This window comes from Adlercreutzia sp. ZJ138, assembly GCF_011038935.1.
Classification (GTDB): domain Bacteria; phylum Actinomycetota; class Coriobacteriia; order Coriobacteriales; family Eggerthellaceae; genus ZJ141.
In genome coordinates, this window is the sequence record NZ_JAAKEA010000005.1 from 1 (window position 1) to 57,671 (window position 57,671).

The window sequence follows — 57,671 nt, forward strand, 5'->3', positions numbered from 1 at the left end:
GTCTTTTACTTGATGCTGACTGTATCCCACTTGGCATGGTTATCTATCCTGGCAATGAGTCAGAAAAGCCGGTAATTCGCGAGGTTATATCCCAAACAAAGCGACGCAACAATATGTACGGGCGTACTGTGCGTGTAGCTGACAAGGGACTAAACTGTGCCGATAACGTTAGCGATGCTATTTTGTCTGGTGATGGCTATATCTTCTCAAAGTCGGTAAAACAGCTACCCACAACAGAGCTTTCGTGGGTATTATCCGATGAGGGCTGGTCGAATATCGCAGACAAAGACGGCGAGATTATCTACCGGGTGAAGTCCTGTGTCGCAGACTTCGAATACAAAGTCACTACAGATTCTGGAGGTAAAAAGGCAGTTCCAGTTGAAGAGAAAAGGGTTGCCACATTTAACCCTAAGCTTGCCCGCAAACAACGTGCCGAGATTGACCGACAGGTAGAAAAGGCGCGTCGCTTGCGCCTGTCGCAGGCCAAAAAGTCAGAGTATAGTGACTGTGCTAAGTTTGTGACCTTTAGTGCAGTTGATTCAAATGGAGAAGAACCTGATGCAAAGGTAGTGGCAACACTAAACCACACAGCCATCGAGAAGGCACGCCGTCTGGCAGGCTACAACATGATTGTGACCTCAGAGATGTCAATGAGTGATGCTGATATCTATTCGACCTACCATAATCTCTGGCGCATAGAGGAATCCTTTAAGGCGATGAAGTCCCAACTTGACGCGAGACCTGTGTATCTGCAAAAGTCCGAATCGATCACCGGACATTTTCTTATCTGCTACCTATCGGTGCTGCTTGAGCGGCTCGTACAGCTAAAAGTGTTAGATGGGCGCTTTTGCACTGAAGAGATAATGAGACTTGCCCACAATTATCGTGTAGTTGAGGTCTCTGAGCGCAAATACGTCAACATCTCCAAGTCCTTACCCATCATCGACGAGTTGGAGAAAATGACGGGGCTGCCGCTGGGCAATTACTACCTTACGAAAGGACAAGTCGACTCCATCGTCAACTGTCAATTCAACATACCCAATGTTCAGTAGTGCTGCATACCGAAGCACGTTCGAAGGATAGGACGACCCACCTGATGGCACCGATGGCTTGGGTATACAACGTTTAAAAGACAAAGCGAAGTGTACCTACAAACCATGTCGAATTCTTAGCACCAGAAATGAAATCGAAACTCGGAAGTCAGGTACTATACTTCGAGGAAAAATGAGAAAAGCTCCGACTTTTCGAATTCTGATCGGACTAGGAATTACACTTATTACGCTAATTGTTTTGAGCATATATTATTCTTGGAGTAGTGACTTTCAACCTCAAGGGAGATACCCTTTATTGAAATATTGGTTCCTTTGATGCTAGTGGTTTTATGGAGCTACGAACAATTCGGAAAAGATCTGAGAAACATGGTTGCAGAAAAAGGAATAAAAGGGGAGAAGATAGTTATCTCTGTATTCGTTAGAGCGGTGCCTATTTTGGCCTCTTGGCATAGATAGCTTTTTATTATGGACAATGGGCTTGATCGCTGCGCTTCAATGTATGAGTGGGATATGATGATCTGTCTCTAGTTTAAGAAAGTGTTTGTTTAAGGTGAGTCTACTCCTGAAAAGAGTCGAGGAGGTGCTGAAAACGAGAGAAAAACGCTAGTATTTCAGGAGAGAGAAACTTTAATCAGCGTTTCCCTAGCAGCGCATGATTGTGGTCATTGGCACTACGGCTAGTATAGTGTAATGCGAATAAGTTGATGAGGACAAAGGTCATGATTAGTTTTAATGAACCTCCATTTGTTGGTCGCGAATTTGAATATGTGCAGCAGGCTGTTGCAAACAAAAAAATATGCGGGGATGGTCCATTCACGAAGCGGTGTCATGAGTGGATAGAAAGTACGATGTGCTGTCAGAAAGCGTTGCTCACTACAAGTGGAACAGCTGCCCTGGAAATGGCCGCGCTTTTGTGTGATATTGAGCCCGGTGATGAGGTAATACTCCCAAGCTATACATTCTCTTCTACAGCAACCGCTTTTGTTCTTGCTGGTGCTCAACTTGTGTTCGTAGATATTCGTCCAGATACGATGAATATTGACGAGCGTAAAATTGAGGAAGCTATTACAGAGAAGACTAGGGTTATAGTTGTTGTTCACTATGCAGGGGTTCCTTGCGCCATGGATGAGGTTATGGCCATAGCGAAGGCTCACAATCTGAAGGTCGTAGAAGATGCCGCTCAAGGCGTTATGAGTAGCTACAAGGGGAGGGCTTTAGGTACTATTGGAGATTTCGGCTGCTTTTCTTTTCATGAAACGAAAAATTACTCTATGGGAGAGGGTGGGGCGCTTCTTATTAATAATTCTAGCTACAACGAGAAGGCCGAAATATTGAGAGAGAAAGGTACGAATCGATCAAAATTCTTCCGTGGTCAGGTGGATAAATATACATGGGTTGATTACGGAAGTAGCTATCTTCCCAGCGATATGAATGCTGCCTATCTTTGGGCTCAATTGGAAGAGGCAGATAGGATAAACAATGATCGTTTGGCTTCGTGGGATTTCTATCGAAATGAGTTAGCCGTACTCGAAGAAAGAGGGTGTTTGCAGCTCCCCGTTGTCCCTGAAGGATGTATTCATAATGCGCATATGTTCTACGTTAAAGCTAAGGATCTCGAAGAAAGAACAGCATTTATTGATCATATGAGAAAAAAGGATATTTGTACAGTATTTCACTACATTCCGCTACATTCTTCACCGGCCGGAATGAGATATGGGCGTTTTTTTAGTTCTGATGAGTATACAACGTCGGAAAGTGACAGATTAGTCAGATTGCCTCTATATTACGGGTTATCAGCAGAGAATAAAAGGACAGTTGTTAGTGCCATTCACGCTTTTTTTGATGAGGGTAGGTGAGTCACTAGACGCACCCTCAATGGAAAAAAATGGGATAGAAGAGGGGTGGAATGAGTTGGTTTAGGAAGCTCAATCAGCTGTCCAAGGATTCAATTTCGACCGCTACAGCAGCATTTGCTGTAGTTGGGTCAGAAATAACCATTATTAGTATTACGGCTTTTGTACTGTTCTTGGGTGTACCCGGTATTCTACTCGTTATGGGGTCTATGGTTTTGTCGGCACCCCTTCCAACGATATTATTTGAATATGGTCATTCTTTTAGTTTGTACTCTATTATAACGACAAGTTCTGATCTCTTTGTTTGAGTCGGATTCCTTAGAATCTCACCGTTTGACCATATGATCGTGTGACAATATATCCACAGTGGGTCGACAAAGGAAAAGAAAGCGCGGTTACTGCGCGGAGAGTGACAGAAAGAGTATATGGGGGCAGTAGTTTGAAAGTTTCAGTCGTTGTGCCATGTTATTATTCCGAGAGGATAATTTCTAAAGTAGTGCAGCTCACCAGAGAAGAATTAATTAAAGGTGGTTATAATTATGAGTTTATATTGGTAAACGATGGGTCTACGGATAACACTTTTCGCCAAATAAAAGAGTTATCAAGTGAAGATAGCAACGTTGTTGGGGTTGATTGCGTAAAGAACCTTGGCCAGCATGCGGCTATAATGGCGGGGCTACAATACACGACAGGTGATGTTGTGATGTTGATGGATGATGATATGCAAACACATCCTTCACAATGCCTGAGGATATTGCAATGCATTGATCAGCATCCTGAATATGATGTCGTTTTTGCAGCATGGCGCAAACATAAGGAGTCGTTATGGAGACGTGTGGGCTCAGGGTTTGCCTCATGGTCTATGCGGATCATGACAAAGCGGCCAAAAAACATATATTCAAGTAATTATCTTGCTATGCGTAATTATATTCGAGACGAAGTAGTTAGATACAGTGGGCCATACCCTTATATTCAAGGCTTGCTGTTTAGGGCAACGGATCGTATGACAAACGTTGAGGTGGAGCATTTTGAGCGCGAGGATGGGAAGTCGGGGTATACTCTCAAATCTCTAATCCGCCTTTGGGCTACAGTGCTCGGCTTTTCAATGTTGCCTTTGAGGGTGTGCAGTATTACGGGTGCTGTGGTGGGTACTTTGGGAATTGTTGCGGCCATTGCTTTGGTAATTATGCGTATTCTTAATCCCGAAATGCAAATGGGTTGGCCTTCTCTCATGTCTGTTATGCTTATCTGTTTTGGTTTAGTTTTGTTGTTTTTAGGAATAATTGGAGAGTATGTTGGTCGATTGTTGATGACGGCAAACAATTCACCGCAGTATATCGTTAAGTGTATTGAAGATAATAGACTTAATATGCTAGACGATGTGGACTGAACGTTTTGAGGAGGTTTATTGTGGGACGACATCGACTAATAATCCTTGGAGGAATGGACGAATTCGTTGATCTTGTGAAGACAGCTAATGAAAGAAATATATATACCATAGTTTGTGATGGTTATGAAGGAAGTCCTGCGAAAAAATACGCTGACAGATCCTACACGATTAATGTTCGAGATATTGAGGGCGTGGCCGCAATATGCGAAAAAGAGGAAGTTGATGGAATTATTACATCTTTTTCGGATATATTGGCAGAATGTATGGTAGAGATAGCAGCAAAAGTGAATATTCCTTGTTACGCTTCTCCTGAATCATTTAAGTACTTGCGCGAAAAACCCCTCATGAAACAGATGTTTCATCAACTAGGCATACCATCTCCAGAGACTGTAAAAGTTCACAAAGAAACTATTCGATCAGATATTGGACTTGTTGGCTTGCCGTGTGTCGTTAAACCATCAAATGGTTATGGATCGCGTGGTGTATATGTCCTTAATACTATAAACGATGCACTAGATCGTTTTGATGAAGTATCATCCTACTCGTCTTCTGCTTACATTATTGCCGAAAAACTAATGAGGGGCCATGAATTCAACATGATGAATTGGATGGTAGATGGTGATTTGTATACCGTGAGTATTGCGGATCGAGAAACTTCCTCGGCTAGCACTGCTTCTATACCATATGTCTCCCGATGTGCATATCCAAGTCGATTGATCGATGTTGTATATGAGCCGGCAAGGGAGATAGTTAAAAAAATTGCAGAATTTGTTGGTATTGAAACAGGACCGATCTCGATGCAGTTTTTTTACAACGAAGAAGATGGGATTCAGGTATGTGAAGTGGCGGGTAGGCTCTTTGGTTACGAGCACGAATTAGTAACTATTTCTAGTGGCCTTTCTATAGAGGACTTGTTGTTAGATCAGGTTTATGACCATGATTCTCTTAAGAAAAAAATCATGGGGCATACTCCGTTCTTTGCAGTTCATAGTGCAGGACTATACTTTCATGGACGCGAGGGGGTAGTCTCGAGTATCCTCGACGCAGAACGTGTTACAAACATTCCTCAGATGGTTGAAGCGAAGTTCTATTATCTACCAGGTGAAATAATTAACCATAGTGTGGGAGCGAAACCATACACGCTTCGTTGTTATATTAAAGCTGATGACAGAAATCAGTTAGACAGTATCACAGCTAACATGTTTGAAGAAATGAGCATATTAAATGAAAGCGGAGAGGAAGTACTTTACCGTAACAAAATGACAGAATACTGATCCTTTTGCGTTTTTCAGCGTTAAGCTGAGGAGAGGTAATAATGCAATTTCTCGTAAATGACTACAGTTTGGAGCAGTATGCTCTTGATTTGCGATGGAAAGATATACCAAATCGTATACAGAACAGAGTGTTGATGTGTAGCATTGATTTAATGACAGCATTAGTGTTAGGAAGTCGCTCAAATCAGTTTGAATGTGGGCTAAAGCTCGCTCAGTCGTTGGGGCTGAGGGGGGAGCTTCCTGTGGTGGGTGAGGCAAACGCTGGTCTTAATTTCTTGGGAGCATCCATAGTAATGGGTCATGCGTCAAATTCCTTCGATATTGATGATGGCTTTAATCTCATAAAAGGGCATCCAGGAGCTTCGTTTGTGGGCGGGACCTTGGCTGCAGCACTGGATGTTGATGCCGATTATGAAGATTATCTTGTGACTTTGGCGATATGCTACGAAGTTGGGATTAGGTGGGCTCTAGCTATGCAGAAGCATTATAATTATCTGCATAGCACAGGATCTTACGGTGCGTTTGCTACGGCACTAGGAGCAGGAAAGCTCAGGAGACTAAGTGCCTCGCAATTAAAATGTGCTCTATCAATAGCCGATTTTCATGCTCCTATGGTTCCTGTTATGAGGGCGGTAGAGTACCCATCGATGAATAAAGATGGTGTACCTTTTGGCTCCTTGATCGGTGCTATGGCAGTATTGGAAACCTATTACGGGGTTACGGGTGCTACACATCTACTCGAATGCCCTGAGTTTCGTTATCTGGTTGACACATTAGGACAGCGATATTATATAGAGGAACTGTATTTCAAACCGTACACCTGTTGTCGATGGGCACATCAGCCTATAGATGCCTGTTTGAAGTTAATGGCCGAGTGTGGGTTTTGTTGCGATGACGTCGAAAGAGTCACAGTTCATACATTTAGATCGGCTGCTGCACTGAGCAAGAAAAGACCTTTAGATACGGATGAGGCACAGTATAATATTTCTTTCCCAGTAGCTTGCGCTCTTGTTCATGGTGATGTTGGGTATGAGCAGATTAGAGACGAAGCTGTTAAAGACGAGCGTGTGCTCGATATGATGGAGCGGCTGTCATTTGTAATAGATGATGATCTAGAGGCTCTTTTTCCGGAAAAGCGAAAAGCATGGGTGGAGATAAAACTCAAGAATGGCCAGATGTTTTGCAGTGAAGCTGTGGAGGCTCCAGGTGAATCTACTGATCCAAGGCTTGGGCTAGAATGGGTGGAAAATAAGTTTCGTCGCAGGACGGCGGGTTTGATTTCGGCAAGAGGGCAAAACGATATTATCGGTTTTCTGAAAGAACCTACTGGTAGCGTAAAAGAGATGGTTCTTCAAATTAATAAGGCAATGTTGGAAGTGGAGTAATTCGACCGTAAAACGATCGAACGTTTAGCAAAAGGTTGAATTACTTAACTCAACACAGCTCTATAATTTGTATTATGTTGGGCATCACATCAGAATATATATTAGCGAAGAGCCTTTCTATATGATGATAATAGTATTGGAGTAGTTGACTAACGGGAAGGAAGTTACATGACAAAAGATATGTCCTATTTAGGAAGTATGCCAATTGCGGTACTTGGAGCTGGAGCGGTAGGGATGACCTGTGCTGCGGATTGTAAGCTTGCAGGACGAGAAGTTCGGCTTTATTCACGGAGTTTGCGATCCATTAAAGGTCTAGACCGTACCGGCATTCTTCTGGATGGCATCCAAAGAAATCTCTATGGTTTTGAACGATCTGGAAAAGCCCATTTAGATATGTATACTAACGATATGGCAGAGGCTGTTAGGGGTGCTGGTATTATCGTCGTCGGCATAACCGCTCTTTCTCAGGATGATTATCTGAAGCCATTGGCAGGATTGCTGGAAGATGGTCAAGTGGTTCATGTTTTTACGGACAATTACTCCAGTATTTTGCTTCGAAAGTATATGAAAGAGTGCGGTAATGATGCTAGGGTTGTTGTTGGAGGATGGTCGTCTGCCCCTTATGGTACGCGTGTTGAAAAAGTACAAGGCTTTTGGATGCCTCATGTAGGTGCAAAGTATCGTGCGATCACCTTAAGAGGAGCTAGTATGCCTATGACGGATATCGAAGAGTTTATGGAATCTTCTAAATACTTGCCTTGTATGGACGCCATAACTCAAGGGGATGGTCCTGTTGTGGGTGATACTATGCTTGATATTGGGTTCGCTAATGTTAATCCTGTTATTCATGTCCCTGCTTCCATACTCGGGGTTTCTAGCATGGAAAATTGGAGCGATGTTTATGGTAATGAACCAGAGAGTTATTCCATGTATTCCCATGGGCTTTGCCATTCTATTTGTGAAGTTCAGTATCAGTTCTACGGTGAGGAATGTAAGATTGCTGACGCAATAGGCATAGAGATTCCTAGATATAGATACGAGATGTTTTTCTCGCGTCGCTCTGTCTTGACACAAGAGTATATGGGGCTTGACGAAGACGGAAAAGATAATGTGGTATTTCCTCTTAATCGACCGTGTGATGAAGGGAATACCGGGCCAAACAATATCAACCATCGTTATATCACTGAAGATATCCCAATCAATTGTAAAATCTATCATGAGTTGGGAGTGAAATTTGGAGTTAGAACCCCCATTATTGATTCTATGATTGTGCTAGGGGGAGCTATGCATAAAACAGATTGGTTTGAAACTAGTCCTTATGGGCTTGAGCGTCTTGGTATTGCAAACATGAGTAAGGAAGAATTACTTGAGTATTTAAGAGGCGAGTAAGTCGATATGAGAGGTGATGTAAAACAGGGTAATGAGAACTATCGTCCGATAGTTCTCATTACCCTACACGTGTTGTTGCTGATATATTCCGCTTCGGGTCTATTTAGCAAAAGTGCATCTATGGAGCAATTTGGAAGTGTGAGTTTCTTTTTGTTCTATGTTGGGATGCTTTTTGTGTTAGGAATATACGCTATCGGTTGGCAGCAAATACTAAAAAGGCTGCCGCTGACTGTAGCGTTTGCAAATAAAGCGGTAACTGTGATTTGGGGGATGTTATGGGGCGCAGTTTTCTTCAATGAATCTATAACGTTTCCTATGATAATAGGAGCTACTGTTGTGATGATAGGTGTTGTATTGTACTCGTATTCCGACAGAGAGACTGAGAATAAAACAGTAAATTAGTAGACTATAGCTTCTAAAGGGGATAGTTCAGTGCTTTTTTATGCGCTTATTTATCTAGTGGGTGTGTTTATTGCTTCTGTATCTCAAGTTATGCTTAAGAAAGCGTCTTTACGTGAATTCGATAGTATTGTTAGCGAGTATTTGAATCCTTGGGTTGTGGTTGCATATGTACTCTTTTTTATTACAACTCTTTTGACTGTTTATGCATATAAAGAGGTTCCCTTGACGTATGCACCTATATTAGAGTCCTTTAGTTATATATTTGTCACTTTTTTTGGTGTGGTGCTATTTAAAGAAGAATTTGGAAGAAAGAAAGCAATAGCATTAGTTCTTATTCTACTAGGAATCGCTATTTTCACGTTGGGTGTGTAATATAGGTTTAGTTATTCGTATACAAGTAAGATAGATGGTGAGATAGGTTGCTATGGCGCTATAACAAATAATTGCACATTTAAGCGTTTTAAAATAACTTTTCAGCCCCCATTTTTTGATCTTATCTTGGCCCAGAATTATTATTACGGTGTGCTGTAAAAAGTTGTGTAGAGTTCTAAGGAGAAGCGTTGCCAACAGTAAGAATTCTGCTGATTACGAATTTACAATGTTGAGACAAATTGTTGGACTGCTCTATACAATAGCGATCTAAGGAAGATTAATGGTTAGAGAACTAATAAAGACTGTGGTTTCATTGTCGCTGGTTTCGGCTTTGATTCCTGTTCCTGCTTTTGCGGATACCGTAAATGAGGGAGTTCTGCCAAGTAATGATCCTAGCATGTTAAGCGACGATTTAACAGCTGACAGTTCGCAGGGGGATGGTGAAGTCTCGGGAGCTGATGCCGATGAGGTGGTTGATCTCATTCAGCAAAACCCTAAAGGGGATGTATCAACGGATCAATCTTTAGAGCAATCGCAAATCAAAGAAGATGATCTTGCTCAAGAAAACGAAAAGGATTCCGATGAGCTTCTGGCTAATAGTTGGAGGTTCAATAATGGCGTTTTGCTTACGAGTCAAGATGGTGCAAGAACGGATGGCGATGGTGGCATAAGTCTTGCAGAAGCTGTAACACATCCTGATGGTGGATATACAATATTCAACTGGTTTGATATGTTTAGTAGGGGGTACTGCAGTGGTCAAGGTGCTCGTAAGGTCATTGATGTAAGTCAGTGGCAGGGTGCTATCGACTGGGCTGCTGTAAAAGCTTCTGGGGTTGACTACGCCATTATACGTTGCGGTTGGGGTAGTGACTATACATATCAAGATGATACGTACTGGCGTGAAAATGTTCAAGGGTGTCTGGCGAATGGAATACCTTTCGGGGTGTACATTTACTCCTATGCGACCGACACAAACATGGCTGCAAGTGAGGCAGCCCATGTTCTAAGGCTGTTGCGTCAAGAAGGTCTGGATCCTTCGAAGGTTGTTCTTCCTATCTATCTTGATCTCGAAGACAACAGAATAGCAGGTGCCGATTTAGCTGCTACTGCGACAACATTTTGCTCTACAATTCAGTCTGCAGGTTACATTCCAGGTGTCTATTCAAGCGCGTACTGGTGGAACAATAAGCTGACAGAGCCGTGTTTTGATTCGTGGATGAAATGGGTCGCTGAATGGAATGCAAGTATCGGGCTGACTTGTGGCAGATTCGCTGATTTTCCGAACAGCAATAGTGTGTGGCAGTTCTCCGACTATGGAAGCGTCTCTGGTATTTCGGGGCCAGTCGATTTGAATTATACGTATATGCAGGCTGATTGGGGTGAACCTACCCTGTCCGCCGATCTATCCTCCGATGAAAAGACTGCCACTATCACCGCATCCGGTGGGTTGTACTCCATGGCTTCGTCGGTAAGCTTCCCAACGTGGTCCGAAGCTGGCGGACAGGATGATATCGTGTGGTATGGTGCTCGTCGTGCAGCGGACGGCTCTTGGTCCGCTACGGTACCTGTATCGGCTCATGCCACTGCAGGTGACTACTCCGTGCATGCCTACGCCACTGTGGCTGGCGCTACGCGCGGCGTAGGCTCGACGTCATTTAAGGTGACTTCACCTAAAGCTGATGTAACCCTGAAGGCTGACGGTAAGGGCGGCTTCTCAGTGGGGGTTCGTGTTGATGCGGCCTCATGCCCTTCGGGTGTCACGCGTGTACAGGTGCCTATATGGTCTGAGACTGGCGGACAGGATGACCTTGTGTGGCATGAAGCCAAGCGCGGTTCCGATGGTGTATGGAAGGTTACCTCGTCGGTGGCTGAGCACCTCTGCTCTGAGGGAACCTATATGGCTCACGCCTACGTTACGTGCGGCAATGGTGTGTGGACCCATGCGGGCACCGCTGAAGGTGAGGTGACTATTCCGGAAGGATACTGTTCCATTTCAGGTTCGCTTGGTTCTGGTTCGCGTATTGCATATATAAAAGTATCGGGTGCATCTAGCGTTTCCATTCCCACGTGGTCCGATGCAGGTGGGCAGGATGATATCGTGTGGTATGGTGCAGCGCATCAGGGTAATGGCATATGGAAGGCGGTTATCGATTGTGCTAATTTCCGCCAGGCAGGGTTATGTGTATCCCATTTCTATGCTGACGGTAAAGGAGTGGGACAGACTTCTTTCGAGGTTACTGAATCTGAAGTGTGGTACGTTTCCGGCAATCGCACGCTTGATAGTTATCTGAAAACTATCATTTCGCAGAATGGTACCAACCTGAACACGTTGTTTAACTACGTTGCTGGCTATCCCTATATAAATGGTTCTAAGTACCCTTCTGGAAATTGGAGCATTCCGTTTGCTATAGAAATGTATCAGAACCATGGCGGGAATTGCTATCGTTTTGCGGCGCTGTTCTGCTGGCTTGCGCGAGCAGTTGGTTACAATGCTCAAGTGGTATCGGGTCATGTTCCCACTCGGTCGGGTTACAATTCCCCGCATGGTTGGGTTGAGGTTTACGTGGATGGTGCAACATATGTATGCGATCCCGAATCAGCCCACGAATTCCCTGGACGTAATTGGTATATGATCACATATTCGGGTGCACCGTTTACGTATATTAGGTAGAATAATCTGTGGACTGTTCTGCAGTACCCGCATATAACGGGTACTGATTTTGTTTGGATTAGCAATCGTAAACTACTGCCCGATATACGCGTCAAAAAAAGTAGCTTGAATTATTGAATGCACGCAAGTTACTGGTGCTATAGTATATTCGTCTGAGGTTTAATTTAATCGGCTGTGTATGACTGACGCTTGATATACCTTGGTTTTATTAAAGGACTAAACCACTATGACATATTCTTATCTAATACCAATAACTGCTCTGGCAATCATTTTTTATTCAGTCTGTCGTAGTTTTAATTTGACGTTGTCTAGTAAGATTTGTTCTAAAGAATTAGTCACCATAGTAGGGTTTTCTCTTCTAGGTATTTGTATTATATATTGGAAGTTCTTTTGTGGTGCATCGTTTTATGGTTATAACGACATCGGAAGCGACACTCTCAATCAGTACATTCCGTTTTATCTTGATTTTATAGAAGATATTCGTAGTGGCTCATTATCATTTTGGGATTACAATTTTGGTCTAGGTCATAGCATATTTAAGAGTCAGTCTTGGGTTTTTGATCCTTTTCTATGCATTACAGTGTTTTTTGGTTTAGTTTTTGGCGATGTGGCAGTTCCATATGCATTGGTCATGGAACAGTCTTTGCGAATAATATTATGCGCTCTGCTTTGCGATCGGTTTCTTGCGTTTTATTGTAAAACGCCGCTAGCTAGAATAATAGGTTCACTAATTTATGCTTTCAATGGTTTTCTGCTTCTTTGGGGGCAGCACTATTATTTAGGGAATGCATGCATATGGGTTATGCTCGATGCATTGTGTATCGAATTATGTCTTCGAAAACAGAGTTATAAGCACCTTGTAGCTTTGGCTGTATCAATCGCTATGACCATAATATGCGGCATTTACCAAGCCTTTATGGTAATTATGTTCTTATTGATTTATTCAATCATTAGGTCTCTTTATCTGAATGCTAGCTCATCGACTTTAGTATTCTTCAAGTTCATTTACAAACCGGTGCTGTTTGCTCTGATCGGGTGTTTCATTTCGTGCGTTGTCTTGATTCCGTCCGCATCATCCCTGCTTAGTGATTCAACTAGAATAACATCTGGGGGAACTATTCTAGATAAAGTTCTTATAGCGCTGACTTGCATTAACTCTCCACAAGGTATATTTGTTTTCATTAGTCGATTTATGGGAAACAACTTATTAGGAACGGGTCTTAATGAATATCCAATCTTGAACTTCTACGAAACTCCTCAAATTGGTTGTACTTCGCTTATATTCATTTTTCTTGCACTTTTTATTCATTGGTTGTTTACACAAGATAATCGAAAAATACAGATTTTGTGTTCAATTGCCATTTTACTGGTGGTGCTTTTTGTAGTTGACGGGTTTTTGCCAGCAATGTTGAATGTATTTGCTGCAATATCTTACAGGGGTTCGTTCGTTATAGCTGTCTTAGCAGTTTTAATGATCTCTTTTGTCATAGAGAATGTAATTATGGTAAGAAAAATTAACCTGCCAACTTTACTGATAAGCTATATGTTGTCGGGGGCTATATTGATTGCTTGCGCATGGTATGCACCTGAATTTAGCAAGTTGCTTTGTATTATCTTTTTCATAATGATGACCTCGTGTGTTGTATTGTTTATTGTTTACCAAAAGTATATTAGCTCGAAAAAAATCCTACTTTTTTCGCTACTGTTAGTTGTAAGCACTTCTGTCGTAGATGGTTTCTGTACCGTCAATGCGCGAAGTACGCTAAATAGCGAAACGTTTCCTGTTACTGAATTTGCTGGTATTGATGAGGATACCGATAAAGCTTTGGACTATCTTGACGCAAAAGAGAGAAATGACAGTTATTATCGCATAGAGAAGACATACTATGATTGGACTTCTTGGCTAGATGCTTTAGATCAGCATTATGATGCTATTTCGTCATACGATTCAGTTATTTCCGGTGGTCTTCAGCGGTATTATGAAAATTTCTGGCCGAGTATTTCAGTGTTTCCTGGTAATTACATATATACATCGGTTCGTGAAGATTTCAATAATCCCGCTGCAATGTCTTATTTAGATGTCAGATATGTGCTGTCACGTGAACCGTTGAATTACTTATGGTTAGAGGAAATACAAAGAATAGGCGATGTTTATATATACAAAAACATAAATGATGTGTCATTGGGAAGATTGTATTCTTCTGCTATTACTCAAGAAGAATGCGGCAAGCTTTCTGTGGATGAAAGAAAACACATTTTGGACGAGCGTATTGTTGTAGATCCGAGCGAATCCGATAGTGTCGAAAAATTTATTGACTCGACTGGTGCAACTATAGAAAATGTTAACTTCACAAAACATGACGATGGAACACTTACGGGCGTAATTGACACAGACAAGACAGCCATTCTTTCAATCGCTATTCCCTACAATAAAGGTTGGCATGTGTTAGTTGATGGCGAAGAGCAAGAAATCTATACGGTGAACTACGGCTTTTTAGGTACAACCATAAACAGTTCGGGTATTCATAATGTTGAGCTGTATTTTGTGCCAGACGGTCTCAATGTCGGCGCCGCTCTTTCTGTATTTGGGATACTAGCTTTAGTTGGCTCGGGAGTAATTTGTAGAGTTCGGAATAATGACGCAGATTGACAGATTGACATTACCGGGACTTCAAATTAAAGCGACCGAGATACTTTTGCTATGCTAAGTTTATTCGGTTATAAATAGGAGCTTCTGCTGGTGTTTTTTGGAGATTAAAGATACTCAATGACGTATTTTGTTTCAAGAATATTTGAGATAGGGGCACCGGATCAAAATGAGTTAAGATCGCGGGTCACCAGTGTCTTGATGCCAGTTAGCGATTTTAGAATGAAGTTGCTGTTGATTTTTTTCGGTATCGGGTTTTATGCGGTTATTGAGGTTTGTACGGAGTTGTTTGGTGCTCATGTGATAGATGGTTTCTCTTGAGCTTATGTCATATTTGCAATCATTGAAGTGAGTCTTGGTGTCTACGTCTATTTCATTAGCTTTAGAAAAGGTTGTGTTAAATGAGCTCAAATCAGGTCTTGTCGTTAATCTTTATCGTTGTCGCTGTGGTTTTGACAATCTCTTTGGCGATGCTCTACAAACGTATTGTCTTCGCAGGTACCAAGCCGAAAGCTGGCAAAGCCTACATTAATGAACAATACAAAGTGCTTCGGGCGAACGAAAGTAGTCCATCGGAAAAAGGGAGCGCATTTGTTAGCTTGATTACCATGGGACAAGTGCTTGTTCATACGCTCGTGAACAGCGGTAAGAAATATGATGACGGTATTCAGACTAAGTCTTTTTTATTGCAGTTGACCGATGAGAACGTTTCTAGGCTCATGAGTCTTGGCGGTGATTCTTGTGAATAATATAGAGTCAAAGTCTGTATTTCCACAAGATGTATATGAAGCATATGTAAACGGAAGCTCAAAGTTCTCTGACAGGTTTGCTGCCCTCTATGAGGAAATGAACACTTTCTTAGAAAAGGCGGGTTTAACTGAAAAGGTCTAAGTGGGCATGCATAGTACGCTTTTGGGGAATGTGAATTCTGGATCAAGCGGTGCTGATTGCATAGATAAACATTGCTTAGGTTGAAGTTTTGAGTTGAGGTTAATCAAGTGGTATTTAGTTCGCTTGTTTTTCTGTGTGTGTTTCTTCCGGTTGTATTTGCTGTGGTGTTTGTATTACCAGGCGTGCGTTTGAAGAACGTCGCACTTATTGTTGCCAGCTTGTTGTTTTACGCCTACGGCGAGCCAGTGTATGTTTTGCTTATGCTGGTGTCTGCCACAATTAACTGGTTGTTAGGATTACGAGTTGCTCCATCTTGCAGTGATGCGCCTCATTTGAAAAGGCACAAAGTGGTTCTTGGCCTTGCGGTTTCGCTGAACCTGCTGTTTCTTGGAGTGTTTAAATACGCGGGGATGCTGGTCGGGTCGCTGAATGCTGTTATCGGCACAAGTATTCCTGTTCCCGATATCGCACTGCCTATTGGTATATCGTTTTACACATTTCAAGCTATGTCGTATGTTGTGGATGCGTATCGGGGCGAGGTTAAGCCGCAGCGAAACTTTCTAAATGTGCTGCTCTATATCGCTTTTTTCCCGCAGCTTATCGCGGGTCCTATTATCAAGTATCACGACATCGAAAGCCAGCTTACCGAACGCTCAATTACGCTTGAGGGTGTAGCGTATGGCTTTAGACGCTTCTGTGTTGGGCTTGCGAAAAAAGTGCTCATAGCAAACACGATGGCCGTAACGGCTGATGCGGTGTTTACGGCTTCATTCGACGAAATAAATATTGCCGTTGCATGGATAGGTGCACTGGCCTATCTCTTTCAGATCTACTTCGACTTCAGTGGCTATTCGGATATGGCAATTGGCTTGGCTCACATGTTTGGCTTCACGTACAAGGAAAACTTCCAATACCCTTACAGTTCTACGACGATAAAAGAGTTCTGGAGGCGCTGGCATATTTCTCTGTCAACGTGGTTTAAAGAGTACTTGTATATTCCGTTGGGTGGCAATCGCAAAGGGCGTTTGCGGGCTTCTGTGAACAAGATAATCGTGTTTTTATGCTGCGGGCTATGGCATGGCGCTGCGTGGACGTTCGTGCTATGGGGGGCCATTCATGGCCTATTTCTGCTGGTGGAGGAATTCGTTCCTATTAAGAAGCTACCAAAGCCCATCGGGTGGGCATATACCATGGTTGTGGTGGTGTTTGCGTTCGTTTTGTTTAGGGCGGACACCATACAGCAAGGCTTTTTCATGATGCAGCAGATGTTGCTCGGGTTTCATTTTGAACCGGCCGCCATGGCGCTTGCTTTGCGGCAGATGACACCGCTATTTTTTGTTACGTTTGCTGTAGCTTGCATTGCAGCATTGCCTGTGAAAAATGAACTGGAGCGCATAGTTGTGTCGCATGGCGGGCAAGTTGCCTTCGAATGCATAAGCTTCGTGTTGTGTTTTGTTCTGCTGGTATTGTGCGTACTCTCGCTTTCGGGCGGTGGGTACAACCCATTTATCTACTTTAGGTTTTAGGAGGGCCAATGCGCGGGAAGCATGCGATGGTTCGTTGCCCAGCTGCCGTTCAAGGTGCATTTGTCGTGGTATGCGCGATTTGTGTGCTCGTTCCTTCTCTTGGAATGCTATGGGCCCCAACGCAAGAAAGCACCGAGAATCGCGAACTTGCACCAAAACCGGAATTGGTACAAGACGGCTCTCTCAACGTCAACTACCTTGCTGATTGTGGAACATACTTCGAGGATCATTTCGCGTATCGCAACAACCTTGTCGCTGCGAACGCTCGTATTCGCTCGACGGTTCTGGGTGTGTCTTCCTCTGATTCCGTTGTAGTTGGTACCAACGGATGGCTGTACTATGCGGGAACGATTCCCGATTACACCGGTTCGGCGTTGCTGTCGGATCGTGCGGCGCGAAACATCGCGTTCAACCTGTCATTAATGCAAGGGTACTGCGAGGCCCAGGGTGCTTCCTTTACCTTTACGATACCTGCCAACAAAAGCGAGCTGTATCCTGAACAGATGCCCTATTACTATACTCAAGCTTCGTCGAGCAATTTCGACGTGCTTGAACCGTATCTGAAAGAATACGGGATCAATTACCTTGACGTTCAATCGCTCTTAGCCAATGAAGAAGACGTGATGTATTACCAGCGTGATTCTCATTGGAACACGAAAGGTGCCCTTATGGCGTGCGAGGCTTACATGACCTCCGTTGGCGATCCGCTTCTTGGTCTGGAGGGGATTGAAGGACAGTGGGTTGCTAGTCATGAGGGAGATCTTGACGGGATGCTCTATGCGACAGGGGCGACGCTTGAAGGTGATTATTCCTACGATGACTCCTTGTTGTGGGAATATGTTGAGGGTTCTGATGTAATGGATGGATGGATCAACACACGCTCGACTGCGTCGGCAGAACAGCGTCATGGGAAAACGCTGTTTGCGTACCGCGATTCTTTCGCTATCAACATGATTCCTTTCCTTGCTACTGTGTATGAAAACGCCTATTTCAGCAAAATGGTGCCGTATGATCTAACTCAAGTTGGGGCGTACAATGCTGATCGTGTATTAGTGGAGCGTGCGCAGCGACATATGAGGGACCTGTCTTCGTCTCCAGCGATTATGCCAGCGCCGATGGTTGAGCTTGATAGCGGTGTCGAACGCTTAGAGGAAGCATTGCCTAATGGGATAGAGGTTGCTGAAGATGGCCCGTACTACGTAGTTTCGGGAGAGATTCCTCCCGAATACGAGGGTAAAAGCGAGCAGTTGTTTGTTGGGCTATCGAAGTCAGATGGTTTGAGCTGGGTTGTTCCATTTTGCATATCAAGCGATATGAGCGACTATGGTTACAAAGCTTACATAGATAAAGGCTTTTTGAATGATGTTACGGATATTGTTGTCGCATGCGAAAGCGATGGTAAACTAGTCTGCGTTCAGAAAACCAATAAAGTGTGGTAAGGAGCGTTTTTCGTGAAAATGAAGCGTTTTGGCGTGATTGCCATTGTGATGTCTGTTGCGATGCTTAGCGCATTTACTCTGAGTTCTTGCTCGAAGGAAGCGGAAAAACCGCAGGTTGCGACACCAACCGAGCCTGCTGAAGAGCTGCTTGTCATCGGTAGTGAATCCGAAGACGCCTTAAGCATGGTTTTTGAGAACAAAACGGGCAAGAACATCGAAGCGGTTTATCTGGATATCGCTGGTGACGAAACGAGCGAAACGGCGGAGACGAACTTGCTCAGCGGTGACACTTGGGAGTCCGACGTCCGAGCGAAGGTTTTCTGCGATATCGCTTCTAATGCAACTGCTGAGCCCGAGGCAAGCGAAGCTGCCGATGCTGAAGCAAATGAAGAGGATTCAGATCGTATAGTCGACCCTTTGTTTAATGCACAATATGACATGACGCTGGAATTCGCTGATGGCGAGCGCGTTGTTCTTCACAACTTGACGTTCGAAGAGGCCGATGAGGTTGCGGTGCTCATTGATTCTGAGAGCGGTCTTGCGTACCTGACGTTTGATGACAACGGGGCTGGAACGAGCACGCTCGAATCGGAAAAAGCGGTAAAGCAGGCTGCTGATGAAGCTGCGGCCGCAGCTGAGGCTCAGGCTGCTGCCGAGGCACAAGCTGCAGCGGAAGCCGAGGCTGCTGCTCAGGCTGAAGCTGCCGCGCAGGCAGAGGCTGCTGCTAACGCGAATGCGGGGAATGCTGGCAACTACAATTACTCGTATCAAGAGCCTTCTTACTCTGCACCCGCTCCAGATGCGGGCGCTAGTGGCGGTGCTGCCAGTGGGGCAGGGCAGTCCGAGGATTCCTGTATGGATGATCCGCTGTTTAACAACTAACCAATTCGCAAAGGGGTTGCTTGCATGAAAGGCATAATTCTCGCAGGGGGGTCGGGTACGCGCCTGTATCCGCTCACCACGGTCACCTCGAAGCAGCTGCTTCCCGTTTATGACAAACCGATGGTGTACTACCCGCTATCGGTGCTCATGATGGCTGGCATTCGTGAGATCCTGCTCATTTCCACGCCCACCGACTTGCCGAATTTCGAGCGGCTGCTTGGCGATGGGTCGCGTTACGGCATATCGCTTTCCTATGCCGAACAGCCCTCACCAGATGGTCTTGCGCAGGCGTTTATTATCGGCGAGGATTTCATCGCAGGTGACTCTTGCGCACTCGTTTTGGGTGACAACATTTTCTACGGCAACGGTCTTGGTCGCCATCTGCGTGCAGCTGTCGATCGCGCCGAAAGCCAAGGCGGTGCCACGGTGTTCGGCTACCACGTTGACGATCCCGAGCGTTTCGGTGTGGTTGAGTTTGATGAAGAGTTCAATGCTGTGTCCATCGAAGAGAAGCCACAGAACCCTAAGAGCAACTACGCGGTTACGGGCTTGTATTTCTACGATTCCCGCGTGTGCGAGCTTGCCAAGCAGGTGAAGCCCAGCGCGCGTGGCGAGCTTGAGATCACAACGTTGAACCAAATGTATCTGGCGGAAGGCGCGCTGAACGTGGTCACGCTGGGCCGCGGTTATGCGTGGTTAGACACTGGCACCATGGAAAGCTTGTTCGAAGCATCCGAATTCGTGCGGGCGGTGGAACGTAGCCAGGGGTTATCGGTAAGCGTGGTTGAGGAAATTGCCTATCAGAACGGCTGGATCACGCGTGAGGCGCTTGTTGCTGCTGCTGAAAAGTACGGCAAATCGGTGTACGGCAAGCATCTCCAGAAGGTTGCTGAAGGAAAGATTGTTCCGCATAAGGACCGATAGCGTAAGAGTTAGATCAGGGGGAGGGGCTTGTGTGTCAATGTGTGTCAGAGGGTCACACCTAATAGCACATGAATCCCTTGTCACACTCAACACGCACTGTTGTCGATAAAAAGGAGAGACAGCTGTGAACGATACGGGAGAATTCAAGCCCAAGCGAATCATCGTTACCGGTGGAGCGGGCTTCATTGGCAGTAATTTCGTCCATTACGTGGTTGATAATCATCCTGACGTCCACGTAACGGTACTCGATGCGCTTACCTATGCTGGCAACAAAGAAAACCTTGCAGGTATTCCTGAAGACCGCATGACCTTCGTACACGGCGATATCTGTGATGCGGAGCTTGTTGACAAGCTTGCTTCGGATACCGATGCTATTGTTCATTACGCTGCCGAAAGCCATAACGACAACTCTATCGCGAACCCCGAGCCGTTCCTGCGCACCAACGTTGAAGGTACGTATCGCCTGCTGGAGGCGGCGCGCAAGTACGGTGTGCGTTACCATCATATTTCTACCGATGAGGTGTATGGCGACTTAGCGCTTGACGATCCTGCGCGTTTTACTGAAGAAACACCGTACCGCCCAAGCTCGCCCTACAGCTCCACGAAGGCAGCTTCCGACATGCTTGTTCGGGCGTGGCATCGCACGTTCGGCGTGAAGGCCACCATCTCGAATTGTTCCAACAACTACGGTCCGTACCAGCATATCGAGAAGTTTATTCCGCGTCAGATAACCAACATTCTCTGCGGCATTCGTCCCAAGCTTTACGGGGACGGTTTGAATGTGCGCGATTGGATTCACACCGACGATCATTCCCGTGCGGTGTGGGTTATTCTCACCAAAGGTCGCATTGGGGAGACGTACCTCATTGGCGCGGATGGCGAAAAGAACAATATTGATGTGCTGCGCTCTATCTTAGAGCGCATGGGTAAGAGTGCCGATGATTTCGACTGGGTACGTGACCGTCCTGGTCATGACCGTAGGTACGCTATTGACTCCACGAAGCTTCGCCGAGAATTAGGGTGGACGCCGATCCATACCGACTTTGCTGCAGGGCTTGATGCAACAATTGAATGGTATGCAAATAATCGTACTTGGTGGGAGGGTGTAAAGGCCGCTACCGAGGCAAAATACGCAGCGCAGGGGCAATAGAACAGAAGCAATGCTAAGGGTAATACTGTTGCGCGTATGAGATGAGCCGCACTTCGCTACACTGAGAACGATGCTTCATTTGGCCTTGCTGAAAGGACGACATGGAATACGAAAAGAAACTGTCGCTCGAAGAAACTGGGATTCCTGGATTAGTGGTTCTCGATTTGTCCGTGCACGGCGACAGCCGCGGTTGGTTCAAGGAGAATTGGCAGCGTGCCAAAATGGTAGCGCTGGGACTTCCCGACATGCGTCCGGTTCAAAACAACGTGAGCTTCAACGTTTCCCGAGGGGCTACACGTGGCATTCATGCTGAACCGTGGGATAAGTTTGTGTCAGTAGCATGTGGCGAGGTGTTCGGCGCATGGGTAGACCTTCGCCCTGGTAGCACGTTTGGTACGGTGTTCACATGCAAGCTTGATGCGTCAAAAGCGATCTTTGTGCCGCGTGGTGTAGGCAATTCCTATCAAGCGCTCGAAGACGGTACGGCTTACACCTACTTGGTGGATGCGCATTGGAGCCTTGAGCAGAAGAAGACCTACACATTCGTGAACTTGGCTGATCCCGAGCTCGCTATAGAATGGCCTATTCCGCTTTCTGAAGCGGAGCTTTCCGAAGCGGACAAGAATCATCCCATGCTTGCTGACGTGACACCTATGGCACCGAAACGAACGTTAGTTACCGGCTGCAACGGCCAGTTGGGACGTGCTGTACGAAAGCTTGCTGAAGAGCGCGGACTTTCGGGTTTTGAGTATACCGATATTGCTGAGTTCGACTTCTCGAATCCTTCTGCATACGAAGCCTTTGACTGGAGCTTGTACGGCACCATCATCAATGCAGGTGCTTACACGGCGGTCGACAAGGCTGAAACCCCTGAAGGGCGCACTGCTGCATGGAAGGCGAATGCGACAGGGCCGGCGTTGCTAGCGCGTGTTGCCAGTGAACATGGCATCACATTGGTGCACGTGTCAAGCGACTACGTGTTCGATGGCACGGCTGAAGAACACACAGAAGACGAGCCATTTGCCCCATTGAGTGTGTACGGTCAGAGTAAGGCGGCTGGCGACATTGCAGTCGCGAGCGCTCCTAAGCATTACATCCTCCGTTCGAGCTGGGTAATCGGCGACGGTAAGAACTTCGTGAAGACCATGATGGCACTATCACAGCGCTGTGCCGATAGCGATGATTCGTTATCTGAGGTGAAGGTGGTTGACGACCAGTTCGGGCGCTTAACGTTCACGCAGGACATGGCCGAGGCAATCTTTGCCTTACTTGACGGTGGTGCTCCCTATGGCTCATATAACCTAACCTGTTCGGGGCGCGTTGCCTCATGGAAGGATATCGCCGAGCGAGTGTTCGACCTTTCGTGTGGAAATGGAAGTGCTGTCATGCCGGTGAGTACGGATGAGTACGCTCAGGGATCGAATGGCCCGGTAGCGCCTCGCCCAACACACAGCGCATTGAATCTGTCGAAGATCGAAGCTGCCGGATACAACCCGCCTAACTGGGAAGACGAGCTAGCAGCATACGTGAAGCACGAAACAGAAGCGCTGTAGTGCTTTAAGCCATTTCTATCTCATTTGTCTTTTGTATTGGGAAGTCATCTATAGGACTTCCCAATTGAAAAAGGCTGCTCGCGTGCTTGCAGCCAGTTAACAACACCAGATTGAAAAAGGCATGTATTCAAGGGGTTAGGTCGCGAGTTCTACGAACATTTTGGGTTTACCGCCCTTGCGGGCACGCACCGTATGGCGCTTCAACTTCAGCTGGATAGGAGATAAAGTTGGTTGGTCATCGTACACCGCATCGATTGCTGTACTTCGCTGTTGCGTTCGTGCTGCTGTTGTTCTTCGGACTTATCTACGCGTGGTCACTATTTGTGGAGCCGCTTGAAGCCGAATTCGGCTGGCAGCGCTCCGAAACGTCGGTTATTTTCACGTTGTCTATCATCACCTTCTGTGTGGGTATGCTGGTAGCTGGCGTGCTCGAGCAGCGATTCTCGCCGCGCGTGCTGTTGTTGGCAACCGCCGCATGTATCGGCATTGGTTTTGTTGCCTCGACGTTCGCGGAAACGTTGCCGCACATCTACCTTACTTACGGCGTGCTGGTGGGTACGGGCGTGGGGCTTGGTGCCGACTGCGTCATGAGTGCCACGCTCAAATGGTTCCCCGATCGGCAGGGCGTTGCAAACGGCGCGATGCTTATGGGGTTCGGTATGGGCACCATGGTATTAAGCCCGGCGGTTACCGCTATGCTCGGCGCGCTTGGGTGGCGCATGACGCTTGGGGTGCTTGGTGTGGCATTTGCCATCATCGTTGCTGTTGGCGCACTCATTATGCGCCTTCCCGACGAAGAGTACGTGAAGCCGCTGATGGCGAAAGCACACGAGGCCGACATCGTGTCGGCGGTTGACATGAGTGGCACCCAGATGATGAAAACGCCGTCGTTTTGGGTGTTCATGCTGTGGCTGATGCTCGTCACCTGCGGCGGCTTGGCGCTGATCAGCCAAGCAGTGCCGGCTGCAATGGAGCTGCTTGGTTCTGCGTCGGGCGCTACCGGAGGCGAAACGGGCGACGCCGCATTGCTGATGGCCACTGCGGCCATGGGTAGCGTGTCGGCTTTCAACGGCTTGGGGCGCTTGCTGAACGGCTTTATTTGGGACAAGCTTGGCTACCGCGTGTCGCTTTTATGGGTGTCTATTGCCTTTGCAGTTGGTATGCTCTGCTGTGCAATTGCTATGAGCGTTGGTAGCTTCCCGCTACTGGTAGTGGGGTTCGTGCTGCTGGGTCTCATGTACGGCGGCAATATGTGTACGATGTCAACTATGGTAAGCACGTTCTATGGCACGCGCTACTTTGGTATCAACTACGCCATCGCCACCTGCCAGATGATCCCCGCCGCTGTTATTGGCCCGCAGGTTCTGGCTGCGGCACAAATGGGTTCGGGCAGCTATCTGCAAGCGTTCTGGGTGTTTCTCGGTATCGCGCTTGCCGCATTGGTGGTGTCGTTCTTTATCCATCGTCCGAAAGAAAGCATGAACCGCGCGTAGCCGATTGTGCGCGTAGCTGATTGTCTTTGCATGCGCTACATCGCTGGGGCCATTTGAGCCATGAGCCCCAGCGAATCAAAAAACTGCCGCGTCCTTGAGAATTCCTTGAGAAACGCTTCCTAAGCTGTATGCATACGGAAGCGAGAGAAGGGAATTTATCATGGGAAACGTGCTCGAGACGAGAAATCTCACGAAGCGTTTCGGACGTCGTGCCTGTCGTCTTAGTCGCAATAGCGAACACAACTCTGACGTTACCTACGCAGTTCAGGGTGTGAGCTTGCACGTGCCTGAAGGCGTGGTCTATGGCCTGCTCGGACCAAATGGCGCAGGAAAGTCAACCACACTCAAGATGATCGCAGGCATGCTTCACCCCACGTCTGGCACCATTATCTTCGACGGGCATCCGTGGCAGCGTGCTGATTTGTACCGTATTGGGGCGCTCATCGAAAATCCACCGCTGTACCCCAACCTCACCGCGCGCGAGAACTTGCGGGTGCGCACCATGATGCTGGGCATTCCTGAAGCGCGGATCGACGACGTGTTACGTATGGTTGACTTAACCGATACGGGATCGAAGCGCACCGCGCAATTCTCCATGGGTATGAAACAGCGTCTTGGTATCGCGCTTGCCCTGTTGGGGCAGCCAAAACTGCTCATTTTAGACGAGCCGACCAACGGCCTTGACCCGATGGGTGTCGAGGACATACGTCATCTTATTCGTGCCCTTCCCGAGCGCGGCATATCCGTTATCGTGTCGAGCCATATTCTGGCCGAGGTGTCACACGTTGCCGATAAGGTGGGTATCATAACCGAAGGGAAACTGGCGTTTGAGGGCTTACTTGCCCCGGGAACCGACCTGGAACACCTGTTCATGAGCGTGTGTCGCCGTGCTGTGAGCGAGCGCATGCAAGGTGGGCCCGGGAAAGCGGAACGTGAAGAAAACGAGGCGGCCAACGAAACCGTTGCGTGAGGCAAAAGCTGCGGAAACCGCGGAAACCGCAAAATGAACCGAGAAAAGAATCGTAGAAAGAATCGAGGAAGGGAGTAGGCTATGGCAACGAAAGCGCTCGCAACATTTCGCGCGGAAACCCTCAAAGGCCGCCGAGGCGCTGCGCGTAAAATAGCGGTTCTCACACCGCTGCCGTTTTGTTTGCTGGGCATGATGGCGGGTGGCGCGTTTGGTGGAGGTGCTGTTGGTTCGTTTTCCACCTACGGATGGAACTGGTGGTACTCGCTCATGCTGCCGGTCGCATGCGCGCTCATAACGGCATCGATTGCGGGCATTGATGCACGTCAGAAGCTGAAACCCGTGCTGGGGTTGCCAGTGCAGCTTGCACGTGTGTGGTGGGCGAAAGTCGCATATGCGCTCGTACTTGTGGCGGGTGCAAACACAGTGGTATATGTTGCTTCCGTTGCGACAACGCTTCTGGGTGCCAGTGCGCCATCATTACTTGAAGGGCTTGCGACTGTTGCTATTCTCACCATTGCATCGGCTTGGATGGTGCCGGTAGGGTTGGCGCTTACCATGCGGTTTGGCACGCTTGCGGGTATCGCTGTGCCCGCTCTTCTGCAAATTGGCGTAGGAATCAGCATGTGGACAGGAGAATTGTGGTTTTTGTTCCCACCGGCAACGTTACTTTGCGCGGTTGCTCCGTTTGTTGGTGTGGAGCCATCGGGTATACCGCTTGCCGCTGGCGATGCGCTGGGTGTGTTCGGTTGGCAAGCGGTAGCGGGCATCGCCGTGGCTGTGTTGTTCTTTGTCGTGCTGTCGGTTGCTGGTGCGAAGTGGTTCGAAGGAAGGGAGGCGGCATGATGACGTTTATTCGTGCTTTGCGATCAGAGGTTGTAAAACTACGACGCTCGTCATTAGTGGCGCTTCATGTGGTGCTTGCAGTAATACTCGGCGGGTGTGCTGGGGCATACTTCGCGGTAAGCGCGTGGGATACCCTGCTTGGCACCGATGCGTTTTTCCAGCTGCTCGGCGCTGGTGCACCGTTGCTCGCAGGGTTGGCATGCGGGCTTTCGGCGGATGCCGAACACGAAGCGGGCAGGTTTGCAAACGTGCTGGGCGTACCCTGCCGGCGCGCGGCTCTTGCTGCGAAAGTGACTTCGCTTTTGATGCTGGGGTTCGGTGCGGCGCTTATCGCGATGACGCTGTTTCTCTGCATTGTTGCGGCTGCCGGTTGTGCGACGCCTCCGGTTGGCGCATGCGTGATGGCTGCGCTGGGTATTGTGGTAGGAAGTGCTGCTCTTTATGTTGTGTTGTTTTGGATTGCGATGCGATTCGGGCGCAATGCCAGCATCGCCGTAGGTGCACTTGGTTTCATCGCAGCTACGGCACTTTTCGGAGGACTGGCGAACGGCCTGGTAACGGGCACGTTGAGTGGCCAGTTTGCGGTGGGTATCGCGGCGCTTATTCCCTTTGCATGGCCTTCGCGCCTTTCGTCGCTTGCCATTGAGCTTTCCATAGCGCCTTCACTTGCGGGTGATGCGGCAATTGGCGCGTTGTGGGCGGCGCTGAACGTTGTCGGCGTGGCTTGCGCCGTGGGTACTGTATTTGTTTTTGCATGCTATTTCTGTGGTGCGAACCGCTTCGAAGGACGACGTGGCGGTGGGGAATGAAGTGAGGGCTGCAGGCGCCGAGTGGTTTGACACAGATGAGCCTACAGCTGAGAAGGGCCATACTGTCTTGGCGGCACGTATACTAACAAGCATACAGGGAAGCGTCTGGGTGGTGTATCGGGCAGAAATGGCCTGCCCCCAGAAAGCGTGATTGGACGAAAGAACCGGCAAGGAGGTGTGATGCGTGGCGAACGTACTGGTGATTGACGACGAGCCCGCTATCGTTGACGTGCTTGATCGCGTGCTCAAATGCGACGGGCATACGGTGCGTGGCGTTACCGACCCGACGTCGGTGGAAACGCTTGACCTCGCGCGCTTCGATCTGGTGCTCTGCGACGTGATGATGCCCGGCATGGATGGGTTTGAGCTGGTAAGCCGCATTCGCAGTCGAGTTGATTGTCCTATTCTTTTCCTCACTGCTAAAGTGGAGGAAGCCGATGCGGTGGTGGGTTATGGCCTTGGCGCCGACGACTATATCCGAAAACCCTGTGGTACTGCCGAGTTGCGCGCGAAGGTGGCAGCTCATGTACGCCGAGAGTATCGCCAACGTCACGCGTCGCTCGATTTCGGTCGCGTGCGGGTTGACCTTGCGGCTCGGGAAGTGTTGGTGGATGGAGCGGCCGTGCACCTCACTCCAACCGAATATGCCATCTGTGAGCATATGGCGCGTCACCGTGGTCAGGTGTTCTCCAAGGAGTTGCTGCTCGAGCAGGCGTGCGGATGGGATAGCGCAGCCGGTAGTGAAACCATCACCGCGCACGTGCGCAATATCCGTATGAAATTCAAGGAACGTGGCGTGAACCCGGTGGCAACGGTGTGGGGAGTGGGCTACAAATGGGAGCTGTAGCGCACGGAGAAAGGCAAGCTGCTCATTCGATGCGGCAAGGCATGCCATTGGCGCTTGTTATTGTGCGGTATTTCGCCTACGTGCTTGCGGCGGCGGTGGTGCTTCTGGTAGTTGCGTTTGGAGCGTTCGCCATCATGAATGGCAGTGGGCTCGTGTATACAGCGAATTATGCTGAGAATAACGTCGAAGCTACGGTGGCAGCGCTTGAGGCCGGTCAGCTTGATCCTGCGGAAACCCCTGCGTGTTATCGATGGGCGGTGTTCGACAAACAAGGCTCATTCGTGGCGTCTGACCTATCCGATGACGGCGTGCGTGAGCTTCGTTCGGCGCTCGAACGTGCGGGTGTGTTCGAACGTGCGGGTGTGTTCGAGCGTGAAGCGACGACCATACGCCTTGACGGTAACGCGAGCCGCTGCACGTTTGCGACGTTACCCGATGGTTCTCTTTGTGTGTTGCAGTACGATTTTCTGCCCGATTTTGCATCTCGTTCACTGCGCGATGCGTTGCCAAACCCGCAGAACCTGATCATCGCCGCGTATTGCGCGCTGTTCGCGTTGTCAGTGGTACTTGTGGCCATGCGGGCATCGCGGGTGATCTCGCGCAAGATGCGCCCGCTCGTTCAGGTAGCTGAACGTATCGAGCATCAAGAGCTCGATTTCTCCGTGACACCTGCCTCTGTGCGCGAGGTGAACGACGTGCTGGTGGCCATGGATCGCATGCGCGCGGCACTGAGCGAGTCGCTGAAGGCTCAGTGGGCCGCCGACGAGGCACAACGCCGACAGGTGGCGGCACTTGCGCACGATGTGAAAACACCGCTTTCCATCGCTCGCTGGAACACCGATCTGCTTGCCGAGAGCAATCTCGATGCCAGTCAGCGGGCATGTGTGGAAGGTGTGCGTTTGGGGGTGGAGCGCATGGAAAGCTATGTACGAACGATGCTGGAGGTGTCGCGCAGCACGGCAAACGCTTCATCACGAACAAGTTACCCTGTGCAGAGCGCTGTTGATGTTGGGGCGTTTGTGCAGGTTATCGAACGTGAAGCTCGTGTGTTGTGCGATACACGCGGGGTGGCGCTCGATTTTACCTGTTTGATCGACGGCGGGTTGAAGACGACAGCATATTCTTATCTTGGGGCACCTTCTTTAAGCTACGCAACGCGAAGTGACGGGGAAGGGGAAGATCTCGTGCGTGCTGTTATGAACTTAGTGGGAAACGCGGTTGAGCATGCGCCAACGCACTCAGCGGTTCATGTGAGCATAAGCGCTACCGAGCCCGCTATTGTCGCAGGTTCGCTTACCGAAAACGTACAAACTGATGTCGTTGATTTGGTTATTGCGCCTGCTGTTGCTACAGGTTTGCTTACCATTGTTGTAGAGGACGAAGGCCCGGGCTTCTCGCGTGATGCACTCGCGCATGCTACCGAGCGTTTCTTCACCGAGTGCTCCGATCGCAACCACGCAAGTGGCCATTACGGTTTAGGGTTGTCCATTGCAAGCGACATCGTACGTGCGCATGGTGGGAAACTCACGCTCGAAAACACTCCACTGGGAGGCGCGCGTTGTACCATGGAAGTTCCGGTATGTACGCGCTACGAAAAAAGTGACGCCTGTGGCGTGAAAGAGCAAGCGGAAGGGGAGGGCTGGGAAGAGGGGCTACCAAGGGGATAGTAAGAACTATCAGGAACCACCTGCGACGGGACGAAATGTGGTGGGCCCGGCCGGATTCGAACCGACAACCAAAGGATTATGAGTCCCCTGCTCCACCGTTGAGCTACAGGCCCGCGCTCGCGCTGCTCTATTTTAGCGAACCGCCGTGAAAACGCCAGAAGGAATCGCAATTTTTTCGAAAATTCCCCCTTGCGCTTAAGGGGGGAATGCTTATAATACAGTCTTGCGCGATTGAGGCGCGATATTCCTCGGTAGCTCAACGGCAGAGCATCCGGCTGTTAACCGGAGGGTTGTAGGTTCGAAACCTACCCGAGGAGCCAGACATGATAAGGCTCGTCCGCGGACGAGCCTTTTTGCTGCGATATGAAGGTGGGAAGCGAATGCGCGAGAAGCTCGAGAAGATCATCAAAGCCTACGAGGACCTTCAAATGAAGATGGGTGACCCTGCGGTGCTCGCCGATCAGAAGGAGTACAACCGCCTAGCTAAGGAATACGCCAATCAAGGCCCGTTGGCGGCGAAGGCGCGCGAGTACGTGCAGGCTTCCGACGATTTATCGGCCGCCAAGGAAATGCTTGACGATGCCGATATGAAGGAGTTTGCGCAAGAGGAAATCGCCTCCATCGAAGAGCGGCTTCCCCAGCTGGAAGAGGATATCAAGTTCATGCTCATACCGTCCGATCCGGCTGACGAGAAGGACATCATCGTGGAAATCCGCGCGGCTGCCGGCGGCGACGAGGCAGCCATCTTTGCGGGCGATCTGTACAAGATGTACATGCGTTTCGCAACTGAACAGGGCTGGAAGACCGAAACCATGGATGTGTCGGCGTCCGAAGCTGGTGGTTACAAGGAAATCCAGTTCAAGGTGAAGGGCGATCACGTGTACTCGGTCATGAAGTTTGAAAGTGGCGTGCATCGCGTGCAGCGCGTTCCCAAAACTGAAAGCCAGGGTCGCATTCACACCTCCACCGCAACCGTTGCAGTGCTGCCCGAAGCCGATGAGGTTGAAGTGGAAATTAACGAGAACGACCTGCGTATTGATGTGTATCGCGCCGGTGGTCCCGGTGGTCAGTGTGTGAACACCACTGACTCTGCAGTGCGTATCACGCATATTCCTTCCGGCTTAGTGGTGCAGTCGCAAGACCAGAAGAGCCAGCTACAGAACAAGATTGCGGCAATGAGCGTGCTGCGTGCGCGCCTGTACGAGAAGATGCTCGCCGAGCAGCAAGCCGCCGAAGGTGCCGAGCGCCTGGCGCAGATTGGATCGGGCGACCGCGCCGAGAAGATTCGCACCTACAATGGCCCGCAGGACCGCGTGACCGACCATCGCATTGGCTACAACGGCACGTATAACGGGGTGCTTTTGGGAGCGGGCGGCGCGGGCTTATCCGAGCTGATCACGGCGTTGCAGGCAGCCGATCGTGCGCGGAAGTTGGAACAGGCCGTTGACTAACGACGTGTGGACCGTCCGTGCTGCCCTCGACTGGACGGTTGGCTATCTGGGGCGCAAGGGCGACGAAAACCCGCGGTTGTCGGCCGAATGGCTCGTCTGCGAAGCGTGTAACATGAGCCGCGTTGAACTGTACGTGAACTTCGATCGGCCGCTTTCCCCTGACGAACGCGCGGTACTGCGCGGTTTTGTGTCGCGCCGTGGCGCGGGTGAGCCTTTGCAGTACATAACGGGGGAAGTGGCATTTCGCTACATTACGCTTGCGGTCGAACCAGGCGTGCTTATTCCCCGGCCTGAAACCGAGGTGCTTGTCAGCGTGGCACTTGCCATGCTGCCGCCCGAGCCGCGCCGACGTGCTGTCGACTCAACGATGACCCCTGACGAAACGGCTGCAATGCTGGTGGCAGCTGCTGCAAAGTTGCAGGGTGAAGTTGCGGCTGACTCGCAGGGGCTTGGTGTGGTGACGAGTGTTGACAGTGTGTCACTGTCAGATAGTGTGTCTCTATCCGGCAGTGCGTCCTTGGACGCGGCGAATGCAGCGCACGCAGCGGACCGAGTCGTACCGCTGCTGGTAGCCGATATTTGCACAGGTTCAGGCTGTATTGCTTGCTCGCTTGCGCACGAGCGCTCCGATGTGCACGTTATTGCGACCGATATCGCCCCTGAAGCTGTGTCGCTTGCGACGCGTAATGCTTCGCGGCTTGATCTACAGGATCGTGTGGGCATCATCGCGTGTGATCTGGGCGAAGGCGTCGACGTTAATCTTGCGGGATCGTTTGACCTTGTTGTGTCGAACCCGCCGTATGTTCCCACGAACGTGCTACGCGATATTCCCCGTGAGGTTTCTGATTTCGAGCCGGCGCTTGCACTTGATGGAGGTCCCGATGGCTTGTATGTGTTTCGTCGGCTGGCGGCGTGGTGTATGATCGCGCTTAAACCGGGTGGCGCGTTTGCGTTTGAGCTGCATGAAACCTGCCTAGACGCTGCACGGGATTATGCGTACGACCTGGGGTTTGAACACCTTGCGATAGATGTCGACCTGGCGGGCCGTCCGCGCGTTCTATCAGGCAGAAAGCCCGCGTAGTGCCAAGCGGGAAAGCATTCGGGGGATACGATGATTAATTTCGCCACCCCTGCGCAAGGCTAAAACGGCACGAGCCAGCATTTTTGAGAGCATGATTTCGGCACATACCAACACAGTGGCAACGTGAGGAAGGTTCACAGTATGAACTCTGCAGAAAATGTCTTACAAACTCACCTCGAAGCGTCGTTGAACGTGCTGCAAAAGCGGCTCGACGGTCGTACCCCGCGTATCGGCATTATCCTCGGGTCGGGCTTGAACCCGTTTGCCGACAGCATTGCCGATGCAGTGCGTATTCCGTTTGCCGAGGTACCACACATGAAAGTTTCCACTGCCAATGGTCATGTGGGTCAGTTCGTGTGTGGTAACGTTGCCGGCACGTGCGTACTCGCCATGCAGGGCAGGCTGCACGGTTACGAGGGTGTGAGTTCGCAGGATGTGGCGTATCCGGTGTGGCTTATGGAAAAGCTCGGGGTAGGCATACTTATCACCACAAACGCTGCCGGCGCGCTGAACTCGGCATATCATGTGGGCGACTTCTGCATCATGTCCGACCAGATCAACTTCACGGGACGAAATCCCATAGCGGCCGCAGACCCAGCGCGCATGGCCGATCGGTTCGTGTCTATGCTCGATGCGTTTGACCCCAGCCTGCGCGCCATTGCACACCGCGTGGCGAATGCGCATAGCATTCGCGTACAGGAGGGCGTGTACGTGGGACTGCTTGGGCCGAGTTTTGAAACGCCAGCGGAAATAAGGATGCTGCGGGCGTGGGGCGGCGACACGGTTGCCATGAGTGTGTGCGAGGAAGTTATCGCCGCGCGACATGTGGGCATGCGTGTGTTGGGTATCTCGCTTGTGTCGAATATGGGCTGCGGTATTGATGGCGCTAACCCATCTGATTTAGAAGTCATTGACGTAGCTGCAACGCGTGCCGACGATTTCAGTCGCTTGATCTGCGGTATCGTGGAGCAGCTGTAAGCGTTCGAGTGCTGCGTACGGGCGGCTACGAGCAAGGAAAGAGGACATCTATGAATGGGCGCGGCGTGCGTGTACACGAAACGGCATCCATTGCGAACACCGCCGTCATCATTGGCGATGTGTCGGTGGGAAAGGATGTGTCGGTACTGCCTGGTGCCACGTTGCGTGGTGATTCAGGGAGTCGTGTTGTCGTAGGCGAACGGACAAACGTACAGGAAGGGGCGTGTCTTCACGTGAGTGAAGGGCACGACACGATAGTGGGCCAAGGCGTGACGATCGGCCACGGTGCTATCGTGCACGGTTGTACGGTTGGAGACAACACGCTTATTGGTATGGGCGCCATCATCTTAGACGGAGCACGCGTAGGCGCAAACTGCATCGTAGGGGCAGGTTCTCTTGTGACCGGCGGGAAGGTGATTCCCGATGGCATGTTGGCGTTAGGCAGTCCCGCAAAGCCAGTTCGCCAGCTAACGTCTGACGAAGTGGAGACAAACCGTCGCAATGCCGATGAGTACGTGCACATCGGTCGCGAGCTCGCCGAAGCCGGTCATGCTGTTCTCGCTTCGCCTAAGTGTGCTGATTGCGCGAATTGATGCCGTCTGGCGAAACCCGACGGCGGCACGCAATTTGCAAGAGTATACTTATCGCTCAACAAGTTCATACATGAAATGCGTTGAAGAGGAAGAGTAGGGAACAATCCCATTCGCAGAGAGCCACCGGATGGTGAAAGGTGGCAGTGGGACGGTCCGAACGCCCCCTCCGAGCAGTTCAGGGTGAACACCACGTGCCGATGTGGACGATCTCCGCAGATGGCACATGGTAAGTAAGCTGAACCGGTGACTCCGTTATCCGTCACGCCCGCAAGGGGTGGTAAGTCGATCGAGGTCCTGGTGCAGCGCATCGGGATTTTTTGTTTTCGGCGAGCGCTCGAGTGTTGGTGTGGCGCGAGAGTGTCGGAGGCATGGACACGAGCAGGGAAGGAAGGCAAGCTTATGGAGCTGAAAAGCGACTCCGTCAGATGCGGCGTAGCCCGCGCACCGCATCGCAGCCTGTTGAAGGCAGACGGCGTAACTGATGAGGAGATGAAGCGGCCGCTCATTGCTGTATTCAACTCAAGAAACGACATTATCCCCGGTCACAACAACCTGGACAAGATAGCAGATGCGGTGAAAGCTGGCATTTATATGGCTGGCGGCGTCCCATTCGAGGTATCAACCATTGGCGTGTGCGACGGCATTGCTATGAACCATTTGGGTATGCACTACTCGCTCGTGTCGCGCGAAACTATCGCCGACTCTTTCGAGATTATCATGAACGGCCATGCCTTCGATGCGGCCGTATGTATTCCCAACTGCGACAAGATTGTGCCAGGCATGGTACTTGGCGCTTTGCGCGTGAACGTTCCCACTGTCTTCGTGTCGGGCGGGCCTATGCTCGCTGGCAAGCAGAAGGGGGGATGCGGCCCCACCACCGACCTGAACACGCTGTTCGACGGCGCGGCGGCGGTGATGAATGGCACCATGACCGAAGAAGAACTCGCTTATTTCGAAAACACCGCGTGCCCCACGTGCGGCAGTTGCTCGGGCCTGTTCACGGCGAACTCCATGAACTGCTTGTGTGAGGCATTAGGCATTGCGCTTCCCGGAAACGGCACCATTCCTGCCGTGTATTCCGAGCGCATTCGCCTGGCTAAGCACGCCGGCATGAAGGTGATGGAGCTTCTCGAGAAAAACGTGCGCATCCGTGACATCGTGTCTGCGGCCGCTATTCACAACGCCATGGAATGCGACATGGCCTTTGGCGGCTCCACAAACACCGTGCTGCACCTCACGGCAATCGCACAAGAGGCGGGGCATCCCATCACTATGGACGACTGGGACGCTGCAAGCGCTCGTACGCCTCACTTGTTGAAGCTGCAGCCGTCTGGCCCGCGCCCGCTCTCCGACTTGTACGAGGTAGGAGGTGTGCCGGTAGTCATGCATGAACTGGCCGAACTTGGTTTGCTCGACGAAAGTGCGCTTACGTGCATGGGTCCTTTGCCCGAATACCTAGAAGCGTGCTGTCCGCCGGCCGACGGTGAGGTGTGCCGCACGCATGACAACCCGCTTTCGCCGCAAGGTGCCTTGCGCGTGCTGCACGGCAACATTGCACCTGACGGTGCTATCGTGAAGAAGAGCGCGGTGGCGCCCGAGATGATGAAGCACACGGGCCCTGCCAAGTGCTTCGATTCTGAAGAGGCAGCGTGCGATGCCATCAACTCCGGCAAGATTGTCGCTGGCGACGTGGTAGTTATTCGCTACGAAGGTCCCAAGGGCGGGCCGGGAATGCGCGAGATGCTCACGCCTACGAGCTCTATCTGCGGCATGGGTCTTTCGTCAAGCGTGGCACTTATTACCGACGGGCGTTTCTCCGGCGCAACAAAGGGTCCGGCCGTTGGACACGTGAGTCCTGAAGCTGCAGCCGGTGGCCCCATTGCACTCATCCAAGACGGCGACTTGGTAACTGTCGATATTGAGGGTGGAGCACTCACACTCAATATCAGCGACGAAGAACTCGAAGCCCGTCGTGCCGCGTGGACGGCACCCGAACCGAAGCACAATCATGGCGTGCTCGCCAAGTACGCGCGCATGGTCACTTCAGCAGATAAGGGGGCGTATTGCTCGTGAGCAAGAAGAATCAAACTGTCGCCGCCGATGCGTGTCTCATAGGCACGCCACGGGGGTTGGGCAGCAAAACCGACAAGCAAGGTACGCGCATGACCGGCGCGCAGGCCATCATAGCATCGCTTGAAGCTGAGGGTGTCGACCTCGTGTTCGGTTATCCTGGCGGTCAGGCTATCAAAATCTATGACGCGCTGTACGACAGCACGCAGATCACGCACGTGCTTGCACGCCACGAGCAAGGCGCGGTGCACGAGGCCGACGGTTACGCGCGTGCCACGGGTAACGTGGGCGTGGTGCTGGTCACGTCCGGTCCTGGTGCTACCAACACGGTTACCGGTATTGCTACCGCTTACATGGACAGCGTGCCGTTGGTGGTGGTGACCGGTCAGGTTCCCCGCGGTGCTATTGGTACCGACTCCTTCCAGGAATCCGACATTGTGGGCATCACCATGCCCATCGTGAAGCACAGCTACTTGCTGCAAAACGTCGAGGACATTCCCCGCACGTTCCGCGAGGCGTTCCATATCGCCAGCACAGGGCGTCCTGGTCCGGTGCTTATCGACGTGCCGAGCGACCTAAACAGTGAGATGATCACCTTCGAGTATCCCGACGAGGTGAACCTGCCATCGTACAAGCCGAATTACCGTGGCAACGCCAAGCAGATTCGTGCAGCGGTAAATGCCATCCGTGAAGCACGCAAGCCTATTCTGTATGCCGGCGGTGGCGCCATCACTTCCGGTGCGTCGGCTGAGCTTATTGAGCTTGCCGAACGCATGCAGATTCCTGTGGTCACGACGCTTATCGGCAAAGGCGTGTTTCCGGCCAGCCATCCGCTGAACATGGGAGCAGTCGGCATGCACGGTTCGAAGTACTCGAATTTGGCCATGACCGAAAGTGACCTGATCATCGCTGCAGGTGCGCGCTTCTCCGATCGCGTGACGGGCAAGCTCTCCGAGTTTGCGCCGCATGCTAAGGTGGTGCATATCGATATTGATCCGGCAGAGATCGGAAAGGTGCGCGAAGCACAGGTGCCTATCGTGGGTGATTTGAAGGGTGTGCTCGCGGGTATCAACGCCGCGCTTGCGAAGGAAGGGGCAACCCCCAACGATGAGGAATGGATCGCGCAATTAAGCGAATGGCGTGAGCGTTTCCCGTACTATCATCCGAGCATTGACGAGTCGGAGGGTGGCATCGTTCCAGAAATCGTCATGCAACAGCTTTCCGCCAAGCTCGATCCCGCGGGAAGTGTTGTGGTTACCGAGGTGGGCCAGCACCAGATGTGGGCACATCAGTACATCGACCGTGAGTTGCCGCGCACGTTTGTGTCGAGCGGTGGCGCGGGAACCATGGGGTTCGGCTTCCCGGCTGCTATTGGTGCGGCCATCGGGTGCCCCGGCAAGCAAGTGGTGTGCATCGCTGGTGACGGGTCGTTCCAGATGAACAGCCAGGAAATGGCCACTGCCGCCATCAACGGCGTGCCGGTGAAAGTGCTGATTTTGGACAATCGCTGCCTTGGTATGGTGCATCAGTGGCAAAAGCTCTTCTATGAGGGACGCTATTCATCCACCGAACTTGCTGCGAACCCCGATTTCGTGAAGCTTGCCGATGCGTACAGCTGGCGTGCCGAACGTGTAAGTGCTCCAGAAGAGGTTGACGAAGCGCTCGATCGCATGCTTGCCGCGGACGGTCCGTACCTGCTTGACGTGGCTATTTCGCGCGATCAAAACGTGTATCCCATGGTAGCTCCGGGCAAGGCGCTTGACGACGTGATGGGTGCCATTGACGTTGCGGTAGGCGCGGTTCGCACAGAAATGCCAGCAAGTGCGCAACCCTCACCCGAGGCATCACCTTGCGCTCGCGTGGACGCGCAGTTCGGCGGACGTTGGAACAGCGACCCGAGTGATACGAAGCCTCGTATGTCAGCAAGCCAAGCTGCTATCGATCTAGCGCCGAGCACGTTGGGCTCAAAGCCGGATGCATCGCTTGTCGATGCGTCCGATGCGAAGGAAGGGGAGTAGTCATGAAGCACATTCTCTCTGTTCTAGTTGAGAACAAGCCAGGCGTGCTGTCGCGCGTGACCGGTCTGGTGTCGCGCCGCGGGTTCAACATCGAGTCGCTGTCTGTTGGCCCAACGGAAGATCCCACCATGTCGCGCGTGACCGCCATCGTGAACGCCGACGACGTAGGTTATGAGCAGATTACTAAGCAGCTGCACAAGCTCATCAGCGTGTACAAGATTAACGACCTTACCGACGAGCGGGCGATCGAGCGCGAGCTGGCGCTGTTCAAGGTGAACGCCGCACCTGAGCGCCGCAGCGAGATCATCGAGATCTCAAATATCTTCCGCGCTAATATCGTGGATGTGGGTCGCGGGTCGCTAACCATCGAGGCAACCGGCGACGAGGACAAGCTGAAGGGTTTGGAGGATTTGCTGCGTGCGTACGGCATCAAAGAGATCGTGCGCACCGGTAAGATCGCTATGAGCCGCAATGCGAAGGAATAGCGCAACACCGCCGCGCGCAGACAAAGGAATGGCAGGTAGGTCAGGTCACTATCTGTTACTATAAGGGAACGAACAGCTGACACGAAAGGAACGAGATAATCATGGCTGTTACTATCTACTACGAAGAGGATTGTAATCCGCAGATCATCCAAAACAAGAAGATCGCCGTTATCGGCTATGGCTCCCAGGGTCATGCCCATGCACTGAACCTGAAGGACTCGGGTTGCGACGTGCGCGTTGGTTTGCGTGAGGGTTCCAAATCGGCCGCTGCTGCTGAGGAAGCGGGCCTGAAGGTGATGTCTACGGCCGACGCCGCCAAGGAAGCCGATCTTATCATGATCCTCGTTCCCGACGAGCTGCAGGCGCAGGTGTACGAAGAGTCCATTGCTCCCAACCTGAACCCGGGCGACACGCTGGCCTTCGCTCACGGCTTCAACATTCACTTCGGCTACATCAAGGCACCCGAGGACGTGAACGTCATCATGTGCGCCCCGAAGGGTCCGGGCCACATTGTGCGCCGTCAGTACACCGAAGGCTCTGGTGTGCCTGATCTCGCGTGCGTGGCACAGGACGCCACGGGTGATGCGTGGGATATCGCCATGTCGTACTGCTGGGGCGTGGGCGGTGCCCGTTCTGGCATCATCAAAGCCACGTTTGCACAGGAGACCGAAGAAGACCTGTTCGGCGAGCAGGCCGTGCTCTGCGGCGGTTTGGTTGAGCTGGTGAAGGCAGGATTTGAGACGCTGGTGGACGCAGGATACCCGCCCGAGCTTGCTTACTTCGAGTGCTACCATGAAATGAAGATGATCGTTGACCTCATGTATGAGAGCGGCATCCACTTCATGAATTACTCCATTTCCAACACTGCCGAGTACGGCGAGTACTACGCTGGCCCGAAGGTTATCAACGAGCAGAGCCGCGAAGCCATGAAGCTCATCCTTGAACGCATCCAGAACGGCGAGTTCGCGCGTGAGTTTGTTGCCGACTGCAAGAACGACCACAAATGGCTCGTTGAGCAGCGCGAAGCCATCAACGACCACCTCATCGAGCAGACCGGCGAGAAGATTCGCTCGATGTTCAGCTGGATCAAAAAATAGGTTCGCTTTCGAACGTAGGCATTTTTGTGTGCTTGCGTGAATTTGCGTGAACGAAAAAGGAAAGCCGCCTTGTGCGGCTTTCCTACTCGATGGGGAAAGGAATGGTTGCGTCATGCTGCTGAATTGTCTGCTCGTAGGCGCTGGTGGGTTTGTGGGTTCGATTGCTCGCTACCTGCTTGGGCTTCTGTCGGTAACCGACACGGCTGCGGGTTCTTTTCCTGTTGCGACGTTTGGAGTCAACGTTGCGGGCGCCTTCCTCATCGGTTTTGTAATGGCGCTGTTCACTAAAGGAACGGGTATGAGTCCGCAGCTGCTGCTGTTTTTGAAGGTGGGCATGTGCGGCGGCTTCACCACGTTTTCAACGTTTAGCTTAGAGTCGTTGTCGCTTATCGAGAGTGGGCATGTAGGCATGGCTGCGGTATACATGGCCGCGAGCGTGGCTGCATGTCTTGTCTCCGTTGCGCTTGGCTCGTGGGTAGCGCGCTAAAGAAACGCTGTATTGTCGTATACTCTGCGCACCCTTTCGTGCTTGAACGACCGGTTGCGTGAAATTTCGCTGCCGTGCGACGCTGCTGTGCGGTTTCGCCTTATCATAGGGGCATTATGCTTCGTGCGGTGCCGCGCGCCGCACTCAACCGATTCCGAAGCAAAGGTGGTTGCCGCTATGACGAAGAAGATTCTTGTTGCTGATCGCATGGCCGATGAGGGGATTGAGGTTCTGCGAAACGCTGGATACGAGGTTGACGTAAAACTCGATATGACGCCTGACGAGCTTGTCGCCACGATTCCGCCCTATGATGCGCTCATCGTGCGCTCGGCCACGCCGGTCACGCGCGAAGCAATTGAAGCAGCTCAGAATCTGAAAATCATTGGGCGAGCGGGCGTGACGGTCGACCGCATCGACGTTGAGGCTGCAACCGAGCATGACATCATCGTGTGTAATGCGCCCACGAGCAATATCGTGTCGGCCGCCGAACACACCATGGCACTCATGCTGGCCTGCGCTCATAACCTCGCACAGGCTAACGCCAGCATGCACGCTCATAAGTGGGAACAAACCGGTTTCATGGGGGTAGAACTCTACGGCAAGACGCTTGCTATCTACGGGCTGGGTCGCGTGGGTGGCTTGGTTGCTGAGCGTGCGAAGGTCTTCGGCATGAAGATCGTCGGGCATGACCCGTTCTGTAGCCGCGAGCGTGCCGAGGCGCTTGGCGTTGAACTGCGTGAAACCGTGCTTGAGGCGCTTGCCGATGCCGACTTCATTACCGTGCACGTGCCGCGCACCAGAAATACTGTTGGCATGTTTGGTCCGAACGAGTTCGCTGCCATGAAAGACGGTGTCATCTTGCTGAATGCTGCAAGTGGCGGTATTTTCGATACCGAGTCGATGGCCGATTTCATCGCTGCGGGCAAGATTAGTGCGGTAGGCGTGGACATGCACGATCAGGAGCCGTGTTTTGACTCGCCGCTGCACGAGTTTCCTAACGCCATTCTTACGCCGCGCTTGGCGTCGGCAAGTATCGAAGCGCAGCGTCGTGCCGGCACGCAGATAGCCGAGTATGTGATGGCGGGTCTTGAAGGGTCGCTTGTGGTTACCGCAGTAAACGCGGCACCTCTGTCGGCTGAGGTTATTGGGTTGGTTGGCCCGTACGTGAACGCCTGCGAGATGATGGGTCGTATCATCGCTCAAATCAAGGGCGGCATTCCCCGCAACATTCATGTGACCACGGCAGGTCTTATCTCAGAAAGCGATCCCACTGCACTGGTGGCTGGTGCCTTGAACGGTATTCTGTCGTATCGTCGTGCGGGTACGGTGTCGGTCATTAACGCGGCGTCAGTGGCGCAACGTCACGGCATCAAGGTGTCGACGTCGACTATGGTTGACGCCGGTGAGTATGCCTCAACGGTGAGTATTTCTGCGGCGGGGGTGGAGGCTGGTACCACGTTGTACGGATCGTCGCAAGCGCCACGCATCGTGTCACTGCTTGGGTATAAGATCGACATTATCCCTGGTAAAAACATGCTTGTGTTTGAGTACCTGGATGCGCCGGGTCGTATTGGTGTTATTGGAACCGTGCTTGGAGAAGCGGGTGTGAATATTACTACTATGCAGATCGGCACGAAGGTAGACCAAGACACTGCGCTCGTGGTTATGAACGTGGAAGGCGATGTGCCTGATGAAGTGCTTGAGCGTCTCCGTGCGGCGATTGATGACCTGAAGAGCCTTATGCATATTAAGCTGTAAAACTGTATATAACTGTGGTATTATGGCCCGAATTTAATTGAACCGAATCGAGGCGACAGGGAAGGAAAGGTGAGCCATATGACTCGAAAAATTAACATTTTCGACACCACATTGCGCGATGGCGAGCAGTCGCCAGGAGCGTCGATGAACACCGAGGAAAAGCTGGTTGTCGCGCGTCAGCTGCTGCGTTTGAACGTGGATGTCATCGAGGCTGGCTTTCCCATATCGAGTCCTGGCGATTTTGAAAGCGTGCGTCGCATCGCTGAACTTGCAGGTGACGACGCTACGGTCGCTGGTCTCACCCGTGCGGTACACAAGGACATTGATGTGGCTGCCGACGCGCTGAAATATGCCAAGCGTCCTCGCATTCACACCGGCATCGGCGTGTCACCCTCGCACTTACATGACAAGCTTCGTATCACCGAAGAGCAGTGCATCGAACGCGCCGTTGACGCAGTGAAGTACGCTAAGGGTTATGTGGAGGATGTACAGTTCTACGCCGAAGACGCGGGCCGCTCTGACTACGACTTTCTCGTAAAGGTTATCCAGGCGGTCGTTGACGCTGGGGCCACGGTGGTGAACATTCCCGACACTACGGGTTACTCGCTGCCCGAGGAATTCGGTGCCCGCATCGCGTACCTTATGGAGAACGTGCGCGGCATCGAAAATGTTACGGTGTCGGTACACTGCCATAACGACCTTGGTATGGCCACCGCACTTGCCATGGCGGGTGTGAAAAACGGCGCTACGCAGGTGGAATGCACCATCAACGGTTTGGGTGAGCGTGCAGGCAATACCGCCATGGAAGAAGTGGTCATGGCCATTCGCATGCATGAGGCCGAGCTTGATGCGCATACCGACATCAACACGCGTGAGTTCATTAAGGCAAGCCGTCTGGTGAGTTCTATTACGGGCATGAATGTGCAGCCCAATAAGGCCATTGTGGGTGCGAACGCTTTCGCCCATTCTTCAGGCATCCATCAAGATGGCGTGCTTAAGAAGCGCGATACCTACGAGATTATCGATCCGGCCGATGTGGGCGCGGGAACAAGCCAGATTGTACTCACGGCACGTAGCGGGCATGCGGCGTTGAAGCATCGCTTGGAAGAGCTTGGTTATGAGCTTGAAGGTGAGCAGCTCGATCAGGTGTATGAGGCGTTCTTGAACCTCGCCGACAAGAAGAAAGAAGTTTACGACGAGGATCTGGAAAGCTTGGTACAGGAGCGCGACCGCGTTGAGCAGAGTTCGGCATACACGTTGGTAGGCGTGCAGACGAGCTGTGGTACCGACATGATTCCTACGGCAACGGTAACGCTGCGTAACGCCGCCGACCAGACGGTGACTGCGTGCGACTTCGGCACCGGTCCGGTAGACGCAATGTATAAGGCGGTAAATAAGATCGTCCAGGTGGAGAACGACCTCACCGAGTTCAGCGTGCAATCGGTTACCCGCGGTATCGATGCGCTGGGTGAAGTAACCATTCGCGTGATGGCACCCGATGGAGAGGTGTATTCGGGTCGCGGCGCTGACAACGACATCACCGTGTCGTCGGCAAAGGCGTACGTGAACGCATTGAACCGCCTGATCAACGACAAGGCACAAGCGCACGCGCGGTAACCACGCCGTGTAACTGGCATATGTTTCACAAAGCCCCGGCAAGCAGGTGTCGCGCCGGGGCTTTGTGTGTAGTAATGCAGTAAGGGAGAAGCTCATGTTCGATAAGTACGCGCTTGCGAGTGTCATCAATGATGCCTTGGGCGATAGTATTGCTGTGGTTGACGAACCTCTGTCTGCGCACACTACGTTTCGCATCGGGGGGCCAACGGCTGTGTACGCGCGTCCGGCTAGCGTTGAGGCGGTCGCGCAAATCGTGCGCATCTGCGCGCAGGCGGGCGTAGAGCTTCGTTGCATTGGTTGTGGCAGTGACCTGTTGGTCAGTGATGATGGTATCGATTGCGTGGTTATGGAGATGGCCGACGCTCTGTCGGACGTGCGTGTGGAAGGGTGTCGCATCATCGCGCAGGCGGGTGTCACGAACAAGGTTGTGGCCGATGTGGCATGCAAAGCGGGCCTTTCCGGCTATGAGTTTGCCAGCGGCATCCCGGGAACCGTTGGGGGAGCAGCCATCATGAACGCGGGCGCGTACGGTGGCGAGTTCAAGGACGTGTGTGTGTTGGTTCGCTGTGTCATGCCTGATGGAACACTGCGTGACTATACCCACGACGAGGCGCGATGGGCTTATCGTACGAGTGCGTTTGATGCTGATGGTTGCGTGGTCGTGCAGGTTGAACTGGAGTTATGTGAAGCTGATGCGGCCTTGGTGCGCGCGCGCATGAACGATCTTGAAGCACAGCGTGCGAGTAAGCAGCCGCTTGATGTGCCCAGTGCCGGTAGCACGTTCAAGCGGCCCGTTGGGTACTTCGTTGGCAAGCTTGTGCAGGATGCCGGTCTTGCCGGCTACCGCGTGGGCGGTGCGCAGGTGTCCGAAAAGCACACCGGCTTTGTGGTGAACGCTGGCGGTGCTACGGCGGCTGATGTGCGCGCGCTTATTGATCACGTGCAGCGCGTCGTGTACGAGCGCTTTGGCGTACAGCTCGAGCCCGAAGTGCGCATGTGGGGTTTTGACGTGCCAGACGAGCGCTAGGTATGTTTGGCTTGGCACTCGTTCACTCGGGGGTTTGACTCGTCATTCGTTCGTTCGTCGGTTTCTCGCAGTTTTGGTGGGTGGTTTGGGATTCTTCGAGCATTTCCTGCCCTTTTTGCGGATTTTATGGTATAAACGATCAACCGTGCGCAGCAGCCGCGCGCCATACTTTCGATTCTCGTGAGAAAGTGGGAGTTTTCCCGCTTTCTTTTGTTATGAGGGCATGGCTGCGCTAATGGGCACAATCTGAAAAGATGTGAAACGTACGATGAGGAATGGAGGTGCGTATGCTTACCGCGAAAGAACAGCAGCTGCTTGATGCGTTGACGCCGAAGGCGGAGAGCGAACAGGTTGAGATCGTCACTGTTGAAGTCGTCGGAGCGAGTAAGGCGCCCACTATCCGTATCTTCATCGACACCGAAGACGGCGTGAGTTTCGACGTGCTGTCATCGGCGCAAGCGTGGATCAATGACATTATGGACGAACTCGATCCGTTCCCTGGTGCTTACACGCTCGAAGTGTCATCCCCGGGTATCGATCGTCCGTTGCGCACACGCGAGCATTTCGAACGCTTCGCCGGCGAGAACGTGTCGGTGAAGGCCGCAGGCAAAATCGAGGGACGTTCGACGTTTTCCGGCAAGCTTTGTGGCATAGACGGCGATGACGTACTCGTAGATGTTGACGGACAGCGCATGCGCGTTCCGTTTAACGCCATCAAGCGAGCTCGCATTAAGGGAACTATTAATTTTAATTCGTAACGATACAGTTTCACGAAAGCATACGACGTCGAAAGGAAGCACAGTGGCAACTTCTGAACTAATCGAAGCGCTCCAAGCGTTGGCTCATGAGCGCAAGATTGATGAATTCTACCTCATCGAGCGTCTTGAGCAGTCGTTGGCGAAAAGCTACGAACGCATTCTCGATTTGGAATGGGACGCCCGCGTTACCATTGACCGCCAAACAGGGAAGATTTACGTGTACGAGATGATTCCCGTGGGTGAGCCCGACGAAGAAACTGGCGAGTACGCCGAGTTTGAAGAGCGTGACGTTACGCCGAACGACGTGAGTCGCATTGCCGCCCAAAACGCCAAGGGCGTCATTGCGAGCTTGGTTCGCGAGGCGGGTCGTCAGTCTATCTACGAGGAATTCTCTGGGCGCGTGGGCGATCTAGTGACCGGCACGGTATTGCAGGGCACATCCGACTTTACCATCATCAAGATTCGCGAGGGTGTTGAAGCAGAGTTGCCCCACTACGATGCGAAGCGCGCAACTGATGAGCGCAACGAACGTCCGGCTGGTGAACACTATCGCCACAACCAGCGCTTGAAAGTGCTCATCATTGACGTGCGCGACCCTTCCGCTGACACACCGCGCATGCGCGGCGACCAGGCACGTCCGGCCATTATTGTATCCAGGACGCACCCCGACCTCATTCGTCGTCTCTTCGAGATAGAGGTTCCGGAAATCTACGATGGCATGGTGGAAATCAAGTCCATCGCCCGCGAACCCGGCGCTCGCAGCAAGGTGGCTGTGGCATCACGCGAGGCGAATCTTGATCCGGTGGGTGCGTGCGTTGGTCCTAAGGGTAGTCGTGTGCGCATGGTGGTTGAAGAGCTGCGCAACGAACGTGTCGATGTTATTCAGTGGAACGAGGATCCGGCCATCTATGTGGCCAACGCCTTGTCGCCTGCCAAGGTGACGCGCGTGATTGTCGACGAAGAAAGCCACTACGCGACGGTGGTCGTGCCCGACGATCAACTGTCGTTAGCTATCGGCAAGGAAGGTCAGAACGCCCGACTCGCTGCGCGGTTGACCGGTTGGCATATCGACATCAAGTCAACGAGTTTTGCCGGTGAGCCTCTGCGTGCGCAGGACAACATGCTCATTGACGAGGACGAGCTTGAAGAAGACGAGGAAACGTGCGTGTTCGTGAACGACGAGGGCGTGCGCTGCCGCAACCATCGACGCCCGAACAGCAGGTACTGCGGTATTCATGCCTCGCAGGATGAAGTTGTCGACGAGGCGTAAAGGAAAGACAACCATGGACGTGCAAAAACGGGTGCGCACTTGCATATCTTGCGGAGCGAAGAGCGACAAAACGTTGCTGTATCGCATCGTGCGCGCATCCGATGGAAGCACGTCGTTTGATAGCACCGGCCGTGCTGCCGGCAGAGGAGCATATGTGTGCTCGTGGGCGTGCTATGTTGAAGCTGCTCGGAAGGGTAAGCTCGATAAAGCGCTGAAAACCAAAGTCAGCCAGGAAGATTACGGTCGGATAGGCGCCGAGCTCGCTGCGGTTTGTGGCGACTCGGAAGCTTAAGTGAGGAGTGGTATATGGCAAGTATGCGCGTACATGAGTTGGCGAAGGAATTCGATATGTCCAGCAAGGACCTGTTAGCCAAACTCCGCGAAATGAAGATTCCCGCTAAGAGCCATGCGAGCGTGCTCGCGGATGCCTATGTCGACAAGATCAGGAAGAACCTTGAGCCCGAGATCAGGCAGCGTGCTGGACAGCTGGCTGACGAAGAGGCCCAAAAACTTGCCGCGCAGCAGGCTGAAGCGGAGCGTCAGAAGGTCGAGGAAGAACGCGCACGCCGCGAAGCGGTAGAAAAGGAGCGCGCGTTGCGCGAGGCCGAGCGCGCACGCCGTGCAGATTCTACACAGTCAGACGTCGCGGAAGATGCTGATGCTCGCACCGCACCGCATAAGGTGATAAGCACCCCCTCGCCGTTCGAGAGCCTGGCCCACCAGATCGAAAGCGAGAAAGAGCGCGTTGCTCGCGAGGCTGCCGAGAAGAAAGCCCGCGAGCGTGCTGAGCGAGCACGCCGCGAAGTGGCGAAAAAGCAAGCGGTTGAGGCGGCGTTGCGCAATCGTGGCCGCAAGGGTGGTAAGGCTGCTGTATCGCATACCCCTGCACCGCATCGCCCGTCGGTACCCGCTCCTGCGGCAACGAGGACGAAGAGCAACTTCGATTCGCTGCTTTCCCAGATTGAGGCTGAGCAGCAGCGTATACAGGCGCAAAAGCAGCAAGCGCCCTCGCCCGCACCTGAGCAGCGCGCAGGCGGACGCCGAAAAGGGAAGAAGGGGCATGCCGGAAAGCAGTATGTGCCGGAGCTTGAAACGCCGGTACAGTCACACTCCGAAGATCGCTACGCTCAAATGGCCGTGCAGGCTGAAAAGCTTCAGCGCGACAAGGTGCTCGAAGAGGCTCGTGCCGCTGTTGCAGCCGCCAGCACACACGAAGGTGAAGGGCGCCGCAAAAAGCGTAAGCAGAAACGCGAGCAGGAACAGCGCGAACGGCTTGAGCAGCAGGCTATCGAGAAGGGTCTCGACCCGGCACTCGTACTTGATGACTCCGTGGTGGAGATTCCCCAGGGAGCCACTGTCGCCAAGTTCTCCGAGCTTTTGGGTGTGCAACCCAACGATGTTATCAAGCGTTTGTTCTTGCTGGGACAGGTGCTTACCCTTACGCAGTCGATGAGCGACGACATGGTGGAGCTTATCGCTGACGACATGGGTCGTAAGGTGCGCGTGGTGTCTCCTGAAGAGGAATACGCTGTTGTGTATAACGACAGAGAAGAAGACTTAAAGCCTCGTCCTCCTGTAGTTACCGTTATGGGACACGTTGATCACGGCAAGACATCACTGCTCGACGCCATTCGCGACACCGGTGTGGCGCTGGGCGAGGCTGGTGGCATTACTCAGCACATTGGCGCGTCGGTAGTAAACATTAACGACCGTCAGATTACCTTCATCGATACCCCTGGTCACGAGGCGTTTACCGCCATGCGTGCCCGTGGTGCTCAGGTAACCGACGTCATCGTGCTCGTGGTGGCGGCTGACGACGGCGTTATGCCCCAAACCATTGAGGCTATCAACCACGCGAAAGCAGCCAACGTGCCAATCGTGGTTGCGGTGAACAAGATTGATAAGGACGGCGCGAATCCCGACCGCGTGCGCCAGGAACTCACTGAATACGGCGTGATCCCTGAGGAATGGGGCGGTTCGAACATGTTCGTGAATGTGTCAGCCAAACGACGCCTACACATTGACGATCTGTTGGAAACAATTCTTTTGCAGGCTGACGTGCTGGAGCTTAAGGCAAATCCTGACGCTGAGGCTTCGGGATTTGTTATCGAGGCGAACCTCGACAAGGGTCGCGGTCCGGTTGCAACTGTTCTCGTGCACCGCGGTACGCTGCATCCTGGCGATGTGGTGGTTGCGGGTATGTCGCATGGCCGTGTGCGCGCGTTGGTTGACCCGCGCGGGGCTCACGTTGACGCCGCTGGTCCGGCCGATCCCGTTGAGATCTTGGGCTTGAGTTCGGTACCGGTTGCCGGCGACGAGTTCAGGGTGTTTGCAGACGAGCGCGATGCAAGGAAGCTTGCCGAAGAACGTGCGTTGCGCGCCCGCTTAGCCGAGCAGGAGCAACGCTCCCACATGAGCTTGGATGACCTGTTCAGTCGCATCGAAGAGGGTAAGCAGACCGACCTTAACCTCATCGTGAAGGCCGACGTGCAGGGCTCTATCGAGGCGCTGCGCGATGCATTCGAGAAGATGGATCAGTCCGAGGTGCGCATCAATATCGTTCACTCGGCGGTTGGTGGCATCACCGAAACCGACGTCACACTGGCTGCGGCATCTGATGCTATGATCATCGGCTTCAACGTGCGTCCGACCGGCAAGTCGAAGAGCCAGGCCGAGAAGGAGAAGGTGAGTATTCGCCTGTATCGTGTCATCTATGAGGCTATCGAGGAAATCAACGCCGCGCGTGTGGGATTGTTGTCCCCCGATATTATCGAAGAAGACACCGGCATCGCCGAGGTGCGCGAGACGTTCAAGGTACCGAAGGTTGGCACCATTGCGGGTTGCTACATTACAGAAGGCGAGATTAGCCGCGACAACAAGGTGCGTATCGTGCGCGAGGGAACGGTTGTCTTCGAGGGCACCATTGCGAGCTTACGCAGGTTCAAAGACGACGTGAAGTCGGTAAAGCAGGGCTACGAATGCGGCATTGGCGTAACCGGTTACCAGGACCTGAAGGTAGGGGATACCATCGAAGGTTACGTGGTGAAGGAAGTCGAGCGCACCGAATAACGTTGTTCCGCCGTGCTAGCGCAACGGCGGAACAACTCGATGCTGCGGGCATTGAGCATTGTCCGTTCGCGAAGAGAGACGGGCAATGCTCAGTCGCTCAAACAGTCCTGCTCGCGCGAACATCCCACTGGGATGTTCGGCTCGTGCGGAACTCGCTTTGTGAGCACAGTCCGACTCTCTTCGCTGATTCTTTCTTGTTTAGAGAGTTTTAGTTAGTCCTTCTACGTAGGTCAGACGAGGTTGGCATGGCGCGCGCGCAGATTGCGCAGCGACTGAAACGGTCCAGTGGACCGTTTCACCAAGCGAGCACCTGCCCGAGCACGTGCCATGCCAACCTCGTCTGACCAGACAGGGCAAACTTGACCGGACGTAACAAACTTGTAAGGCTATCGGGCCACATGACCTGATAGCCTTCTTCTGTACAAAACAAAAAAGGAGGTGCACCATGAAACAGGGTGCTTCTAACCGTAAGGTGAACGAGCAGGCGCGCGAAACCATTGCGAGCATTCTACTGTTCGATATATCTGATCCACGCCTTTCGTTGGTTACCATTACTGGGTGTGAAGTCAGCTTCGATCGCAGCGCGTGTAACGTGTTTTATACAGCTGAGCCCGACCAATACGATGACGTAGCGGCTGCATTCGAGAAAGCGTCGGGGCGCATCCGTTCGCTTATGGCTCACCGGTTGTCGTGGCGCGTTACACCCGTGTTACGCTTTCTTTTGGACACGAGTATCGATGAAGCCGAACGCATCGCGAACGCACTGGCAAGCGACGCCCAGCGAAATGCCGAGTCGCATGGCACCGATGAGAACCTTGGGAAACACTAATCATGCAACCGATATCCTCAATCACAGACATAGCTGCGATGCTTAAGGCAAGCAATACGGTGGCCATTTGTGGTCACGTGAGCCCCGATGGTGACTGTATTGGCTCGCAGTTGGCGCTTCAGCTTGCTTTAGAATCGCTTGGTAAGCGCGTAATTGGCTTGCTCGCACAAGATGAGCCTATCGATGAATCGCTTTCCTTTTTACCAGGATCCGATCGGCTGGTTCCGGCTGCTTGTTACGATGGCGCAGAACTCGACGCCTTTGTGGCGGTTGACGTACCAACGACCAAGCGTATGGGAGAAGCCGCAACGACTATCATGCGTGCAGCACACCACGCTGCCGTCATTGATCATCATGCTGCTGATGAGTCATTAGTGGCACTGGCTCACATTGACCCGCAAGCACCTTCGGCATCCACGCTTGTTTGGCAGTTGGTATGTACACTCGGTGCTGAACGTGTTCGCGGGGTTGCTGAGTGCTGCTATGTCGGGTTGCTTACCGATACCGGCCGCTTCCAGTTCCAAAACACCACACCTATGGCGTTTGCCTGCGCTTCCGAGATGGTTGCAGCAGGGGCTGATCCCGCCTATATTGCGCGTGAGGTGTATCAGAATCGAAGCTTGGCTTCGCTTGCGCTTGAGGATCGAGTCATCGAGCATCTTAAGTTCTCCGACGATGGCGCATGTGTTCTCAGCTGGCTTTCTGCGACGGATTTTGAGCAAACAGGTGCGGTAAAAACTGACGCCGATGCACTTATTGGGACGATACGGAGCTTGCGCGGTGTGAGAATCGCCTGCATGCTGCGTGAGCAGGAGGGTGCGGTGCGAGGAAACCTGCGCGCCAAAGACAACACCGATGTGTCGGCCATCGCGCGCCGCTACGGCGGCGGCGGACATAGGGCGGCAGCTGGTTTCACACTCGAATGCTCGCTTGACCAAGCACGTATAACAGTTATGGAAGATATGCAGGCAGCCTTGGTCAGTTCCGAGGAAGGCTAAAGCCGATGAAGCGTGGGCAATCGGGGCACTGCTTCGTGCTGGGAATCGACAAGCCAAGCGGCATGAGTTCCCATGATGTGGTGAACGCGTGTCGCAGGGCATTCAGTGAGCGGCGGGTGGGTCATACCGGAACGCTCGATCCTTTGGCAAGTGGCGTGCTTCCCATTTGTGTGGGAGCAGCAACTCGGCTTGACCAATACCTGACTGGGCATGATAAAACCTATGAGGTCGACATCTGTTTTGGCGTGGGCACTGACACCGATGACGCTGCCGGAAATGTAGTGAAGCGAGGCGTGCCCGCACGTGCGCTTTTCGACGAAAACGTCGCCGAAACCTATCTTCATTCAATCGTCGGCCCGCAAAAGCAGCTTCCTCCCGCGTATTCGGCTATTAAGGTTCAGGGTAAGCGAGCTTACGCCGCCGCGCGGGAAGGGACCATTATCGATTTGGCGCCGCGCGACATAGTCGTACGTGACGCCCGTCTTATGAGTATAACCGAGGCTCCTGACAGCTTCGATCCGGTGTGGACGGTGTTGTTCTCCGTGTCAAAAGGAACCTATATCCGATCGCTCGCGCGCGATGCCGGCATTGCGCTGGGATGTCCGGCGCACGTAGCCGCGCTGCGTAGAATCCGCTGCGGCAACGTAGGGTTGGATGATTGTATGCAGCTTGACGCGCTGGGATCGGTCGAACCTGTGCTGCTCGATCCCATAAAAATGCTGGGGTTTCGGTTCGTGTTTTGCTCAGAAAACCTGTCAGCTAAAGTGGCGAGTGGTATGAGTATGCGATGCGACGCCGTGGAACTATTCGAATATAGCAGGGTTACGACGATGCTCGGGTGTGCGTGCACGTCGGGGGTGGTAGCGTCGTGCGAACCTTTGCACGATGGCGAGCGTATCTGCATGATAGCGGACAATCGGCTGAAGGCCATCTATCGCTATGATGCCACGCGCCGGGGTTTGCGGCCGGATTGTGTGTTTCAGGTGGGGGTGCAGCGTGGCTGACGTGTTGGTAGCCGACGATTCCTTTGACCGGACGGTGTTTAAGGGCGCTTCGTGCGCCTTCGGAGTGTTTGATGGTGTTCATCGGGGACACCGCTTTCTCATTGATGCAGCTTGTAAGACTGCTTATCAGTCGGGCGGCACCTCTGTCGTGATCACCTTCGATCGCGATCCTGATGAGCTATTTCGCCGTGCCTTTCTGAAAAAGCTTATGACAAACAACCAGCGCATCGATATGCTTGCTTCGCTTCCCATTGACTATGTAGTTGTGTTGCCGTTCACGCCCGAGTTTGCGGCGGAGTCACCGGAAGCCTTCCTGCGAAGCGCGTTTCGCGGCACGCCGCCCGCTTTTCTGCACGTAGGATGCGATTTCCGTTTCGGAGCAAAGGCGGCGGGCACAGTTGACGATCTGTGTGCCTGGGCAAATGCAGGTGTAACACACATCTGCCCGCACGACCTTAAAAGTGCCGACGGACTGCCTATATCGGCTACGCGCATTCGCGGCTTGCTTGCCGAGGGTCGTGTGTTCGAGGCGAACGCCCTGCTTGGCCGACCTTACCTTATGAGCGGTTCGGTACTGCACGGGCGAGGCGAAGGTGCCGACATGGGGTTCGCGACGGCGAATTTGTTCGTTGACCCGCTGTTGCAGGCGATTGGTGACGGGGTGTATGCTGCGTGGGTAACCGTAGGCGGTGTGCGCTACCGCGCGGCTGTGTCGGTGGGTGTTGCCCCTATGTTTGCTCATAGCGCAACGGCGACTTGCGAAGTGCATATTCTCGATTTTGCTGGCAACCTGTACGGCCACGTTATCGACATTGAGTTTATGGAATGGTTGCGACCCATGATGACGTTTCCCTCTACCGATGCGCTCATTGCCTGCGTGAAAGGCAACATTGATTGGGTGCGAGCCAACTTGTAGCCCCTTTCACCGAGCGTATCTCCGCATGCGTGAATAAGCTAATCTTGATTTGCTCATGTTTTGCTAGAGTGGTTTTCGTACATTTGTTGGAAGCATTGGAAGAAGGAGGGTGACGAGTGGCTACATTGGGGTTTCTCATCTTGTTTCCCCTGTGCGTGGGCATCGTGCTGTTCGCGGTGCGCGGCGAACAGGCCAGGAAAGCGATTGTGATCGGTTCGTCCGTAATCATCGCCGCCTGCTCGCTGTGGCTCATCGCAACGAATTTGGGGAGTTCATGGACCGGTTTCAGGTTCTCTTCGACAGTCGTTGATTACTGCTGCACGGCAATTGGTGTGCTCATTGCGGGTATCATCTTGTATTACGGCGTTCGCTACAAGAATGTTCTGGCGTGCGTGCTCGCCGTCATTCAGGTGGTGGGATCGCTCATCTTCGAGTTTGTATTCGCCCATGGTGTCGATGTTGTGTTTGGACTGTACTTCGACTCGCTTTCGCTGATCATGACGTTCATCATTGGCGTCGTGGGCACGGGTATCTGCGTGTATGCTCTTGGCTATATGGAAGATTTCCAGGCTCACGAACCCGAAGGTGCACCTGATCGCAGACCGTTCTTCTTCGGCGTTATGTTTATCTTCCTTTCGGCGATGTACCTCATCGTGTTCTCTAACAACATGGTGTGGATGTTCACTGGCTGGGAGGTGACCACGCTGTCATCGTTTTTGCTCATTGGCTATACGCGAACCGAAGAAGCTATTGCGAACGCTTTTAGGCAAATCATTATGAACCTTTTGGGCGGCATTGGTTTTTTGGTTGCGCTGTTCTCCGTGGTGGTGCTGTTCAATACGTTGTCGCTGCAGGAGTTTATTCGTCTCGGTGGTGCGTATCCGATGCTTGCAGCTCTGCCGTTGGCGGCGCTAGCGTTTGCGGGCATTACCAAGGCGGCACAGATGCCGTTCCATACCTGGCTGCTTGGTGCCATGGTTGCTCCTACGCCCACCAGTGCTTTGCTCCATTCGTCAACCATGGTGAAGGCTGCGGTATTCTTGCTGTTGAAGCTCGCTCCGCTTATGCTCGTGTCTCCTGTTCCGGCGGCCATGACCGTGCTCGTTGGTGGCGTCACCTTCATGATGTGCTCGTTTATGGCTATCTCGCAGAGCAATGCTAAACGCGTTCTGGCATACTCCACCATCGCGAACCTGGGCCTGATCGTGGCCTGTGCGGGCGTAGGCACGCCTGAAGCGGTGTGGGCTGGCGCATTCTTGATGGTGTTCCATGCGGTTGCCAAGTCGCTCCTGTTCCTGTGTGTGGGCACGGCTGAGCATCATATCGGCAGCCGCGACATTGAGGACATGGACCTGTTGTTTGAGCGTATGCCGCGTTTGGCTCGCTTCATGATGCTTGGCATTATGGTCATGTTCGTAGCACCGTTTGGTATGCTGGTGGCGAAATGGGCTACGCTCATCTCGTTCGCCGACATGGGGCAGCTCGCACTCATCTTATTGCTCGGGTTTGGGTCGGCTGCAACGTTTATGTTCTGGGCGAAGTGGCTCGGCAAGCTTGCTGGTGTCGCGCAGCGGGTAGAAAACGTGGAAGGCAGCGTGCATCGTTCGGAATGGTCAGCTATTCTGGTCATGGCAGCACTGTCGGTACTGGCGTGCATCAATCTGCCCCTGCTTTCGCGCTGGCTCGTTGAGCCGTACGTTGTCGGCATCTACGGCATCGCAGGGCAAAGCATCCCGATGGTTGATCTACTCATAGCCGCCGCACTTACGACCGTTATCGTCATTGTGCTGTTTGCTGGGCTTGGAAAGAGCCGCCGCCGTCAGGTGAGCGTGTATCTTGCAGGCGCTTCGGCCGACAATGAAAACCGCATTTTCCGCAACTCGATGTCGGGCGAAACCGAAGCAACGGCTCATAACTGGTATCTGACCGACGTGTTTGGCGAGAAGAGTATGGCGCCCATCGGTTCAGTATGCTGCATCATCGTCATGATTCTGGGCGTGGTTGTATCCGCTGCGTTCACGACCAAGGGCTTCGGCCTTCTTTCGGCCGTGCTCTCGCTCTTTGGTCTGTAAGGGAGGGGTGCAAGCATGAATCTGCTTTTCACTCTCATCGGCATCGTTGCCTTCGCCGTTTTAGCGCCGTGCATCGGCTGCTTGTTGGCAGGTCTTGACCGCGTCATCAGTGCGCGCATGCAGGGTCGCGTTGGCCCGCCGCTGCTGCAGCCCTACTACGACGTGCGCAAGCTTTTGCAGAAGGAAGCCGCGTCGGTGAACAAAGTTGAGGACACCTATATCACCTGCGCATTGGTGCTGTCCATCGTCGCCGGCGGCATCTTCTTCTCGGGTGGTAACCTGCTGTTCAGTATTTTCATCATCACGCTTTCAGGGCTGTTCTTTATCGTGGCTGCGTACTCATCGCGCTCGCCCTATGCCGAGGTTGGCGCTCACCGTGAGACGCTGCAGGTGATGGCCTACGAGCCCATGATGCTGTTCATGGCTGTAGCGTTCTACCTGGCTTCTGGTACGTTTAATTCAGCAGGTGCTCTGTTCTTCGCTGTTCCAGCGGTCACCGTACTCTGGCCGGTGTTTCTGGGCTTTATGTTCGTACTCACCATTAAGTTGCGTAAGTCGCCGTTTGACCTGTCGTACTCGCACCATGCTCATCAGGATCTTGTGAAGGGTATCACTACCGAAATGAGCGGACCAACGCTTGCTAAGGTTGAGATTATGCACTGGTGTGAGAACGTATTGTTCCTCGGCTGGACGGGGCTGTTCTTCATCTGGGCGAACCCTGCTTCTATCGTACTGGCGATCGTGGTGGTACTTGCTGTGTACTTCCTTGAAATCTGGATCGACAACAATTTTGCCCGTGTGAAGTGGCAGTTCCTGCTGCGGTCGGCCTGGATCGTTGCTCTGGTGTGCGGTCTGGTCAACATCGGGTTCCTCATGTATCTGTAAAGGAGATGGTCATGTCTTTTGCATCTAAATCTCCCTGGGTTATCCATTACGACGCTTCGAGCTGCAATGGCTGCGACATCGAGGTGCTGGCTACGTTGTGCCCCGGCTTTGACGCTGAGCGATTTGGCGTGATAAACACCGGCAATCCCAAGCATGCCGACATCTTTTTGGTGACCGGTTCGGTTAACGAGCGCAATATTAAGGTGATCCAGGAAATCTACGATCAGATGCTCGAACCTAAGGTGGTTGTCGCGTGCGGCATCTGCGCGTGCTCGGGCGGCATCTTCCACGATTGTTACAACGTACTTGGCGGAGTGGATAAGGCTATTCCGGTTGATGTGTACGCTCCAGGGTGTGCCATTCGCCCGGAAACTATTATTGATGCAGTGGTCGAGGCGGTGGGTGTTCTTGAAGAGAAGGCTCGCGCTATGAAAGAGAAAGAACAGGGGGAGTAGCGCTATGGAATACCGTTCCGATTTTTCTCGCTGCACCATCGACGAGCTGCCTGCGCTCTCCTCACGCCTTAAGGCTGAGGGTTGGCGGTTCGTGCAGATGCTGTGTGCGAACACCGACGACGGCATCGACATGGTGTACTCGTTCATGAAGGATGGTCATCTGGCGAACTATGAGATCAAGGGCGTTACGAAAGACGATGTGGTTCCCAGCATCACGAACGATTTTATTGCCGCCTTTGTGTTTGAAAACGAATCGCACGATCTATTCGGTGTCAACATTTCAGACATTGCCATAGACTTCAAAGGCCACTTCTACGATCTTGCCCAAGCCGAGCCTATGACCATCATCTCGCCTGCCCAGAAAGCAGCGAAGGAAAAGGCAGCTAAGCTCGCGGCAGCAAAGGCTGCCAAGGAGAAAGCGGCCGCCGCACCGCAGGAAAACGATGCAGCGGCGAAGCAGGCAGAGCTTGAGGCAAAGCTTGCCGCCATGGATCCCGAGAAAGCTGCCAAGGTGCGTGCGGCCATGGAAGCCAAGGTGAAGAAGGAGGCAGCCGCGCTCGCGCAGGCGAGGGAGAAGGCACTCGAGGAAAAGCTCGCGGGTATGGACCCCGAAAAGGCCGCGAAGGTTCGTGCCGCTATGGCGGCAAAGGCTGCGCAGGCTGCGAGTGCGAAGAAGGGAGGGGAGTAGTATGGGAAAGGCAACTGTTATCCCGTTCGGGCCGCAGCATCCTGTTTTACCCGAACCACTCCATCTCGACCTTGTGGTCGAGGACGAGAAGGTTATCGAAGCGATTCCCCAGATCGGCTTCGTTCACCGTGGCTTAGAGAAGCTCGTTGAAACGCGCGACTACAACCAGTTCATCTACGTTGCCGAGCGCATCTGTGGTATTTGCGCTTTCGGGCATTCGCTTGGTTACGCCGAAACGGTTGAGTCGCTCATGGATGTTGAGGTTCCCGAGCGTGCCGAGTATCTGCGTGGCATCTGGCACGAGCTCTCGCGAATTCACTCCCACATTCTTTGGTTGGGACTTGCGGCTGACGCATTCGGCTTCGAGAGCTTGTTCATGCATTGTTGGCGTTTGCGCGAACGTGTGTTGTCTATCTTTGAGGCAACTACTGGTGGGCGTGTCATTTTCTCCGTTGTGAAAGTCGGCGGCGTTGCACGCGATATAAGCGCCGACCAGTTCGCCGAGATCAAGATGACGCTTGAGGGTATTAAGGACGAGTACCGTCAGATCGTGAACACCTTCATGAAGGACACCTCGGTGAAGAACCGCACGGTTGGCGTTGGATACTTGAGCACCGAAGCAGCTCTGAATGCGAG

General features: G+C 52.3%; 48 protein-coding genes and 2 tRNA genes (1 of these 50 running past the window's edge). 49 read left to right on the top strand and 1 reads right to left on the bottom strand.

Annotated features, from left to right (window positions below):
* The 23 genes from G7Y43_RS03230 to G7Y43_RS03340 all read left to right on the top strand — a co-directional run.
* On the top strand, positions 1-1,052 hold a 1,052-nt coding region (locus G7Y43_RS03230), incomplete at its 5' end, for an IS1634 family transposase (protein WP_165044047.1).
* Positions 1,053-1,771: 719 nt separating this feature from the next.
* Positions 1,772-2,908: a dTDP-4-amino-4,6-dideoxygalactose transaminase gene (rffA, locus tag G7Y43_RS03235; protein WP_165044049.1), complete on the top strand. Its 1,137-nt coding sequence runs from the start codon at positions 1,772-1,774 to the stop codon at positions 2,906-2,908.
* Between the two features lie 436 nt (positions 2,909-3,344).
* Entirely contained in the window at positions 3,345-4,295 is a 951-nt protein-coding gene (locus tag G7Y43_RS03240) for a glycosyltransferase (protein WP_165044051.1), read from the top strand.
* 20 nt (positions 4,296-4,315) lie between these two features.
* The gene (locus G7Y43_RS03245) at positions 4,316-5,569 is read left to right on the top strand and encodes an acetyl-CoA carboxylase biotin carboxylase subunit family protein (protein ID WP_165044053.1); all 1,254 of its coding nucleotides are present in this window, start codon (positions 4,316-4,318) and stop codon (positions 5,567-5,569) included.
* Positions 5,570-5,610: 41 nt separating this feature from the next.
* The gene (locus G7Y43_RS03250) at positions 5,611-6,954 is read left to right on the top strand and encodes an MmgE/PrpD family protein (protein WP_165044055.1); all 1,344 of its coding nucleotides are present in this window, start codon (positions 5,611-5,613) and stop codon (positions 6,952-6,954) included.
* 168 nt (positions 6,955-7,122) lie between these two features.
* A complete protein-coding gene (locus G7Y43_RS03255) occupies positions 7,123-8,343 on the top strand; it encodes an NAD/NADP-dependent octopine/nopaline dehydrogenase family protein (RefSeq protein WP_165044058.1) in 1,221 nt (406 codons plus the stop codon).
* A 120-nt stretch (positions 8,344-8,463) separates the two neighbouring features.
* Positions 8,464-8,745 (top strand): hypothetical protein, encoded by a 282-nt coding sequence (locus G7Y43_RS03260; protein ID WP_241158133.1) that lies wholly within the window; start codon positions 8,464-8,466, stop codon positions 8,743-8,745.
* Positions 8,746-8,775: 30 nt separating this feature from the next.
* On the top strand, positions 8,776-9,117 hold the full coding sequence (locus tag G7Y43_RS03265; protein ID WP_241158134.1) for an EamA family transporter: 342 nt from the start codon (positions 8,776-8,778) through the stop codon (positions 9,115-9,117).
* Positions 9,118-9,514: 397 nt separating this feature from the next.
* A complete protein-coding gene (locus G7Y43_RS03270) occupies positions 9,515-11,788 on the top strand; it encodes a GBS Bsp-like repeat-containing protein (protein WP_165044062.1) in 2,274 nt (757 codons plus the stop codon).
* A gap of 226 nt (positions 11,789-12,014) precedes the next feature.
* A complete protein-coding gene (locus tag G7Y43_RS03275; RefSeq protein WP_165044064.1) occupies positions 12,015-14,438 on the top strand; it encodes a YfhO family protein in 2,424 nt (807 codons plus the stop codon).
* A gap of 398 nt (positions 14,439-14,836) precedes the next feature.
* Positions 14,837-15,184 (top strand): hypothetical protein, encoded by a 348-nt coding sequence (locus G7Y43_RS03280; RefSeq protein WP_165044066.1) that lies wholly within the window; start codon positions 14,837-14,839, stop codon positions 15,182-15,184.
* 249 nt (positions 15,185-15,433) lie between these two features.
* The gene (locus G7Y43_RS03285) at positions 15,434-16,852 is read left to right on the top strand and encodes an MBOAT family protein (RefSeq protein ID WP_165044068.1); all 1,419 of its coding nucleotides are present in this window, start codon (positions 15,434-15,436) and stop codon (positions 16,850-16,852) included.
* Positions 16,853-16,878: 26 nt separating this feature from the next.
* Positions 16,879-18,291: a hypothetical protein gene (locus G7Y43_RS03290; RefSeq protein WP_165044070.1), complete on the top strand. Its 1,413-nt coding sequence runs from the start codon at positions 16,879-16,881 to the stop codon at positions 18,289-18,291.
* 12 nt (positions 18,292-18,303) lie between these two features.
* Positions 18,304-19,173, top strand: coding sequence for a hypothetical protein (locus G7Y43_RS10590; RefSeq protein ID WP_206215082.1), 870 nt, complete (start codon positions 18,304-18,306; stop codon positions 19,171-19,173).
* 24 nt (positions 19,174-19,197) lie between these two features.
* A complete protein-coding gene (gene rfbA, locus G7Y43_RS03300) occupies positions 19,198-20,097 on the top strand; it encodes a glucose-1-phosphate thymidylyltransferase RfbA (protein ID WP_165044072.1) in 900 nt (299 codons plus the stop codon).
* Between the two features lie 124 nt (positions 20,098-20,221).
* Entirely contained in the window at positions 20,222-21,247 is a 1,026-nt protein-coding gene (rfbB, locus tag G7Y43_RS03305; RefSeq protein WP_165044074.1) for a dTDP-glucose 4,6-dehydratase, read from the top strand.
* 101 nt (positions 21,248-21,348) lie between these two features.
* On the top strand, positions 21,349-22,800 hold the full coding sequence (locus G7Y43_RS03310; RefSeq protein ID WP_165044076.1) for a bifunctional dTDP-4-dehydrorhamnose 3,5-epimerase family protein/NAD(P)-dependent oxidoreductase: 1,452 nt from the start codon (positions 21,349-21,351) through the stop codon (positions 22,798-22,800).
* 227 nt (positions 22,801-23,027) lie between these two features.
* Complete coding sequence (locus G7Y43_RS03315; RefSeq protein ID WP_165044078.1) at positions 23,028-24,293, top strand: OFA family MFS transporter; 1,266 nt, start codon at positions 23,028-23,030, stop codon at positions 24,291-24,293.
* A gap of 160 nt (positions 24,294-24,453) precedes the next feature.
* A complete protein-coding gene (locus G7Y43_RS03320; protein ID WP_165044080.1) occupies positions 24,454-25,263 on the top strand; it encodes a lantibiotic protection ABC transporter ATP-binding protein in 810 nt (269 codons plus the stop codon).
* Between the two features lie 81 nt (positions 25,264-25,344).
* Complete coding sequence (locus tag G7Y43_RS03325; protein WP_165044082.1) at positions 25,345-26,106, top strand: hypothetical protein; 762 nt, start codon at positions 25,345-25,347, stop codon at positions 26,104-26,106.
* Entirely contained in the window at positions 26,103-26,915 is an 813-nt protein-coding gene (locus tag G7Y43_RS03330; RefSeq protein ID WP_165044084.1) for an ABC transporter permease, read from the top strand. Before G7Y43_RS03325 ends, G7Y43_RS03330 begins: the two co-directional genes overlap by 4 nt.
* A 184-nt stretch (positions 26,916-27,099) precedes the next feature.
* Positions 27,100-27,762 carry a response regulator transcription factor gene (locus tag G7Y43_RS03335; RefSeq protein WP_165044086.1) on the top strand — a complete coding sequence of 221 codons (663 nt, stop codon included), beginning with the start codon at positions 27,100-27,102 and terminating at the stop codon, positions 27,760-27,762.
* Complete coding sequence (locus G7Y43_RS03340; RefSeq protein WP_165044088.1) at positions 27,750-29,429, top strand: HAMP domain-containing sensor histidine kinase; 1,680 nt, start codon at positions 27,750-27,752, stop codon at positions 29,427-29,429. The genes G7Y43_RS03335 and G7Y43_RS03340 overlap by 13 nt, the downstream gene beginning before the upstream one ends.
* 38 nt (positions 29,430-29,467) lie before the next feature.
* Here G7Y43_RS03340 and G7Y43_RS03345 read toward each other — a convergent pair.
* A tRNA-Ile gene (locus tag G7Y43_RS03345) sits at positions 29,468-29,542 on the bottom strand.
* A 132-nt stretch (positions 29,543-29,674) separates the two neighbouring features.
* Here G7Y43_RS03345 and G7Y43_RS03350 point away from each other — a divergent pair.
* The 26 genes from G7Y43_RS03350 to G7Y43_RS03475 form a co-directional block, all read left to right on the top strand.
* A tRNA-Asn gene (locus tag G7Y43_RS03350) sits at positions 29,675-29,749 on the top strand.
* Positions 29,750-29,809: 60 nt separating this feature from the next.
* A complete protein-coding gene (gene prfA / locus G7Y43_RS03355; protein ID WP_165044258.1) occupies positions 29,810-30,880 on the top strand; it encodes a peptide chain release factor 1 in 1,071 nt (356 codons plus the stop codon).
* Entirely contained in the window at positions 30,873-31,961 is a 1,089-nt protein-coding gene (locus G7Y43_RS03360; protein ID WP_165044090.1) for a HemK/PrmC family methyltransferase, read from the top strand. The genes prfA and G7Y43_RS03360 overlap by 8 nt, the downstream gene beginning before the upstream one ends.
* Before the next feature lie 141 nt (positions 31,962-32,102).
* Positions 32,103-32,939 (top strand): purine-nucleoside phosphorylase, encoded by an 837-nt coding sequence (locus tag G7Y43_RS03365; protein ID WP_165044092.1) that lies wholly within the window; start codon positions 32,103-32,105, stop codon positions 32,937-32,939.
* A gap of 50 nt (positions 32,940-32,989) precedes the next feature.
* Positions 32,990-33,532 (top strand): gamma carbonic anhydrase family protein, encoded by a 543-nt coding sequence (locus tag G7Y43_RS03370; protein ID WP_165044094.1) that lies wholly within the window; start codon positions 32,990-32,992, stop codon positions 33,530-33,532.
* Between the two features lie 399 nt (positions 33,533-33,931).
* Positions 33,932-35,605 carry a dihydroxy-acid dehydratase gene (ilvD, locus tag G7Y43_RS03375; RefSeq protein WP_165044095.1) on the top strand — a complete coding sequence of 558 codons (1,674 nt, stop codon included), beginning with the start codon at positions 33,932-33,934 and terminating at the stop codon, positions 35,603-35,605.
* 89 nt (positions 35,606-35,694) lie between these two features.
* Positions 35,695-37,620: a biosynthetic-type acetolactate synthase large subunit gene (gene ilvB / locus G7Y43_RS03380; protein ID WP_165044260.1), complete on the top strand. Its 1,926-nt coding sequence runs from the start codon at positions 35,695-35,697 to the stop codon at positions 37,618-37,620.
* 2 nt (positions 37,621-37,622) lie between these two features.
* Entirely contained in the window at positions 37,623-38,105 is a 483-nt protein-coding gene (ilvN, locus tag G7Y43_RS03385; protein WP_165044097.1) for an acetolactate synthase small subunit, read from the top strand.
* Between the two features lie 101 nt (positions 38,106-38,206).
* Complete coding sequence (ilvC, locus tag G7Y43_RS03390; protein WP_165044099.1) at positions 38,207-39,202, top strand: ketol-acid reductoisomerase; 996 nt, start codon at positions 38,207-38,209, stop codon at positions 39,200-39,202.
* Between the two features lie 112 nt (positions 39,203-39,314).
* Positions 39,315-39,689 carry a fluoride efflux transporter CrcB gene (gene crcB / locus G7Y43_RS03395; protein WP_241158135.1) on the top strand — a complete coding sequence of 125 codons (375 nt, stop codon included), beginning with the start codon at positions 39,315-39,317 and terminating at the stop codon, positions 39,687-39,689.
* A 177-nt stretch (positions 39,690-39,866) separates the two neighbouring features.
* Positions 39,867-41,447: a phosphoglycerate dehydrogenase gene (serA, locus tag G7Y43_RS03400; RefSeq protein WP_165044101.1), complete on the top strand. Its 1,581-nt coding sequence runs from the start codon at positions 39,867-39,869 to the stop codon at positions 41,445-41,447.
* Positions 41,448-41,525: 78 nt separating this feature from the next.
* Positions 41,526-43,064, top strand: a complete 1,539-nt coding sequence (locus G7Y43_RS03405) for a 2-isopropylmalate synthase (RefSeq protein ID WP_165044103.1) — start codon at positions 41,526-41,528, stop codon at positions 43,062-43,064.
* Positions 43,065-43,158: 94 nt separating this feature from the next.
* Entirely contained in the window at positions 43,159-44,091 is a 933-nt protein-coding gene (gene murB, locus G7Y43_RS03410; RefSeq protein ID WP_165044104.1) for a UDP-N-acetylmuramate dehydrogenase, read from the top strand.
* A gap of 287 nt (positions 44,092-44,378) precedes the next feature.
* Entirely contained in the window at positions 44,379-44,849 is a 471-nt protein-coding gene (gene rimP, locus G7Y43_RS03415; protein WP_165044106.1) for a ribosome maturation factor RimP, read from the top strand.
* A gap of 43 nt (positions 44,850-44,892) precedes the next feature.
* Positions 44,893-46,119 (top strand): transcription termination factor NusA, encoded by a 1,227-nt coding sequence (gene nusA, locus G7Y43_RS03420; RefSeq protein WP_165044108.1) that lies wholly within the window; start codon positions 44,893-44,895, stop codon positions 46,117-46,119.
* 13 nt (positions 46,120-46,132) lie between these two features.
* Positions 46,133-46,411, top strand: coding sequence for a YlxR family protein (locus G7Y43_RS03425; RefSeq protein WP_165044110.1), 279 nt, complete (start codon positions 46,133-46,135; stop codon positions 46,409-46,411).
* A 14-nt stretch (positions 46,412-46,425) separates the two neighbouring features.
* Positions 46,426-49,188 carry a translation initiation factor IF-2 gene (gene infB, locus G7Y43_RS03430; RefSeq protein WP_165044112.1) on the top strand — a complete coding sequence of 921 codons (2,763 nt, stop codon included), beginning with the start codon at positions 46,426-46,428 and terminating at the stop codon, positions 49,186-49,188.
* 445 nt (positions 49,189-49,633) lie between these two features.
* Entirely contained in the window at positions 49,634-50,017 is a 384-nt protein-coding gene (rbfA, locus tag G7Y43_RS03435; RefSeq protein WP_165044114.1) for a 30S ribosome-binding factor RbfA, read from the top strand.
* A 2-nt stretch (positions 50,018-50,019) separates the two neighbouring features.
* Positions 50,020-51,015, top strand: a complete 996-nt coding sequence (locus G7Y43_RS03440; RefSeq protein WP_165044116.1) for a bifunctional oligoribonuclease/PAP phosphatase NrnA — start codon at positions 50,020-50,022, stop codon at positions 51,013-51,015.
* Positions 51,016-51,020: 5 nt separating this feature from the next.
* Positions 51,021-52,019 carry a tRNA pseudouridine(55) synthase TruB gene (truB, locus tag G7Y43_RS03445; RefSeq protein ID WP_165044118.1) on the top strand — a complete coding sequence of 333 codons (999 nt, stop codon included), beginning with the start codon at positions 51,021-51,023 and terminating at the stop codon, positions 52,017-52,019.
* Positions 52,012-52,935, top strand: a complete 924-nt coding sequence (gene ribF / locus G7Y43_RS03450) for a riboflavin biosynthesis protein RibF (protein WP_165044120.1) — start codon at positions 52,012-52,014, stop codon at positions 52,933-52,935. Before truB ends, ribF begins: the two co-directional genes overlap by 8 nt.
* Positions 52,936-53,051: 116 nt before the next feature.
* Positions 53,052-55,007, top strand: coding sequence for an NADH-quinone oxidoreductase subunit L (locus G7Y43_RS03455; protein WP_165044122.1), 1,956 nt, complete (start codon positions 53,052-53,054; stop codon positions 55,005-55,007).
* Between the two features lie 15 nt (positions 55,008-55,022).
* Positions 55,023-55,892: a complex I subunit 1 family protein gene (locus tag G7Y43_RS03460; protein WP_165044124.1), complete on the top strand. Its 870-nt coding sequence runs from the start codon at positions 55,023-55,025 to the stop codon at positions 55,890-55,892.
* Positions 55,893-55,903: 11 nt separating this feature from the next.
* Positions 55,904-56,347 carry an NADH-quinone oxidoreductase subunit B family protein gene (locus G7Y43_RS03465; protein ID WP_241158136.1) on the top strand — a complete coding sequence of 148 codons (444 nt, stop codon included), beginning with the start codon at positions 55,904-55,906 and terminating at the stop codon, positions 56,345-56,347.
* A gap of 4 nt (positions 56,348-56,351) precedes the next feature.
* Positions 56,352-57,035, top strand: coding sequence for an NADH-quinone oxidoreductase subunit C (locus G7Y43_RS03470; RefSeq protein ID WP_165044128.1), 684 nt, complete (start codon positions 56,352-56,354; stop codon positions 57,033-57,035).
* A 1-nt stretch (position 57,036) separates the two neighbouring features.
* On the top strand, positions 57,037-57,671 hold the 5' portion of the coding sequence (locus G7Y43_RS03475; protein ID WP_165044130.1) for a nickel-dependent hydrogenase large subunit. The gene runs 454 nt beyond the window's last position; 635 of the gene's 1,089 nt are visible here — the first part of the coding sequence; it begins with the start codon at positions 57,037-57,039; the stop codon falls past the right edge of the window.

Excerpts from the sequence above, each read along its gene's own strand:
- ilvC (WP_165044099.1), top strand. The coding sequence starts at position 38,207 with ATGGCTGTTACTATCTACTACGAAGAGGATTGTAATCCGCAGATCATC.
- G7Y43_RS03320 (WP_165044080.1), top strand. The coding sequence starts at position 24,454 with ATGGGAAACGTGCTCGAGACGAGAAATCTCACGAAGCGTTTCGGACGT.
- G7Y43_RS03425 (WP_165044110.1), top strand. The coding sequence starts at position 46,133 with ATGGACGTGCAAAAACGGGTGCGCACTTGCATATCTTGCGGAGCGAAG.
- rffA (WP_165044049.1), top strand. The coding sequence starts at position 1,772 with ATGATTAGTTTTAATGAACCTCCATTTGTTGGTCGCGAATTTGAATAT.
- infB (WP_165044112.1), top strand. The coding sequence starts at position 46,426 with ATGGCAAGTATGCGCGTACATGAGTTGGCGAAGGAATTCGATATGTCC.
- G7Y43_RS03250 (WP_165044055.1), top strand. The coding sequence starts at position 5,611 with ATGCAATTTCTCGTAAATGACTACAGTTTGGAGCAGTATGCTCTTGAT.
- crcB (WP_241158135.1), top strand. The coding sequence starts at position 39,315 with ATGCTGCTGAATTGTCTGCTCGTAGGCGCTGGTGGGTTTGTGGGTTCG.
- G7Y43_RS03255 (WP_165044058.1), top strand. The coding sequence starts at position 7,123 with ATGACAAAAGATATGTCCTATTTAGGAAGTATGCCAATTGCGGTACTT.
- G7Y43_RS03440 (WP_165044116.1), top strand. The coding sequence starts at position 50,020 with ATGCAACCGATATCCTCAATCACAGACATAGCTGCGATGCTTAAGGCA.
- murB (WP_165044104.1), top strand. The coding sequence starts at position 43,159 with ATGTTCGATAAGTACGCGCTTGCGAGTGTCATCAATGATGCCTTGGGC.
- G7Y43_RS03260 (WP_241158133.1), top strand. The coding sequence starts at position 8,464 with ATGGAGCAATTTGGAAGTGTGAGTTTCTTTTTGTTCTATGTTGGGATG.
- G7Y43_RS03330 (WP_165044084.1), top strand. The coding sequence starts at position 26,103 with ATGATGACGTTTATTCGTGCTTTGCGATCAGAGGTTGTAAAACTACGA.
- ilvD (WP_165044095.1), top strand. The coding sequence starts at position 33,932 with ATGGAGCTGAAAAGCGACTCCGTCAGATGCGGCGTAGCCCGCGCACCG.
- G7Y43_RS03275 (WP_165044064.1), top strand. The coding sequence starts at position 12,015 with ATGACATATTCTTATCTAATACCAATAACTGCTCTGGCAATCATTTTT.
- prfA (WP_165044258.1), top strand. The coding sequence starts at position 29,810 with ATGCGCGAGAAGCTCGAGAAGATCATCAAAGCCTACGAGGACCTTCAA.
- G7Y43_RS03290 (WP_165044070.1), top strand. The coding sequence starts at position 16,879 with ATGGTTCGTTGCCCAGCTGCCGTTCAAGGTGCATTTGTCGTGGTATGC.
- G7Y43_RS03465 (WP_241158136.1), top strand. The coding sequence starts at position 55,904 with ATGTCTTTTGCATCTAAATCTCCCTGGGTTATCCATTACGACGCTTCG.
- rbfA (WP_165044114.1), top strand. The coding sequence starts at position 49,634 with ATGAAACAGGGTGCTTCTAACCGTAAGGTGAACGAGCAGGCGCGCGAA.
- G7Y43_RS03325 (WP_165044082.1), top strand. The coding sequence starts at position 25,345 with ATGGCAACGAAAGCGCTCGCAACATTTCGCGCGGAAACCCTCAAAGGC.
- G7Y43_RS03365 (WP_165044092.1), top strand. The coding sequence starts at position 32,103 with ATGAACTCTGCAGAAAATGTCTTACAAACTCACCTCGAAGCGTCGTTG.
- G7Y43_RS03405 (WP_165044103.1), top strand. The coding sequence starts at position 41,526 with ATGACTCGAAAAATTAACATTTTCGACACCACATTGCGCGATGGCGAG.
- serA (WP_165044101.1), top strand. The coding sequence starts at position 39,867 with ATGACGAAGAAGATTCTTGTTGCTGATCGCATGGCCGATGAGGGGATT.
- G7Y43_RS03370 (WP_165044094.1), top strand. The coding sequence starts at position 32,990 with ATGAATGGGCGCGGCGTGCGTGTACACGAAACGGCATCCATTGCGAAC.
- G7Y43_RS03340 (WP_165044088.1), top strand. The coding sequence starts at position 27,750 with ATGGGAGCTGTAGCGCACGGAGAAAGGCAAGCTGCTCATTCGATGCGG.
- ilvN (WP_165044097.1), top strand. The coding sequence starts at position 37,623 with ATGAAGCACATTCTCTCTGTTCTAGTTGAGAACAAGCCAGGCGTGCTG.
- G7Y43_RS03470 (WP_165044128.1), top strand. The coding sequence starts at position 56,352 with ATGGAATACCGTTCCGATTTTTCTCGCTGCACCATCGACGAGCTGCCT.
- truB (WP_165044118.1), top strand. The coding sequence starts at position 51,021 with ATGAAGCGTGGGCAATCGGGGCACTGCTTCGTGCTGGGAATCGACAAG.
- G7Y43_RS03460 (WP_165044124.1), top strand. The coding sequence starts at position 55,023 with ATGAATCTGCTTTTCACTCTCATCGGCATCGTTGCCTTCGCCGTTTTA.
- rimP (WP_165044106.1), top strand. The coding sequence starts at position 44,379 with ATGCTTACCGCGAAAGAACAGCAGCTGCTTGATGCGTTGACGCCGAAG.
- G7Y43_RS03270 (WP_165044062.1), top strand. The coding sequence starts at position 9,515 with ATGTTAAGCGACGATTTAACAGCTGACAGTTCGCAGGGGGATGGTGAA.
- ilvB (WP_165044260.1), top strand. The coding sequence starts at position 35,695 with ATGACCGGCGCGCAGGCCATCATAGCATCGCTTGAAGCTGAGGGTGTC.
- G7Y43_RS03310 (WP_165044076.1), top strand. The coding sequence starts at position 21,349 with ATGGAATACGAAAAGAAACTGTCGCTCGAAGAAACTGGGATTCCTGGA.
- G7Y43_RS03280 (WP_165044066.1), top strand. The coding sequence starts at position 14,837 with ATGAGCTCAAATCAGGTCTTGTCGTTAATCTTTATCGTTGTCGCTGTG.
- rfbA (WP_165044072.1), top strand. The coding sequence starts at position 19,198 with ATGAAAGGCATAATTCTCGCAGGGGGGTCGGGTACGCGCCTGTATCCG.